Here is a 57671-nt window from a genome sequence, read left to right on the forward strand (position 1 = left end):
ACACGACTCTATTCCTTATGGAGTTCCCTCTTCACGATGAGAAGGAACTTAAATTAAAGTAGTTAAATCGATAAAAATCGATTATCTAGCGTTACGAGCTTCAATTACAGCTTGTGCAACGTTGTTTGGCGCTTCATTGTACTTCAGGAACTCCATAGAGTATGAAGCACGACCTTGTGTCTGAGAACGCAGGTCAGTAGCATAACCGAACATTTCGGATAATGGTACTTGTGCACGAACAACTTTACCAGTAGGTAAGTCATCCATACCTTCAATCATACCACGACGACGGTTCAGGTCACCAATTACATCGCCCATGTAGTCTTCTGGAGTTTCCACTTCAACTTTCATGATTGGCTCAAGCAGAACTGGTTTCGCTTTTTTGAAGCCGTCTTTAAATGCGATTGATGCCGCAAGTTTAAACGCCAATTCAGAGGAGTCAACATCATGGTAAGAACCGAAATGCAGACGAACACCCATGTTAACTACTGGATAACCCGCTAATGGACCAGATTTCAGCTGCTCTTGCAGACCTTTGTCAACCGCAGGAATGTATTCCGTAGGGATTACACCACCTTTGATTTCGTTGACAAATTCGTAGTCCATTGGCAGACCATCTTTGTCTTTCTTGTCCAGTGGGTACATATCGATAACGACATGACCGTACTGACCACGACCACCAGACTGTTTCGCGTGTTTACCTTCGATGTCAGTCACTTTAGTCGTGATTGCTTCGCGGTAAGCTACTTGTGGTTTACCAACGTTCGCTTCAACTTTGAATTCACGACGCATACGGTCAACCAGAACGTCCAAGTGTAATTCACCCATACCAGCGATGATAGTCTGATTAGTCTCTTCATCACTTGATACGCGGAATGATGGGTCTTCTTGAGCCAGACGGCCTAATGCGATACCCATTTTTTCTTGGTCAGCTTTAGTTTTTGGTTCGATTGCAACAGAGATTACTGGCTCTGGGAATTCCATACGCTCCAGGATGATTGGTGCATCAACTGCACATAAAGTATCACCTGTAGTTACGTCTTTCAGACCGATAGCAGCCGCGATGTCACCAGCGCGAACTTCTTTAATCTCTTCACGCTTGTTAGCGTGCATCTGTACGATACGACCAAAACGCTCTTTCTTCGCTTTAACAGCGTTCAGAACAGTATCACCTGAGTTAACAACACCGGAGTAAACACGGAAGAATGTCAGGTTACCAACGAATGGGTCAGTTGCAATTTTAAATGCTAAAGATGAGAACGGCTCTTCGTCACTTGCATGACGTTCAGCTGGAGTATCTTTACCATCGTCCAGAACACCGTTAATTGCCGGTACATCTGTAGGAGCTGGTAAGTAATCCACAACCGCATCCAGCATCGCCTGAACACCTTTGTTCTTAAATGCAGAACCACAGGTAACCAGGATAATTTCGCTTGCAAGAACACGTTGACGTAAAGCGCCTTTGATTTCAGCTTCAGTCAGTTCTTCACCGCCCAGATATTTTTCCATCAGTTCTTCTGATGCTTCTGCAGCGGATTCGATCAGATTGTTGTGCCACTCTTCAGCCAGCTCTTGCATGTCCGCAGGGATATCTTCGTATTCGAAGGTAACGCCTTGGTCTTCGTCGTTCCATTTGATTGCTTTCATTTTCAGCAAGTCAACAACACCAGTGAACGACTCTTCTGCGCCGACTGGTAATTGCAGTGGAACTGCAGTAGCTGCTAAACGTGTTTTTAATTGCTCAACAACACGTAAGAAGTTCGCACCCATACGGTCCATTTTGTTAACGAACGCGATACGTGGAACTTTATATTTGTTAGCCTGACGCCATACGGTTTCAGACTGTGGCTGAACACCACCAACTGCACAGTAAACCATTACTGCGCCATCAAGAACACGCATAGAACGTTCTACTTCGATTGTGAAGTCAACGTGTCCCGGGGTGTCGATGATGTTGATACGGTGTGGTTCATACTGTTTAGCCATACCAGACCAGAATGCAGTAGTCGCAGCGGAAGTGATAGTAATACCACGCTCTTGCTCTTGCTCCATCCAGTCCATTGTTGCAGAACCTTCGTGGGTTTCACCGATCTTATGGTTTACACCAGTATAGAACAGAATACGTTCAGAAGTTGTGGTTTTACCGGCGTCGATGTGTGCACTGATACCGATGTTACGATAACGTGCTATGGGCGTTTGACGGGCCATTTTTTCCTCTCTCGTGGGCGTTCAATTCTTCATATAAAGGGCAGCTGAAAGCTACCCTGAGATACATCACTAAGATTGGTAAGAGATTACCAACGGTAGTGTGCGAACGCCTTGTTAGCTTCTGCCATACGGTGAACGTCTTCACGTTTCTTAACAGCGGAACCTTTGTTCTCAGCAGCGTCTGATAATTCGTTTGCCAGGCGAAGCGCCATAGATTTATCACCGCGTTTACGAGCAGCATCAACGATCCAACGCATTGCCAGGGCATTACGACGAACCGGGCGAACTTCAACTGGAACTTGGTAAGTTGAACCACCAACACGGCGGGATTTAACTTCCACAGTCGGACGCACGTTATCAAGTGCTAATTCGAATGCATCAAGTTCAGTTTTACCAGAACGCTGAGCAAGGGTTTCAAGTGCGTTGTATACGATTGCTTCAGCAGTAGATTTTTTCCCGTCTACCATCAGGATATTTACAAATTTGGCCAGTAATTCTGATCCGAACTTAGGATCTGGAAGAATTTTACGTTGACCAATTACGCGACGACGTGGCATGGATATGACTCCGTTGTTAATTCAGGTTTGTCCAAAACTCTACGAGAGTATTTTGACATTAAGATTAAAATGTTTGGCCTTACTTAACGGAAATCCATTAAGCCTTAGGTTTTTTCGCGCCGTATTTAGAACGAGCTTGCTTACGGTCTTTAACACCAGAACAGTCCAGTGCGCCGCGAACGGTGTGATAACGCACACCTGGCAAGTCTTTAACACGACCGCCACGGATCAGGATTACGGAGTGTTCCTGCAAGTTGTGGCCTTCACCACCAATGTAGGAAGAAACTTCGAAACCGTTAGTTAAACGAACACGGCATACTTTACGTAATGCTGAGTTTGGTTTTTTAGGAGTGGTAGTATATACACGAGTACATACGCCACGTTTTTGCGGGCAAGCTTCCAGTGCTGGAACGTTGCTTTTAACAACCTTCGAGCTACGAGATTTGCGTACCAGCTGATTAATAGTTGCCATTATTAAAAAAGCTCCTGGTTTTTTGCTTCGTAAACACGGATTTGACCTCGTTCGCCAACATGACGATACACGAGGACGCGAAATTTTATTGCCGACTGGCTCGGGTGTCAAGAAATATACAACTTTTAGTGACTTTATAAGGCAAAATGTTGCTTATGAGCTTCAGTTAGCTTTACAAAACCTTGGTATGAGATGATAGAAACGCCATCAGCGATCTGATTTTGCAGCCCTCGGGCGTAAATATCTGCATCCAAGGCATAAATTTGAGCTCCGCTATTTTGTAATTCAAGAAGATATTTAGACCGCGAAATACCAGCCAGAACACCATCTTGGAACAACAATATAGCGTCTTCATTTGTGACTAACCGCAGCATTGCGGAAAAATCGCTTTTAAATGGAGAAGTGGCTAAGGTGTATAACATAGGCGGGATCCTACTACAGATCAAAAATTGAACGCAAGATCAAAATTTAAGCACGACGTCGCAAGCAGATAAGTGTGCTTGAATTTGTTGTGGCGTTAAAAATTCAGGAGTGACAACCCAATCATTCTGCTGGCTAATCCCTCTTTCCTGTAATGATTCAGAACACAGGTAAATATTTTCAATATCATACAATGGTAGGACTTTGAATGTCGCGATATAGTCTCGAGCCAAAATTTCTTTGGGTTGCTGGTGCGCAAGTAGTTGACATACACCATCCGAAATAAAGAATACGTTAATATCCTCAGTCAATGCTGAAGTTGCCAATAATGCATCCAGCCCTTCTCGTCCACTGGCACTGCCATGAGGCATCGTCGTAAAAACAAACGCAATCTTTTTCACAAAATACCTTATATCGTTGTGCTGTTCATGGTGTTCAGACTTAAAACTGAATAGTTCGGTCTGTTGTCAACATCGCCTCAGCTAAACTGCCTAAGCCGCTCATGACAAAACCTTCAGATAAGTTATAGGCTGGTAATGACAATGCTTGTGCTTGCTCTTCGTCGGTAATACCACGGCGCAGACTCGCAGCAACACAAATGTTCATTTCACACCCAGATTCTTGTGCAAGTTTACGCCATGCTTTGATTAAATCAAATTCATCAGTCGCGGGAGAAGTCAAGGTGTTGCCGTTAAGAACGCCATCTTGATAAAAGAAAATGCACTTCAATATATGCCCTTCTTCAAGAAGAGCATTGGCAAATTGATAGGCACTCGCTGATTGCGAAGTACCATATGTAGGGCCTGTCACTAACAAACAATATGTTAGCGGGTTTGCTTTACTCATTCACCACTCTTAAATTGGCGTATATATAAATAGACGGTGTGCTTCGAAATGTTCAGACGGTCAGCAACTTGATTGATTGCATCTTTAATATCGAAGATTCCTTTCTCGTATAGATTCAGAACCACTTGCTTGTTTTTCGCATTGTTCGAAACATTACGGTCATTACTGACTTCTTCAATGGTGTATTCCAATGTTTGAGCAACTAGGTCATCAACAGAAGATGCGAAGTTTACATCTGAAGTCACTTCTTGTTTTTCTTCAGGAACAAATGATTTAATAATTTCTGAGAATGGTACATCTAAGTTCATATTAATACACAGTAAACCAATAACACGCTGCTTACGGTTACGAATCGCAATCGTCACGGATTTCATTAGGTCACCGCTTTTAGCTTTCGTAAAATACGCTTTGGATACATTTGATTCTGCATCGGCCATGTCATGGAGCATTCTTAACGCTAAGTCAGTAATAGGCGAGCCAATCTTACGCCCTGTATGCTGACCATTAGCTATTCTCACTGCTGAACATTTTAGATCTTCTAGAGAATGAAGAACAATTTCACAATGCGCACCAATTAGCATAGCGAGCCCGTCAACCGCAGCTTCATATGATTTCAAAATTTCGTGGTCAGTCTCAGTAAACGGCTGGTTATCTAGAATATTAATATCACTGAGGTCTTGGGATTGTAATGCATCAGACATTTCAACGTCATCCTTCTAAAGTGTATAAAATTCATCCAGTCAACCAATGAGGCATTCATTATTCGACTCATTTGCCTTCATTCTGTTGTACATAGTCAACGGATGTGATGATTAAAAATAAAAACGAATCTATTGAAGTTAAAACTCCGAGGCGTTGCCGTCAAGCGAATGAATGCAAGAGAGTATGTTTTATCACAATCTTTACGTAAATCAATCGCTACACAAGAGCCGAATGGCTGTGTTTATATTAACCGCGTTTTATAATAGATGTTACGGAGTTTAAGTAATAGCCTTCAAAGTCTTAGCAATATTAGATATGGACATAAATAATGCCAATGATAAATGCGCATACTCGCATGCTAGATATCCTGCAAAAAACTTCAACTTACTTCGTCGAACAGACACAAAAAGGTCTAACCCACAGCCTAGCCTCCGTTTCAAACACCTACAATCAGCTCTACTTTTCCTATATAAACCAAGATACAAACAAAGATATTGATACTTTTGCCAACGCATTAAAAAACTACAGTAAAGAGTACATTTCTACCTATGGAGCATTAATCGGTGAAGGCGATTATGGTCGAGCCTATAAATTAGGATCATATGTCATAAAAATAGCGTTAACTGAAGATTCCTTTCAAGGTTCTAATTCTAATTGTACTCGAACCTCTCGAATTACCAATGAATTCAATGGTTCTGATTACTCACGAGAAGCCAACTTAAGTAATGGTGAACATGTTTTAGTGTCTAAATTTATTCAAGGTCATTCCGTGACAGGTAAAAAAGTTGTTGAATTTATGAATTCAAAAGACAGAGTCATGTACGACATAGACTCGGAAGGTAATGTAAAGGAAGGTTCAGATAAAAAACTGTACTTAATTGATTCTGATATGGTTTTTTACACAAAAAATCACCGTAAACAATCAATAGCCAGTGATGAATTTCATGAAAATCTTGCAGTAATCGCGGATACGTATGATATCGAACTATCTTTAAGAGGCTGGGTCGATTAAACAACGCTTTTTTAGGTCGTCATTTATTCCCTTATACGAAGAGCGCTACATGATGTAGCGCTCACTCAAACATTATTTAGCAGCTGGTTTGATATCTAATAATTCAACATCAAAGATCAACGTTGAGTTCGCAGGAATACCTGGAACACCGTTTTCACCATACGCTAATTCTGGCGGGATAACTAATGTCATTTTGCCGCCTTTCTTCAGGTTAGCTAAACCTTCTGTCCAACCTTTGATGACTGAATTCAATGGGATAGTCAGTGGTTCATTACGTGAATAAGAGCTATCGAATTCTGTTCCATCAACCAGAGACCCTTTATAGTGCACGACCACTGTTTCGTCTTCTTTAGGTTTTGCGCCTGTGCCGTCTTTTTCAATTTTGTACAACAGACCAGACTTAGTTTTCACGACACCTTTTTCTTTCGCAAACTTCTCGCGATACTCTTCGCCTTTCTTCACGTTAGCAGCAGATTCAGCTTTGATTTTATCTTCAGCCGCTTTTTTCACTTGGCCTTCGAATTGGCGTAACGTTTCTTCAACTTGCGCATCTGTCATTTTACTTTTGCCGCTGAATGCATCTTGCACACCAGCTAATAATTGGGCTTTGTCCAGATTAATGCCAATAGATTTTTGCTCTTCTAAAGAGTTTTGCATATAGCGACCTAAAGAGGCACCTAATGCATACGCGTTACGCTCTTCTGCATTTTTGAACGCGCTTGCTTGTGTTTTTGCTTCTTCTGCCATAACTTGTGGTGCAGTGAAAGCGAATGCTAATGTTGTTGCTAATAGACTTGCCTTAAACAGTGATTTCATCCTAATCTCCGATAGCTATTATTCGAGCTATTACGCTCATTTTTATTGATAGCTGTTCCTTATCTTAAAAAACAAGCTGTCAGTTAACACAATAAATATAAGAATATCTTAGACCACATTAACAAAAAGAGGTTTCAACGCCTACACCTTTAAATAAAACTTATCTGTTGATTTGTAATGTTCGGTTATTATGATGTTTTTTTCATGGTGAGAACCCATAAGGAGATCCTAAAATGGATTCATCAAACAATTTTGAACAGCGTTTAGAACTTTTGGAAAGCAAAGTTGCCTTTCAAGAATTAACCATTGAACAGCTCAACCAAGTGATCACAGAACAACAAATGCAGCTGTCAAAAATGCAGGAACATTTGCGTATCGTTGCGGAAAGATTGAAAGCGTCGCAATCATCTCACCTAGCGCGTCCTGAAGAAGAGACTCCCCCTCCCCATTATTAGTCTCTCAACTTTTCCCCCTGATATGAAATTGGGAGATATCAATATCAGGCAAAGCCACCTCTTCGGGCTTATCCAATTGAGGTACCCATTCATAGGGAACTCGATAAGCCCGATAAATCATGTTATCCCAGGCGTATTGTTCATCGGTATAGGGGGAAATATATTCCCAAGCAATTTTATTTTCCTTAGTAACTTCAATAATTCGTCCATCCGCGCCCTCTGTAATCAATGTATTACCATTGAGGAGTCGTTGTGCGCTGCTAACATGCGGACTAAAAAATCGAAAACGATTTGTCGGCATTTTAAATCCCTGCTCATTTGCAGAATGCTGCCAAACAATATCTAAACTGATCGGGTCTATCTCCAAGACTCGAGAATAGTCACGACCCGCATTTTTTAATCCATAAAGCGAGGTTGGCGTTGCTTGCCCATAGCCTGCTTGCCAGCCATTATCAAACAGTAAAATATTCCCCGCACCCGGTAACCCTTGAGGAATAAGATGGGCATGATGTTGACCAATAATCCCCCCTAAATGTTTAACATTATCATGGGTATAATCAGGTCCAATTTGCCATACAATCTTTCTTGTTTCACGGCCGGTAATTCCAATAATATTCGCTTCCCGAGAGCTCCATATTATATTCTCAGGATGAAAATCAGTATTGCCATTATCATAATGTTTGTTGGGGCCAAGCAGAGATAGGCTATTGATATGTAAATAATCCCCCACACCATCAGATATGAGATTAGGATTACGATAAAAAACATTCTTTGCGGTTTCAGAAAAACCGAGCTCTGAAAAGTGATCACTAAGCGCCCAAGTCCATACAATATTTCCCTGCCAATTAACCTCAACAAAGACGTCATCCAGTAATGGCTTATCTGATATTTGAGGATTTTGAATATTTCGATGGCAAAGTAATAATGTTTTGCCTTCATAGATAGGGGATATCAAGTCAGGCGTATAATACCCGACGGGGTTTCCTTCCCGTTGAAAATCATGATGGGCTCTTGCAGACCAATATTGCTCCCCAGCATCATCCGTCAATAATTCGACACGATCAAATGACCAAACTTCGTTATTGTCCCAATCCCGCTGGACCAACCGAGTATATTCGCGATATTTATCACCTTCTTTTGACCATTCATAACTCAGCAGATTGCCTCGAGGTAACATTTTACAAGGCACTCCATTACTGTCCTGCCAAACATGAACTTCATTGCCATTCATATCAATAAGCACAGCGCCCTTATTAGCCACTGAAAATAATGTATAACCATTCCAGGCTTTATCTGGTTTATAAATGGTTGTTTTTGTAGGGTAAATAGAGGGCATTCCCATAATGATTTTCCTCGATAATTGAGACAATGACACGAGATAAACAAAGAAATTAATCTCGATAAAAATCATGGGAATTATAAGTTAGAAAAATAACCAACTGATTTACAATAAATTTCAGTAATTATTAAATTTAATAACAGTGAATACTTGAGACTGAATGTTGAGTAAAAAAAAGCCCAACATAAAATGTTGAGCCTACTTTCGAAATAAAAAGCGAGTTCACTTTTTATTGAATCTCTTTTTTAGAGATTAGTGGCAACCACAGCCACCATGCTTGTGTCCGTGGCCTTGACCTTCGCCACCACCACAGCAACCGCCTTCTGAACCGTGGCTATGACCGCCACCGCCACAGCAACCACCTTCGTGATCATGGTCATGGTCGTGACCATCAGCACCATGGACGTGACCATGTGCGATTTCTTCTTCTGTTGCTTCACGGATAGCCATGACTTCAACATTAAATTTCAGGTTTTGACCTGCTAACATATGGTTACCGTCGACGATAACTTCATCGCCTTCGATGCCAGTGATTTCAACAGGAACTGGACCCATATCAGTATCCGCTAAGAAACGCATACCCACTTCCAGCTCGTCAACGCCCATGAATACATCTTTTGGTACGCGTTGAACTAAGTTGTCATCGTATTGACCATATGCATCGTCTGAAGCGACTTCGACATCGAAATGTTCGCCAACTTCACGACCTTCTAATGCTTTTTCCAGACCAGAAATTAAAGATCCACGGCCATGCAGATAATCCATTGGCGCATTTGCCGGGGACTCATCAACTAAAACACCGTCTTCTGTTCTTACTTGGTAAGCGAGGCTTACAACCAAGTCTTTTGCTACTTTCATGACATCTCCTACGACCCGTAAGGGAAAAATTTTTGCCAATTGTACCGGAAAACAATTGTGCTGTATTGAGAATTGACAAAATTCTCTTATTCTGGGGTAAAAATCCCAATAACTTGTTCTTGCTTTCTCACATGCTCAGTGGCATCACCTTCGGTTTGGCGCTGTTGATCCCCACAGCTCACACATTCAACCACATCAATTTTGTCTTCTCGCCACATCATTAAGGTGTCTTGAGACTTGCATTTAGGGCAAGTTGCCCCAGCAATAAAACGCTTACGTGTTGCTGCCATTTTTCTACCTTACTGTTCGTTATTCCAGCTATGCGGTTGGCGATTTTCTCTTTGCATCTCTTTTTCGAAAAGTTCGTTAAGTTCACGCCGCGCCTCTTTAATGCGTGAGATTTGCCCGCTGTCGCTGTTTTCATTTTCAGGAATGATATCGCGTAACATACGCATATCGAGTCTGCGGAAATGTTGCTTGGCTCGATAAGCTTTATGAGGGTGCATACCGGTACTAACTAGCGCCTTACTGCCCATTTCCAGCGCACTTGAGAAGGTTTCACGGCTGAAATCCGTCACGCCACTGTGCAATAATTCGTGTGCCTCTAAACGCCCTTTAGCTCGTGCAATAATATGCAAGTTAGGGAAATTTTCTTGGCAAATACGCACAATTTCCATCACTTCCTCAGGCACATTGCTGGTGATCACAATCGATTTCGCTTTATCCGCGCCTGCCGAACGAAGAAGTTGCAGCTCACGCGCATCCCCATAATAAACGGTATATCCATAGCGGCGCATCGTGCTAATTGCCGTGACATCTTGTTCAAGCACCGTAATGTTCACTTTATTCGCCATCAACAAACGACCAACCACCTGCCCCATGCGCCCAAATCCCACTAAAATAACATGAGGATTAGTATCTTCCACAAACGGTTTTTCTGTCGATGTCGCTTGCTGATTATAACGGCGGTTGAGATACGCATCTATCAGCTGCATCACAAGTGGCGTTGTCATCATCGACAAAGTCACCACAACCAACAAGAGGTCCATTTGACGTTCATCAATAACACTCGCGCCAAACGCGGTGGCATAAATCACGAAGGCAAACTCCCCACCTTGGCTCAATACCCCAGAAAACTGTGCGCGAGCACCATTACGTAAGCGAGCCACAAACCCTAGCGCATACAACACCAGTGCTTTCACCGCGACTAATACTACAACAGCGATCAAGACTTGTGGAAGGTAAGTCCACAACACTTGTAGATTCAGAGACATACCAACAGAGATAAAAAACAGCCCTAACAATAATCCTTTAAACGGCTCGATATTAATCTCTAGTTCATGGCGGAATTCTGTTTCCGCCAGCATCACTCCAGCCATAAATGTTCCCAAAGCCATTGAGAACCCTAGGCTTTCCATAATCAGTGCCGAACCTAATACCACTAACAGCGCGGCTGCCGTGAAAATCTCGTGCACCCCCGACTTGGCGGCTAGTCTAAATAGTGGACGTAATAAATAGCGACCGACAACCCACAGCCCTACAAACGCTACCACTTTCAAACCAATTTTGTACCAATCACTGCTCCCCGTATCACCGGCTAATAACGGAATCAACGCCATAATGGGGATAACGGCCATATCTTGGAACAGTAAAACGGAAAAACCAAGCTGCCCACTTTCTTGATTAGACATCCCTTTTTCGTTCATCAATTGCAGCGCCATCGCCGTCGAGGACATCGCCATGCCCAAGCCACCGACTACCGCAGCCTGCCAAGAAAATTGTGCCAAAATGAGCACCCCTGCCATTAGCACCGCAGTGACAACCACTTGGATGGTTCCCACACCAAAAATTGACCGACGCAGTTCCCATAATTTAGATGGCTTCAGCTCGAGCCCTATCAAGAACATTAAGAAGACAACACCTAACTCAGAGAAATGCAGAATATCATTCACATTGCGGATAAAACCCAACACAAAAGGACCAATGATGATCCCAGCGAGTAAATACCCTAACACCGCACCCAATCGGATTTTTTGGGCAATTGGCACCATCACAACACCGGCGCATAAAAATATGATCACCGACTCAAATAGATTCAACTCATCCATTTGAAATATCTCCCATATTGAGGGGCTGCTTCATCCATTGTTTATATTCTTCAACTGCTTGCTGTAATTGTTGTTTGCTCAGTCGACGGGCAGAATAAATGATACTCGGTTCTAGCCACTGCATATCACACATCAACGCAGTCAATTCAAATGGGCGAAGAATTTCGGATAACGGATAGCGATTATAGCCGCCATGCTGGTAAGACTCTTCTGGCTCCCCTGTCGTAATAATCGAACGCCAATATTTGCCTTTTAACTTTTGATAACCTTGGTCTGTGGCAAACCGGCGAGTCAGCACTTGGTCAAACCACTCTTTTAATAAAGCGGGGCAACTATAAGTATAGAGAGGATGCTGAAATACGATGACATCATGCTGACAAAGTCGCTTTTGTTCTGCGGTGACATCAATAAAATAATCGGGGTATGTTGCATATAAATCATGGATAGTGACATTATCAAAATCACGCACCGCATCTAATAACAGACGATTAGCAACTGACTCATGGGGGTCTGGGTGAGCGTAGACCACCAGTACTTTTAGCGAATTTGACATCTTTCCCTCCTCAAAGGCGTGTCAGGCGGATAATTTTCCGTTACCATGCAGCCTGCTAAATGTATTTTAAGCTTAATATATTTCAGTAATAACTTTTTTATTCGAATATATCTAACTCAATAATTTAACATATTTTCAATAGACGGTTTCTATGATTGTTTTCTCTTCATTACAAATTCGCCGAGGTGTACGTGTTCTGCTGGACAATGCAACTGCGACTATCAATCCGGGACAGAAAGTCGGATTAGTGGGTAAAAACGGCTGCGGAAAATCCACATTGCTGGCACTGCTAAAAGGTGAATTACAAGCAGAAGCAGGATCAGCAACCTTTCCAAGCAATTGGTCAATGGCATGGGTTAATCAAGAAACCCCAGCCCTTGATGTGCCTTGTATTGAGTATGTGATTGATGGCGATCGCGAATTTCGTGCCCTAGAACAAAAACTCCAGCAAGCGAATGAAAAAAATGATGGTCATGCCATTGCCGTGGTTCACGGACAGTTAGATGCCATTGATGCATGGACGATTCAATCCCGTGCGGCCAGCCTACTACATGGTTTAGGCTTTAGTCAGGCACAACTACAGTCCCCAGTAAAATCCTTTTCGGGTGGCTGGCGTATGCGCTTGAACTTAGCGCAAGCCCTATTGTGCCGTTCTGATTTATTGTTGCTCGATGAACCAACGAACCACTTAGACTTAGATGCCGTCATTTGGCTGGAAAAATGGCTTAAGAGCTACTCAGGCACACTGATCTTGATTTCCCATGATAGGGACTTCCTCGATCCTATTATCGATAAAGTGCTGCATATCGAACAAGAAACGATGTTCGAATACACGGGTAACTACTCCTCTTTCGAGCGTCAACGTGCCACTAAATTGGCACAACAACAGGCTCTGTATGAGAGCCAACAAGCCAAAGCCGCTCACTTACAAAGCTACATTGACCGCTTCAGAGTACAAGCAACGAAAGCGAAGCAAGCTCAAAGCCGTATTAAAATGCTTGAGCGTATGGAGATGGTTGCCCCTGCACATGTGGATAACCCATTCCATTTTTCATTCCGCAAACCAGAAAGCTTACCTAACCCATTATTAAAAATGGAAAAAGTCAGTGCTGGTTACGGTGAAAAAGTGGTATTAGAATCCATTAAATTGAATTTAGTCCCCGGCTCACGCATTGGTTTACTTGGGCGAAATGGTGCAGGTAAATCAACATTAATCAAAATGTTAGCGGGAGATTTACCCCCATTGCACGGTGAAATTTCCCTCGCCAAGGGCATTAAACTGGGGTATTTCGCCCAGCACCAATTAGAATATTTGCACGCTGATGAATCCCCGTTGCAGCATCTTGCCCGCTTAGCGCCAGAGCAAACAGAACAACAGTTACGTGACTATTTAGGAGGGTTTGGCTTTAAAGGCGATCAAGTGACTGATCCTAGTGGGCGATTTTCCGGTGGCGAAAAAGCTCGCCTAGTATTAGCGCTGATTGTCTGGCAACGCCCTAATTTACTGTTACTCGATGAGCCAACCAACCATTTAGACTTGGACATGCGCCAAGCACTGACTGAAGCATTAATGGCTTTCGAAGGGGCCTTAGTGGTGGTTTCCCATGATAGACACTTACTGCGTACCACAACCGACGAGCTGTATCTGGTTCATGGTGGAAAAGTCGAGCAATTTGATGGCGACCTTGAAGATTACCAACAATGGTTAGCCGAACAAAACAAAATGGAATTGCAGCAAGCACGGGAACTGCTTGATAAAGAAAAACCAGCCAGTACCTCAACCGTCACGGCACAAGATAGAAAAGACCAAAAACGCCGAGAAGCCGAGTTCCGTCAACTGACTCAACCCATCCGTAAAAAAATTACGGAATTGGAAAAGAAAATGGAAAAGTATTCGATTTCCTTGGCAGAATTAGAGGCAAAATTATCTGACGCAGCCATTTATGAGCAAGATAAAAAAGCGGAGCTCACTGACTGTTTGAAGAAACAGACAGAACAAAAATCCGCACTCGAAGACGTTGAAATGGAGTGGATGGATTTACAAGAACAGCTAGAAACCATGACCAATGAGTTTGAAGCAGGTTAATCGGTAATTTATTTCAATGAATAAGCCCTTATTAAGGTCATATTAATAAGGGCTATTTTTACAATAAGACCAAATTAGATATTCTTAATTAGTGCAAAACCTTTAAAAATTTAAATTACACATAAAAATCTTATTTATAGTTTTTTTAAAAAATAATCTGAAGATTTGAGGTGTAATTAATAGATTTAAATATTAACATATCATTAACTTCAAGCAGTTAAAACCAATCAAAGAAAGTGTAATATTAAAAATAACACTTATTCTTCAATAGATTAAAATCATAGTAAAACACTTCAGCGAGCATCTATTTTGTCACTGTAATATCCCCATTATAATGAAGCCTATCCGACAAATTAAAAAATAAAAACCTATAAAGATAAGGCATTAGCACTTATCTAGATTCTATGGTTGGTACAGCATGATTTATATAATGACAATGCTCTATGGCAGAAACACAGCAAAAAAATATTTTTGGTTTATTCTCGCATTAACACTCTTTGGTGTGTTTATTGGCGCCTGCTTTTTCTTATTACCTTTTTTTGCAGATCCCCATGAGTACATGATTTTTCTATGTATTCCAATTTTATTGGAAGCCATTCGTTCCTTTGTTTGCTCAGCATATTGCCAAGGTGCCACTCGAGGATTACGAATCAGCCGTGGGCTAGTGCTGCTGTTTATGGTCTACATTGTGTTATTTTCCAAAATACATGCTTGGGAAACCGTTCTTTCTGGCTTTATTACTGGCTTATATCTGATGGTCAGCGCTATCTGGAAAATGTCCAACAGCGTGGTTTTAAAGTTTCAGCGCTGGAAACTGATGTTTACCGTATCCATTATTGAGTTCTTACTTGGCTTATGGAATTTTATTCCATGGTCTTTTGACTATTCATCCCGCCAAGTCTATTGGGATGTCGGTACGCTGATTATGATCTTCTCCCTAGACTCATTCTTTGTGTACTATTTTGTCGTCAGTAGCCGGATATCCGATGATGTGGATCAAATAACTTTTGTACGTAATCACTCATCTTCAGACAGAGAATCCGGCACCCTACATGTTTGGACAACCACAGGGCAACTACCGTTATTTTTTAAAATTATCCAGCGCTACATTGTCTCCCGCAATTCTCAGGGGGTCATTAGTACAGGGCATGTCGCCTTTGAACTCGATGAGATTTATATCAGCCACTACCCAGAGAAAGATATTGACCGCGATACGGCGCAATTCTTACAGATATTAAAATCCACGGAAGAAAACAATGACACTGGCGTTTTTCAAATCAGTTATCTTGATGAAATGAAAATTGCGCCGCCGTCTAATTTCAAATTAACCATTGAAGGGGTCAGTAAAGAAAAACTGGATGCTTTTTGGCGTGAATACAGCAAAGACACGACCTACAATTTAACTAACCGTAATTGCTCAACCGTTGTCTCTTTAGCGCTAATAAAAAGTACTGAAGGATATTTTACTGAGAAAAAAGGCGGCTTCATGTTGCTACTTAAATTACTCTTTAGCCCTGAACTTTGGGTCATGTCCCAGCTCAGAAAACATGCAAGTATAATGACGTGGACACCGGGGATTGTTTTAGATTACTCCCGAGCCATGTCCGTTCTATTGAAAATGCGATGATGAGTAATTTACTTCCTAAAGACGAGTGGAGAACGGAGTATCGCTATAAATCCTCTATGGATTTTAACCGCGATACTTCAGAGGTTGCCATCCACAATTTTCGTTCGTTTCAATTCACAGATAAAAACGAATACATATGGGGTACCAAACATTACAACTTGTCTGATCTGCAAAGTGTCGATTTAGTACAGTCACATTGGTCTGGTAAAATGATTGCCCATGTTTTTTTGAGTTTTGGTTTTTCCAATGGAGACTATGTCTCTTTTTCCATTGAAACACGGCGAAAATCACATCAGCAATTTTCGGTTTGGAAAGGTTTTTTCTATAACTACGATATTATCTATGTGGTCGCGGATGAGCAGGATTTGATTGGTACGCGGGTTAATTTACGCAATGAGCAAGTCTATATTTATCCCTTAAATTTAGATAAACCACTTATTACTGAATTGTTTATCAATTACATGGATAAAATCAATTCATTGAAAGAAAATGATGAAAAATATCATTCTATGTGGAATAACTGCACAACCAGTATTTATAAAATCGCAAAAAAAACTTATCCAGACTTTAAATTCAATTGGAAACTTTTAGTCAGTGGCTATGCTTCACAATATTGCCATCAATTAGGCTTTATTGAAGATAACGATTATTTTAATAAACAAAAAATTCCTATCATTCCATTAGTTAACCACACATTCTCACACCAGATTAGGCGTTAATTCCGCTCATAGTAACCGGCAGAAAGACACAATAGATCCTTAGCTAATCCCTGATAAGGATCTATTTTCGGTATTAACCCCTAAATTTAATTACATTCTCACTATCGAGCTTTCACGCACATCACATGGTATTCGCCATTAATTTTTTCTGTGCCTTCCGTTTCATGCTCGAAACCCGGAAATTCGCTATCCCACGCTTGTAAACTACGCAAATAGCCAATATGTGGGCTGTCGGTTTCTCCAAAGCTTTCGCCCGATAACAACATTGGGATCCCCGGCGGGTAAGGAATAATCGAGTTCGCCGCAATACGTCCAGCCAATTTGTCTAACGGTACGGCTTCAACACGGTTAGCAACAATCTGTTGATACGCATCACGGGGGCTCATCATGACATTCGGTAACTCGGAGTAGGCTTGATTAAGCTGACTGCCAGGGTTATTACGTTGCAAATACGCAAACATTTTATTGCCCAAATCACGCAACCCCATATCACCATAAATATCAGGTGCGACTTCTACCACTTCCGGCAACACTTTTTTTAACTGAGTATTAGCATCATAGTGGCGTTTAAAAGAGAGCAATGCATTGACCAATGTTCCCCACTTACCTTTGGTGATCCCCATAGAAAACAGAAACATAATTTGAAAATCTGTGGTGCGCGTTGGCACAATACCGTAGTGATTTAGCCATGCTGTGACCAAGGCTGCGGGTACACCAGAATCCAGTAATTTACCATCATCCCCCATACCCGGCGCCAGAATACTCACTTTTATAGGGTCAAGCATCGCCCAATCAGCAGGGATATTTTTGAATCCATGCCATGTATCTTCCGGATTCATCACCCAGCAGCGTTGTTCTTTCATCAAAAGCTCAACAGGCGCGAACTCAAAATCGTAACGTTCACCTGTTGCAGGGTCCTTCACGGTTTCCTGATTCCACGGCTTGAAAAACCACTCCCCATCATTTTGAAACTCTTTGTAGAGATAACCCAGTGATTGACGGAAGTCGATGGCTTCACGAATCACTTCGTCAGTTAATGAGCGCCCACTATTTCCATCCATCATATCCGCGGCAATGTCGTTAGAAGCACAGATAGCGTACAGTGGAGAGGTAGTTGCATGCATATGATACGCTTGGTTAAAGCGATTAAAATCAATGGCATTACGCCCATTTCTGACATGAATAAACGATGCTTGCGAAAGCGCATTCAGTAATTTATGGGTCGAGTGAGTCGCAAAAATCGTTGGATCGTCATCCTTACGTTCTTCATCACGCATCGCAAAATGGTCACGGTAAATGGGATTAAATCGGGCATAGCCATACCATGCCTCATCAAAATGAATCCTATCGAGAGATTTATCCAGTAAATTCTGGACTTTGCGTGCGTTGTAGCAAACGCCATCATAAGTACAGTTTGTCACTACGCTATAGGCAGGTTTTTTGCCCAGTTTATCCTCGGTGAACGGGTTGTTAGCGATTTTTTCTTGGATAGCTTCAGGAGACATTTCGGTTGGATAAATTGGCCCAATAATGCCATAGCGGTTACGGCTTGGAACCATATAAACTGGTTTTGCTCCCGTCAAAATCAAACCTTGCTCGATGGATTTATGGCAGTTACGGTCAATAACTACGACATCCTCATCCGTCATGCATGCCTGCATAATTGTACGGTTCGAGCCTGATGTGCCCACCACCACAGAGTAAGACTGGTCTGCGCCAAAAATTCGTGCGGCATTTTTTTCGCATTCACCGAATGCGCCAGTGTGATCAAGAAGTGATCCCACGGCAACCCGCTCAATACCAATGTCCGTACGGAATAAGTTTTCACCAAAGAAATCATGATAAATACGCCCCGCTGGCGTTTTCGTAAAGCCGACTCCGCCTTGGTGCCCTGGCGCAGCCCATGAATGTTCATGCACATCACTGTATTTAATTAGGCTTTTCATTAATGGAGGGAGTAATTGAGCGCGGTAGCGAATAATTGCGGCGAGAACTCGCCCAGCAATAAAGTCGGCTGAGTCTTCTAAAATCCACGCAAACTCATCCACTTGCTCCATCATTTTTCGGTCAAAAGCCACTAAAGCTTCTTCACGATCGCTCAAGAGAAAAACAGGCACATCTTCTTGACGACGATGAAGCTGGGTAATTAGTCGATGGGCTTGCGCTTGCTCTTCCTTATCAGACATATCTCGCCCATAAAGCAAGCAGTCAATACTGGTATTTGAGCGGATATAGGCAAGACCATCCTCGAAATCACGAATAATGACCGTTTCTACATGCTCGTCATTCAGTTCACTTGCCAGCCGTGCTACCGCATGGCTGATCACAGAATCTTCATCTGTTAGCTCGGTATAAACGATCAACGCCCTCATGGACTCTCCCTCAATTAATTATTTTAAGCGAAATAATATCTCCTTTAGTCTTAACGCAGATAAAGTTATTTTGCAAAGTTATCGAGGCATTAATCGTTATTCATCAAGTTTATTTATCATCACTTTTGCATTCATCACCAAGGCTTTCGCTTTATCTTCCCGTTTTTGTAGCAATGCCATGAACAACAAATCGGTAAGGGTATTTTGTGCCGTTCTTGAAGAGATAGAAGAGCTCCGCCATTCATTCTCTTCCGCCACGCTTTCCAACATATAATCCGACATTTGCGCTAGAGGAGAATCTTTCGAGCGCGTAATCGCAATAACACAAGCCCCATTTTGATGTCCAATATTGGCGGCAGTGAGCATATCTTTACGCTTTCCAGAAAAGGAAATGACAATTTGTACATCTTGTGGTGTTAACGTTAATGCCGCGGCAATTTGAACATGGTGATCAGGCTCCACCAGTGTCGTAATTCCAATCTTCTGGAGCTTATAGCTTAAATCTTTCGCAGTGAGACCTGAGCCTCCAATCCCGACAATTTGCACACGCTGCGCACTGTCTATGCGCTGAATGATTTTTTCAAACTGTTTAAAATCAAGGCGTTTAGTTGTTTCGGTGATGGAATAATTTTTCTCTAATGCCAGCTTCTGGGCGACCACCATCAAGCTATCCGTTTGAGTAATTCGGTTATGCAACGCACTATGGGGTTCTCCTATATCGAGCTGCTGGCGACCAATAATTTCACTCAATGCCAGTTTCAGCGCGGGATACCCCTTTACGCCTAACTTTTGACTAAACTTCACAATAGCGGATTGACTGATTCCAAGCTGTTCTGCCAATTGCGAAGAGGACAGTTTCAGCACTTTTTCAGGACTTTCTAAGATAAATTGCGCAATTTTACGTTGATTTTCCGCGAGTCGTGGTAATAGGTACGTGATGGTATCAAGTAACGTCATAATAGCCCTCAAGAAGGTAAACCTTTATCTACAGAATAAATTTACAAATAAATTATTCCTGCAATAAAAACTCAATGCTTGAAAATTAATTATTTAAATTCAAATAATTATTATTTTATCGAGTAATAAGCAACCAAGATTATTCGCTTATTTTGGCAAGAGAGAATAGATTGCACCGTGATAGCCATCACATCAAAGGAATAAATAATTCCATAGCATACCCCTCATGATACGTTTAAGGAGTTATTACTATGTCGATTGATTTAAGCAAGATGGTCACGGAAAGTCGCAATGAAGCCAGCACCCACATTGACCAATTGTCTACCCTTGAAATGCTTCAAGTGATTAACAATGAAGATAAAAAAGTCCCTTTGGCTGTGGAAAAAACCTTACCGCAAATTGCACAATTGGTCGATAAGGTTGCCGATGCCTTCCAACGTGGTGGTCGCTTAATCTATTCCGGTGCGGGCACATCAGGACGCTTAGGGATCCTCGATGCCAGTGAATGTCCTCCTACCTATGGAACCCCACATGAACAAGTGATTGGGCTGATTGCCGGTGGTCACCAAGCCATCTTTCGTGCCGTTGAAAATGCAGAAGACAAACCCGAACTCGGTGAACAGGATTTAAAAAATATCAATTTTAATCAAAACGATGTTCTCGTTGGGATCGCGGCGAGTGGGCGTACTCCCTATGTACTGGGAGCCATGAAATACGCTCGCGCCTTAGGTGCTACCGTCGCGGCGATTAGCTGTAACCCTGACAGCCCTGTCTCTCAAGCCGCCGACATTGCCATTACCCCTATTGTTGGCGCTGAAGTTGTCACAGGCTCTTCACGAATGAAAGCAGGAACGGCTCAAAAACTCATTCTAAATATGATCACCACCGGAGCGATGATCCGCATCGGCAAGGTGTTTGGTAACTTGATGGTCGATGTCGAAGCGACGAATGCCAAACTTATCGAACGCCAAACCAAGATTGTGATGGAAGCAACTGAATGTGACCGCCAGACCGCAGAATCTGCATTACAACAATGTGATAGACACTGTAAGACAGCGATTTTGATGATTTTATCGGGTTTAAATGCCGATGAAGCTCGTCAATTACTCGCTAAAAACCATGGCTTTATTCGCACTGCCCTCAACATCGCAAAATCCGTCTAATCAACGGATATTTATGAGAGAAACAGTATGGCTAAAATAACCAATGAAATGATACAGCAGATCCTGCAACACGTAGGTGGCGGTCGTAATATCAAGCAATGCGGCAACTGCATGACCCGCTTGCGACTCACATTACATGATGACCAATTCGTGGATAAAGCGGCAATCAAACAAATTGCGGGTGTACTTGGTGTGATTGAAAGTGATGACCAACTACAAGTTGTTCTTGGTCCTGGTAAAGCTCAAGCAGCCGCAGATCTGATGAAGCAGATGCTAGAGAGCGGCGAAGCCGATGATCTTCACGATGCGTCGGCGACGCAAGATCTGACAGAGATCGCCTCTGCGAATAAACAGCAACTTAAGAAGAAACAAACCAGTGCAGTCCATCGGTTTTTATCTAAGTTCGCGACCATTTTTACCCCATTAATTCCAGGCTTTATCGGCGCAGGTCTGTTAATGGGATTAGCGTCATTGCTAACATTATTGTCAGCAAACCAAAATTTATTCCCTGCGGATTCAACTCAGCTGGAGCATCTAAAAAGCTTAATTGCCTATATGAGCGTGTTTGGTAAAGGTCTATTCACCTTTATGGGACTGCTAATCGGTTATAATGCACAAAAAGCCTTTGGCGGAAGTGGTGTGAACGGGGCGATTATCGCAGCACTGTTTATTTTAGGCTACGATCCGGCTGCCACTAAAGGCTTCTATTCTGGTATGACAGACTTCTTTGGTTGGTATATCGACCCTAGAGGTAACATTATCGGTATCCTGATTGCCTGTATTTTCGGTGCTTGGGTCGAAAAACAAGTTCGTAAAATTATTCCTGCAAGCTTAGATATTATTTTAACCTCGACCATTACACTGCTCATCGTTGGGGCTGCTACCTTTGTTTTCATCATGCCTATCGGCGTATGGCTCTTCGAAGGAATGTCTTGGCTGTTCATGCACTTAAATGGCAACCCGATAGGAACCGCGGTATTAGCAGGCTTGTTCTTAATTGCGGTCATGTTCGGTGTCCACCAAGGTTTTATTCCTGTGTATGTGGCATTAGTCGAAGCCCAAGGCTTTAACTCACTATTTCCAATCTTAGCAATGGCTGGAGCGGGCCAAGTCGGCGCAGCATTAGCCTTGTATGTAAAAGCGAAAAAAGGCTCCGTGACGCGTAGCCAAATTGGTGGAGCGTTATTCCCAGGCTTCTTAGGAATCGGTGAACCATTGATCTATGGTGTCACACTACCGCGAGTAAAACCGTTTGTGACAGCCTGTTTAGGTGGTGCTGCCGGTGGGTTCTTTATTGGTGCCGTAGCCTGGATGGGTTTACCTGTTGGTTTAAATACGGTGTTCGGACCTTCCGGATTAATTGCGATTCCACTGATGACCTCTGACCAAGGCGTGCTTCCAGCCATGGCTGTGTATGCTGGCGGTGTCTTAGTTTCGTATCTGTGTGGATTCATTTTCACCTACCTGTTTGGTAGTAAAAATGTCGATTTAGATTAGATGATGATTTGAATTGAACGATAAAAAAGGCACTTAACGTGCCTTTTTTATTTATTGGAAATGGATTACTCCAGCCAAATTAATGGCACACAAGCGGCAGTTAATATCCCCATGACCAAATTGAAAATAAACCATGCACGTCGGCTACGTAAGAAGACACCAATCAAAGAACCAAATCCCATCCAGATCAAGCCTGCCGTTAAGTTCACCGCCACAAAAGCGATGCTCATCAAGATAATGGATTGAGTAAATAGCTCTCCAGGCAGACTAAAACTGCCTACTGCGCCTAATCCCATCATCCAGGCTTTCGGATTTAAGAACTGCAATAACCCGCCTTGGAACCAGGTTACACTTTTAGAGGCTTTGCTATCTGTTTTCAACGGCTCATAGCTAGCAGTCGCTGTTTTCCATGCCAACCATAATAAATAAATGCTACCAACGATTTTCAGCACGATATGAATTGCTGGATATAATAGTAAGAGTGCAGCAACGCCGAATGCAGACAAATAAAGAATTGACTGCATTCCAAGCATTATTCCTAATAATAATCCGATACTACGACGGAATCCGTAGTTAGCGGCACAAGAGGTCAGCAACATATTGTTAGGGCCTGGCGTGACTGCGGCAATGAATAAAAACGTAAAAAGCGAAAAAATTAGCCCCAGAGTCATTTATACTATGTTCCTCAACCTAAATATGTTTACTTGCATCACAGAAAAATAACAGTATGTTATGTGACTCTCAAGCGTTCCCACTAAATAAAAAATAAGGCCATGTCAGAAAATTTCCGCCCTATGAGTTGGGCAAAAAATCCACACCTCCAAACCTTATTACCAAGGATCTTTCGGCGTACCCCGAAAATTGTCCCCACATGGCAGCGATTAGAATTGCCTGATGGTGATTTTATCGATCTTGCATGGAGCGAAAACCCAGAACAAGCAAGTAAAAAGCCTCGTTTAGTGATTTTTCACGGATTGGAAGGAAATTTTAAAAGCCCTTATGCTCATGGGATGTTAGAAAGCGCCCAAAAGCAAGGGTGGCTAGGCGTAATTATGCATTTTAGAGGGTGTAGCGGAGAACCTAATCGCCAAAAACGTATTTATCATTCCGGTGAAACCAGCGATGCTCGCTATTTTTTACATTGGTTGAAACAAACCTGGGGGGATGCTCCAACTGCAGCAGTCGGTTACTCTCTTGGCGGTAATATGTTAGCCTGCTATTTAGCAGAGAATGGTGAGAATGCCGAATTGGATGCGGGTGTTGTTGTCTCTGCACCACTCATGCTAGAAGCCTGTTCCATCAAAATGGAAAAAGGTATTTCTCAACTATATCAGCGCTACCTACTTAACGGGTTAAAACGCAATGCAACGCGCAAGTTGGTACGCTACCCCGGCTCGCTTCCGCTTAATTTATTGCAACTTAAGCAGCTTAAACGTATTCGCGAATTTGATGATGTCATTACTGCGCGCATCCACGGCTTTGATGATGCGGCGGATTATTATCAAAAATGCAGTGCGCTACCTAAATTATCACAGATTACAAAACCCACACTGATAATCCACGCCAAAGATGACCCATTTATGGCGCCAGAAGTGGTACCAGATTTAAGTCATTTACCTGCAAATATTGAATACCAAATGACGGAACATGGTGGGCATGTTGGATTTGTCGGTGGCAGTTTTAGAAAGCCGCAAATGTGGTTGGAAACACGTATTCCGTTGTGGTTAACATCGTATTTGAATGAGCAAAAATCATGATTATTCCGTGGAAAGATCTCGCGCCTGAAACTCTAGAAAATCTCATCGAAAGTTATGTTTTACGCGAAGGCACCGATTATGGCACCCATGAGAAAAGCTTGCAGGATAAAGTGAATGACGTGAAACGGCAGTTAGTTTCTGGCGAAATTGTGCTAGTCTGGTCTGAGTTACATGAATCGGTAAATTTCATGCCTAATAACCAGTTTCGCCCGTAGCGCTGTTTCTCAAAAATAGTGGTCATGGCGTAAAACAGGGAGTCCACTATGTCAAAGAAGCATCCGATTATTGCAGTGACGGGTTCGAGTGGCGCAGGAACAACCTCAACGAGCCAAGCATTTCGTAAGATATTCCATCAATTAAATATCCGCCCTGCGACCCTTGAAGGGGATAGTTTTCATCGCTATACCCGCCCTGAAATGGATATGGCTATCCGTAAAGCCCGCGAACAAGGACGCCATATTAGTTATTTCGGTCCTGAAGCCAATGATTTTTCTCTACTTGAACAAACCTTAATTGACTACGCGACAACCGGTTATGGGCAGTCTCGTAAATACCTCCATACCTACGATGAAGCCGTGCCTTATGGGTTACAACCCGGTACTTTTACGCCGTGGGAGCCACTGCCATCCAATACCGACGTGTTATTCTATGAAGGGTTACATGGTGGTATTGTCACGCCAGAACACGATGTGGCACAACATGTTGATTTGCTGGTCGGCGTTGTACCTATCGTCAACCTTGAATGGATTCAAAAGCTTATTCGTGACACCACCGAACGGGGGCATTCTCGGGAAGCCGTGATGGATTCCGTAGTCCGTTCAATGGGGGATTATATTAACTATATTACGCCACAATTCTCCCGTACCCATATTAACTTCCAGCGCGTTCCGACGGTTGATACCTCGAACCCTTTTTCGGCAAAAGCGATTCCCTCACAGGACGAAAGTTTTATTGTGATTCGTTTCAGGGGATTAGAGCAGATTGATTTTCCCTATTTATTATCCATGCTAAATGGTTCGTTTATTTCAGCAATGAATACCATTGTGGTGCCAGGAGGGAAATTAGGTCTCGCAATGGAGCTGATTATGATGCCATTAGTGGAAAAACTCATGAAACAGCGTAATGAATAACGCGGTATTCTACTAAAATAAATTAATGATAAGATGCTTATCTTTACTATAGATAAGCATCTGAATATAAAACACGATTATACGTTTTTAATTTCGAAGCTATGAGTCACATTCACCGTTTTTTCTAACATGATTGCGACGGAGCAATATTTTTCCGCAGAGAGTTGGACGGCGCGTTCAACGACTTTGTCGGTTAATTCACGACCAGTGACAATAAAATGTAAATTGATATCAGTGAAGTAGCAAGGCGCTTCTTCGCGGCGCTGTGACGTTAATTTCACCTCACAATCAAGAATATCCTGACGACCTTTTTGAATGATGGAAACAACGTCAATCGCACTACATCCACCCGCCGCCATTAAAACCATCTCCATTGGGCTGGGCGCTTTATCCCCTGCATTACCATCCATCATAATTTGGTGACCTGATGCTGACTCACCTAAAAAAGAGAGTCCTTCTACCCACTTTACGCGTGCTTCCATTTTTATTCCTCTCAAAAAATAGTGATGTTTATCGCCTCATTGTTCCATATATCTAGACAATGTTATATCAGCATTATTAGGCTGAAGCGATACAGGGAAGACATTCGACATTGGATATGATACAAACAATGCTTAGTTGATAGGATTAAGATCAAAACTCAACGTTTCAATTGATTATATTATACAATTGATATTAATTTGCATTGGTCCATAGCAGCATTAATAATAGGCATCAATGTGACTTAATATGCTAAGCTAGACACTTTAAAGTCAGCCTTTCCCTACTTTTCGAAAGGTTGCAATAACATACAGAGGATAACGCTAATGGTTCTCGGCAAGCCACAAACAGACCCTACTCTTGAATGGTTTTTGTCACACTGCCATATTCATAAGTATCCATCCAAGAGCACTCTGATCCATCAGGGTGAAAAAGCAGAAACCCTTTACTACATTGTTAAAGGTTCAGTGGCTGTTTTAATCAAAGATGAAGAAGGCAAAGAAATGATTCTCTCTTATTTAAATCAGGGAGACTTCATTGGCGAACTTGGGTTATTTGAAGAAGGACAGGAACGTACTGCATGGGTTCGCGCAAAAGTTGCTTGCGAAGTCGCTGAAATTTCCTATAAGAAATTCCGTCAGCTGATTCAAGTCAACCCAGATATCCTGATGCGTCTTTCTGCGCAAATGGCGAATCGCTTGCAAACCACTTCCGAAAAAGTAGGTAACCTTGCATTCTTAGACGTTACTGGTCGTATTGCTCAAACATTGTTAAATTTAGCAAAACAACCTGATGCGATGACTCACCCTGATGGCATGCAAATTAAAATTACCCGTCAGGAAATTGGTCAAATCGTCGGTTGTTCCCGTGAAACAGTGGGTCGTATTTTAAAAATGCTAGAAGACCAAAATTTAATCTCCGCGCATGGTAAAACAATTGTTGTCTACGGCACACGATAATTTATTTTTCCGTCTAGCTTATTAGCTGGACTCTGAATAAAAAGGGTTTGTATCAGTGATATAAACCCTTTTTTATACATGTCAGTAATATAACCTTTTCGCCTGAACAAAAAATAACCGCGTTTTTTGATATTATAGAAAACATTCTTCTATATAGAATACTGAATAGTTAACCAATAATTATTTAGGATTTCATTCATGAGACACATTAATAATCTAAGCCATGCAGAGTCTCTTCAGCATTTAGAGAAATACCAAAAACGCTGTATTAACACTTTCTTGAAAAAGCAGGCTTTTTTCGAACATTTAGATGCGGCAAATCGCTCAACAACAAAATGCCCCGCATTAGCGAAAAAGCCGCTGGAAAAAGTCAACAATTTGCCTCAAACACGTTTTGTATCTTCATTGAGTATTGGTCGTTTAGTTCCTAATAGCCAACCTACCCAGCATGTTTCTAAGCCGAAGGTAGCGGTTATGTTTGGTACTCATTCAAACAAAAACATTGATACCCATTCAATTGAATTTAATAAGAGCTTCGCATTCTTTAAGAATCTTACGAACAAATAGCATTCCAAATTTTTGCCATATGTAGCACCTTAATGAATATGCCACACTTTTGCCTAACCGCTATTTGTTAGGCTTTTTTTATCAATTAGCTAATTATCTAAAGTCGTTTTTTTATATTGCAAGTACATATTACTGAATAAACTAGCCTCATTTTTACATTATCAAGGTGAGGTATCATATGCCCATTTCATTCCCAAAAATTCGATGTGACACCAGTTCCGCACTCAAACTCTATATCCAAAAAACCAACCAAGGTTCATTAAGTTCTGAGACTAAAATTTCATTAATTGCCAATCAAATTGCTAAAATAAAAAGTCGTCATGATTTTTTTAATTTAAAAAATCATGAAACAGAATTAAAAGACCAAAACACCACTCACGATTTTATTATGACCACAATGGATGATGCATCATGGGATGATGAAGCATTTGAATCTTGTGAACAGTTGCCTGCTTGGAAACAAGAAATTTATGATGATTTTGCATCAAATAAATTTAAAAAATGGGATAAACAAACTAAACCATTAATCCATAATCATTACGATGGCACGGTATTTGCTCAATATTTTAATGCTAAAGAAGAACAGCATGAAAATAGCCCCTCCCTCACGCGAACACCGTCAGACACAACCACACCACAAATATCCCAGCCTCCAGCCATTGCATTATCTCGAAAATTAAAAACAGTGAAACAAGAAAAGAAACAGATTAATACAACAGTAAAACCAGCGGTCTTCCGTTCAGATGGCACTCTGGTAAGCGTCAAACAACAATTAGCATCCAGTGACCGACTATCTAAGCATAAATCGTCGAATTTAACGCCGGTAAACTTAACAAAAAATAGTCAGAAAGAACACGTTACCCGACATACACCAAAATCGACGATCAAACCTGTTCGTAATGTGATATCAAAAACAACACACACCAGAATGAATTCAGCCAGTGAAAAAACTCGAGCGTCAACATCATTCAATCCGATATTAGAAGAGAGAAATGTTCCAAATGAATTTTCTTATAAAAAACCGGAAAGCCCAGCAATACAGGAGACAAAATCTACGCCCCAAACGATAAAAACGAAGAAAATTAATGGCAATTTGATCGGACTTTACACATCAGGAAGTACAGTCAAGTCGACAACTGACATGACGAAAAATAGGAGCACTGAAAATCAGCCAATAAAGAAAAATATCTCGCCGACAAAAACCTTCAACTCTCGATTAGAACAAGAAAAATCAATTAATCGATTACAAAATCATCGAACTCAACAACCCATAATGCCGCAGTCACAAGATGAATTTGTTATGAATATCAACAAAGAAATGGTAAGAAATGCACAGCAAATAGAAGCATTGAAGACCGATATTGCCGTGAAAAAACAGAAAGCAGAAATTATCAAACAGAGAATTTCCGCCCGAAAATAAGTCTAAAGCTCAAAGAGGTATCACTCTCTTTGAGCTTTGAGTTAATTATTCATCTAATAGCTTTTCTATTGCTGCCGTCAGTTTCGCCATCCCACTGTTAATCTCTTCCTCAGAAATAATCAGTGATGGTGTGAAGCGCAACACGTTGGCTCCTGCACTGAGCATCATCAAGCCTTCTGCTGCACTGGCTTGTAACACATCTTTCGAGCGATTCAGTAATTTACCTTTGAGCTCTGCACCAATTAATAAGCCCATTCCACGAATTTCAGCAAAAATTCCATATTGATCATTTAGCTTATTTAGGTGTGCGATAAATAACTCACGGCGTTTTGCAACACCATCAAGCACTTCATCTGTATTGATAATATCGAATGCTGCATTACCGACTGCACATGCCAATGGATTTCCACCGTATGTCGTGCCGTGAGAACCTACTTCCATCGTTTGTGCAATATCTTCAGTGGTGATCATCGCACTGATTGGAAAGCCGCCACCGAGCGCTTTGGCAGTGGTTAAAATATCAGGTGTCACATCGTAATGCATATAAGAGAATAGCTTCCCTGTACGCCCCATACCGCTTTGTACTTCATCAAAAATAAGCAATGCATTATTTTCATCGCAAAGTTGACGTACTCCTTGCAGGAATTCTAGAGTGGCAGGTGTCACCCCTCCTTCTCCTTGAACGGGTTCCAGCACGACTGCACACGTGTTTTCATCGATGACCGCTTTGACGGCATCAAGGTCATTAAAAGGCACATGAATAATATCTGCAGGCTTTGGACCAAAACCATCTGCATATTTTGCTTGCCCACCAACTGACACCGTAAATAATGTTCTGCCATGGAAAGCTTGCTTAAATGCAATGATCTTCGTTTTATATGGGCTATATTTGGTGATGGCATATCGACGCGCTAGCTTAAACGCGGCTTCATTTGCTTCAGAACCTGAATTAACAAAAAACGCGCGGTCTGCAAACGTTGCTTTCGTTAATTTTTGAGCCAGTTTTAGCGCCTGTTCATTCGTAAAAACATTACTCACGTGCCACAGTTTTTCGCTTTGGTCACGCACGGCCGCAACTAGACTCGGATGACAATGACCTAGCGCTAAAACCGCAATCCCGCCTGCAAAATCAATATATTCTTTACCTTGCTGATCCCAAACGCGGCTCCCTTCGCCTTTAACTGGAATAAATTCAGCTGGCGAAAAAATAGGTAGCATAACCTGATCGAAAGTTTGCCGATTGACTGCTTGTTGTTCTGACATACCCCTCACCTGCTCTTTATCGAATGCTTAAGTGAAAATATAAGCATCAAATATGAATAAAAAATCAATAAAGAGCAAGAGGAAAGGGTAAAATATGCATAATTAATTTTGCTAGCCGGAAAATATAGTGACTAGTATTTGAGGAAGTTACTCAACAGCTCATGACCTTGTTCGCTGAGAATACTTTCGGGATGGAATTGAACCCCTTCTATTGGCAGGGTTTTGTGGCGGATCCCCATAATTTCATCAATATCCCCGTTATTCAATGACCAAGCAGAAACATCAAAAGAAGCAGGAAGTGTTTCAGCCGCAATCACAAGAGAATGGTAGCGGGTCACAGTTAAAGGTCGGTTAAGCCCTTTAAATACCCCCTGATGGTTATGATGGATAGACGAAGTTTTGCCGTGCATCACTTCACGCGCCTTTACAACAGATGCGCCAAATGCTTGACCAATCGCTTGATGACCTAAGCAAATACCCAAAATAGGTACTTTGCCCGCAAAATATTTTATCGCTTCCAGAGAAATCCCCGCCTCATCTGGCGTACAAGGACCGGGTGAAATGACCAAATGGGTTGGAGCCAATTGTTCAATTTCTTCAATGGTAATTTCGTCATTACGTTTCACCAGCACTTCAGCCCCTAGTTCGCAAAAGTATTGGTATAAGTTGTATGTAAATGAATCGTAATTATCAATAAGTAAAAGCATAGTAGCCTATCCGACTGATTTTTATCATTATAAGTTTTTTGTTTATGCATAATTTATAGCGGTTAGCAATCAGAGCGCCACCCAAAATCCATAAATTTACACAAAGGGCGGCTATCATAGCACAGCCAAGACAGGAAAATAGCCTATTTAAGTCAAGTAATCTATTTTCAATATAAAAATTTCCATATAAAAATCATGGAATTATATTCACAGAGATATAACAATTTCATAATTGGACAAGAAATGCTTTAAATACAATAAAGTAAAATCACAACGGTCAGATGGGTAAAATCAGAAGATACGGTTAACCCACGAAAAAATCATGCATTCGCAAGCTAGGAAATAAGAAAAAATGCAAAGAAAGGGGTTTTAAACGAAATAAAGAGGATGATTAACGAAAACCATCCTCTTCATGAGAAAGATATTAAGGCTTTTTAATCACTTCAGCAGAAATAATCGTGATTGGTTCAACAGGAACATTTTGGTATGGTCCGACATTCTCTGTTTTGACTTTCGAAATTTTATCCGCGACATCCATTCCTTTAACCACTTTGCCAAATACGGCATAGCCAAAATCACGCTGTCCGTGATCTAAGAATGCGTTATCAGCAACATTAATAAAGAATTGGCTTGTTGCACTGTCTTTATTTGCACTACGCGCCATCGCAATGGTTCCACGTAAATTACGTAACCCATTATCAGCTTCGTTAGCAATTGGTGCACGAGTTTGTTTTTGCTGCAATTCTTTATTAAAACCGCCGCCTTGGATCATAAAGCCGGGAATCACACGGTGGAAAGTGGTGCCGTTGTAATAACCTTCATTAACATATTGCAGGAAGTTTTCAGTACTAACAGGGGCTTTTTTACTATTTAGCTCTAATTCAATATTACCTGCTGACGTCACTAATTTAACGTAAGTTTCACCAGCTGCTAATGCAAGAGAAGTTGTGCTCATCGCACAGACTGCCAATAATGGCACAAAAATTCGTTTCAACATTCAAGATCCCTTTTGTTAATACCCAAAAACATATTAATGCCCAATTCTAGAGCGAAGCGGGGGTAATTGCTAAAGATTTACCTATATTTACGCCGAATAGTTAAATTTCGCTAAATATAATTAATTGTAGGACATTTAAATGAGAAAGCTTTCGCATAATGTCATTCTCAAATAGATATAGCATCAAATATCCCCCTTTTGTTGTTTGTATGCTATTCAGTCGCTATAATCCCCCAGCCTTTTGAGGCTACTCAGGGAGAACCACCAATGGCAATTAAAAACCACAACTATCACATGACAAAATTTGTCATCAGTGCCCCCGATATCCGTCATCTGCCAAAAGATACGGGCATTGAGGTGGCGTTTGCTGGCCGATCTAACGCGGGCAAATCCAGTGCATTAAATGCATTAACACAGCAAAAAAGCTTAGCGCGTACCAGTAAAACACCGGGAAGAACTCAGCTTATCAACCTATTTGAAGTTGAAGAGGGCATTCGCCTAGTTGACCTCCCGGGCTACGGTTATGCCGAAGTGCCTGAAGACATGAAGCGCAAATGGCAGCAAGCTCTCGGTGAATATTTACAAAAAAGAGAATGTATCAAAGGGTTAGTAATTTTGATGGATATCCGTCATCCACTGAAAGACCTTGATATGCAAATGATCGAATGGTCAGTTGCGATGAACATTCCCGTCCTCGTTCTACTCACCAAAGCTGACAAACTGGCTTCTGGCGCGAGAAAGAAACAATTAATGGAAGTTCGCCAAGCATTAGCACCTCTTGAAGCTGAAGGCGATATTGAAGTGGAATATTTCTCGGCACTGAAAAAGATAGGTATTGATAAGTTACGTATCAAACTCGATAGCTGGTACAGTACTTCCGCAGAATAATCTTTTCGTTCCTTGTACGCCAATCGCGGCGTACAACGGTCTATGCCGTTAGCGCATCAGAATTTATGCAAAAAAAATGCTCCAGTCAAAAACTTGACTGGAGCAGCTAATATTCAGCTAAATCCGATTACGTGAAGTAAAAGGTCTGAAAGATAGAACATCTTACCTCTGTACCCTACGCCTGATAATGTACTTTATTTTTCGCTCGAAAAAAAGGCTTTTTGTAGTTTTTTTTCAAAGCTTACTACGATTCAGCCCCGAGAATCGTCTAAAAACTCGCATAAAACGTATTTTTACTACATATTTATGAGATCTAAGTCGCATAATTATCCCTTACGTCATTTCGCTGATAGTTTTAAAATTCAGTGTTTTACCGACGAATTAACTGCAATTTAAAGAGAATAAAATGGCGGAAAGATTAACGCATGTTCCACTGATAAAAAAACACCCCAAACATTGTCTCCAACCTTTGGGGTGCCTTACATTATCTTTTGCTTTTAAAACCCAGACTAACCAATATTCTGAATAGCCCACCGTTTTATTAAACATTTTTCTATTTTTATTTCTTTCCCAATCAATACTCTAAATAGTTCGCGGCTGTAGGTAGGCGGCAAACGAGGATATCCCTAGGAGCATACACAAGTATGTGACTAGGGTGGCCGAGTGCCCCCCCTACAGCCTGAAATATGATGAGTAAACGAGTATTAGTGGGCTTCGTCCCAGTTTGAGCCCACACCCACCTCTACTTTGAGGGGAACATCCAACGTCATACTCTGTTCCATCAACTCCTGCACTTTTGCTTGTACTTTTTCTAGCTCGGATTCTTTGACTTCAAAAACCAATTCATCGTGTACTTGCATTAGCATGTCCGCACTTGGTTTTTCTGTTTCAAGCCAATTATCCACGGCTATCATCGCCTTTTTGATAATATCGGCTGCGGTACCTTGCATTGGTGCATTGATTGCTTCTCGCTCTGCCGCTTTACGACGCATACCGTTGCTCGACTTGATGTCTGCGAGATACAATCTACGCCCTTCTAATGTCTCGACATAGCCGCGTTCTGACGCTTGCAAACGCGTATTTTCCATATAACGCAATACGCCCGGGTAACGCTCAAAATAGAGATCCATATAACGCTGTGCTTCTCCGCGAGGGATCCCTAACTGACGCGCCAGTCCAAATGCGCTCATACCATAAATCAAGCCAAAGTTAATCGCTTTTGCACTACGACGTTGGTCGCTGGTCACTTCCTCTAATGGAACACCGAAGACCTCCGCAGCTGTTGCTCTATGAATATCTTTCCCTTGCGCAAAAGCGGTCAGTAAGCCTTTATCTTGGGAAAGATGCGCCATGATACGCAATTCAATTTGTGAATAGTCCGCAGCCATGACCTTATAACCATCACGAGCCACAAACGCTTGGCGGATACGACGACCTTCTTCGGTACGCACTGGAATGTTTTGTAAGTTCGGGTCACGTGAAGATAAACGTCCCGTCGCAGTCACAGCTTGGTGATAGGACGTATGCACACGCTGCGTTCTTGGGTTAATCATTAGTGGTAGTTTATCGGTATAAGTCGATTTGAGTTTCGCTAAGCTACGGTGTTCTAACAATAATTTTGGTAGTGCATGGTTTAAGGCTAGCTCTTCAAGCACTTCTTCATTGGTTGAAGCTGCGCCACTTGGCGTTTTCTTAATAACAGGCAATTGCAGCTTTTCGAACAAAATCGTCTGTAGCTGTTTTGGCGATGCCAAATTAAACTCTTCACCTGCCAAGTCGAATGCTTGTTTTTCCAATTCAGCTAAACGCGCCGTAATGACTTGAGATTGAGCCGTCAATACAGCGGCATCAATCAGAACACCTTTACGCTCCATCCGCACCAACACAGGGACGAGTGGCATCTCAATATTCTGGAAAACATGGGCTAATTTTGGTTCAGACTCCAGTTGAGGATATAACGCTTGATGTAATAGCAACGTCACATCAGCATCTTCGGCAGCATAATTCGCCGCTTGCTCTAATGGAATTTGATTAAAGGTTAATTGCTTTTTACCTTTACCCGCAATCTCTTCAAAACTCACGGTTTTGTGGTTGAGATGACGATCGGCGAGGCTGTCCATATCATGGCGTCCCATACCCGCCACACTGTTCAACACATACGATTCCAGCATCGTATCAAACGCGATGCCTTTTAGTTCAATATCGTAATTTAGCAGGACTTCGGCATCATATTTTAAATTTTGACCGATTTTGCCAATCTTCTCATTCTCCAAGATAGGCTTCATAACTGCGATCACCTCGTCCAACGATAGCTGGGCAGGGGCATCAAGATAATCGTGCCCGACAGGTAAATACGCCGCGCGACCTGCTTCGATAGCAAAAGACATTCCCACTAAGCGAGCTTCTTGAGTATCTAAGCTGTCGGTTTCAGTATCAAAGGCAAACAACGTCGATTCGCTCAGTTTTTTTACCCAACGGTCTAACTGTGCTTTGTCTAAAATCGTTTCATAATTTTCAGCACTCAGCGTCGGTACTGCTGGCTTAGCTTTTGCTGCTGGCTGGCTTTCTGGAGCACGATAACTTTCAGCGGCTTTTGCAGATTTTGCACCTTTGCCGTCCATCCAAGTCCCATTTTCAACATCTGCTAGCCAACGTTTGAATTCATAACGGCTAAATAATGCATGCAGTTTATCCGCATCGAGCTCCGCAACTTTTAACTCTTCGCAAGGCTTATCAAGTTCAACATCGGTTTTGATAGTGGCTAACTGGTAGGATAAAAACGCTAATTCGCGGTTATCTTCCATTTTAGGCGCAAGGGTTTTAGAACCACGGAAACCTAATGGAGCAATAGCCTCTAAATTTTTATAGATATCTTCTAAGCTACCAATACCTTGTAACAACGCGAGTGCGGTTTTTTCGCCAACGCCTGGGACCCCCGGAATATTATCCGATGAATCACCCATTAGCGCGAGGAAGTCGATAATTAAACTTGGTGGAACGCCGTATTTTGCTTCCACTTCTTCAGGTCCTAAAATGGTGTTGGTCATAGTATTAATTAGCGTGATATTTGGCTCGACTAATTGCGCCATATCTTTATCACCTGTACTGATTAACACCGGCATACCCTTGCTGCTCGCTTCACGCGCTAACGTACCAATCACGTCATCTGCTTCCACTCCGGGGATCACCAACAGAGGAAGTCCCATCGCAGCAACCATTTCATGTAATGGCTCAATTTGCGCGCGTAAATCATCTGGCATCGGCGGACGATGGGATTTGTAGCTTTCAAACAATTCATCACGGAACGTTTTTCCCTTGGCATCAAAGACAACAGCCACATGACTTGGGGTGTATTGCATGATTAGGCTACGTAGCATATTCAACACGCCATACATCGCTCCGGTTGGTTCACCAGCGCTGTTGGTCAATGGAGGGAATGCATGATAAGCACGGTACAGGTAGGAAGAGCCATCTACCAAAATAAGGGGATTTTCAGCAATCTGAGCCATAATCTGTCATCATCTTGTTTATCGGGAATGAATGGGGAATAGGATGCCACATTGTGGCTTCAGATACACCTTGAGATTCAAATTCCCACACAGTTATCGTTTTTTATACTGGCGAACATCCTGTGGATAACTTTGTGAGTAAAATTTGGTTATCTAACGGATTCAATAAGTAAGAGAATTGCAACAAGAAAACAAGAAAATAAAATCAATGAGTTAGCGACTAGAGGTTTGATGTATCACAAATCAGGGGGGATAGTCGAATTGTGGATATTGATAACGGACAATCAGTAAATAAAAAGATAGCGGCAAGTTACCGCTATCTTCTTGGATTATTTTTTATTGACTAAGAAGTTCACAACTTTTGAGTACTCTTTAGCATAGTCATCTGCGTTATCCACAGAAATACCATTATTACGGATTTGGTACTTACCATCGACGAATAACGCTGGCACGCCGCGCAGTTTTAAATCTTGCGCTGCATTTTGCTGTTTCGCGACTAACGATTTCACAACAAAGCTATTCAGTGCTGCATCATATTCTTCGCCAGTCACACCCGCTTTAATAAACGCATTACGGATATCTGCTGGGGTATTGATAGTTTGCGTTTTTTGAACGCCTTCAAACAGAATTGGGGTTACTTTATCTTCGACTTTCAACACCATCGCGACTGCCCATGCTTGAGTCAGCTGAGCACCTAAAGGACCTAAGAAATCAACATGATAACGTGCTTTAGTCACGCCTTCTGGCAGGTTTTTCTCAACGGTCTGTGGTACTTTATATATGCTTTCAAACTGATAACAGTGTGGACAATAAAATGAGAAAAACTCTAGTACTTGCGGTAAATCCTGTACCGGAGGTTTAACATCAGAGTACTCTTTACCTTCTGAATAATTTGCTGCTGCGGCACCAAAAGACATGGCAATACCAATCAAAGCCAACATGATTTTTTTCATAGAAAACATTCTCCAAAAACACAGTCTTAAATATTAAAATTGCGGGTTCAATTGCAAAGGAACTTCCAACAATCGTTCGGTTTGCTGTGCAAACTCAATTGATTGTTTTTGCCAAAAATCAGCAGATTGGATCCATGGGAATGCTTTCGGAAAAGCAGGATCTTGCCAGCGACGAAGGATCCATCCTAAGTAATGCACCATACGCATCGCACGTAGCGGTTCAATCAGCTTTAACTCACGTACATCAAAATCGCAAAACTCGTTATACGCTTCTAATAACGTATCCAGTTGAATAATTTGCTCTTGGCGTGAGCCATTGAGCAACATCCATAAATCTTGTACCGCAGGACCATTGCGAGCATCATCAAAATCCACCAGCCAAGCTTCATCCCGCCACAAAATATTACCGGGATGACAATCTCCTTGTAGGCGGATAAACGATTGCTGAGCAGGCCACAGCATTTTAACTTGAGCAATCAACTTATCTAACGAATCAATTAATGGTGTTTTATCACGCTCTCTAATTAATGAACTCGTAGCAATAATATTTCTAGGCTGATCGAGATATTCATCCACACCGATAGTCGGACGAAATGCAAAATTTCGTTGTTTGCCTATCTGATGGACACGACCTAATAAATGCCCTACCCCTTCAAGTTGAAATAAGTTATCTGTTTCATATTGGCGCCCTCCGATGCTCGGAAAGACTGCAAACATAAATCCACCAAACTCTAAAACAGTCTGCCCTGCAAATTCTAACGGTGCTGCGACTGATAGACCTTCATCTTGCAGCTCAAGGGTAAAATCATGCTCTTCTTGAATTTGAGATCGGTTCCAACGCTCAGGTCGATAAAACTTCACCACATAGCGCTGGCGATTTTCATCCTGAAATTGGTAAACACGATTCTCGTAGCTATTTAGCTCAGTGAGCCCTGATTCGGGATAAATACCCGCTTCCATCAACGCATCAAGGATCACATCAGGGGAGATTCCACTAAAGTTAAAGCTCGAATGTTCTGTTAAATCCATATCCATTTAGTCTTTTATGATGCCACGCGCGCGCAAAATCGCCGTTTTAAAATCATCCTCGTAATCTTTTTGAATACCAGGGATAACCGCATTACTATCAGTACCACGCATTTTCAGATGATAAATTAATACGTCGTCAGTCAGTTCAGATAAACTGCCTTTAAAACCCGCTTCATCAGCCAGTTTTTGCAATAGTTGCACGAGATTTAAATCTGAGTTGTCCTTCCATACTGGATGCAGAAGTTCAATGACTTCATTTAAACGATGGCATTTCATGTTTATTCCTTATCACGAATATTCGATACAAGTTACCAATAATCCTACAATAGAAAAAGGGAACAGTTGTCAATCTAAGTAAAGTTTAACCGTTTCTTGTATTAATATTCATTGATTTTATAGGAAAATAGAATAGATTTTAGCTGTAACTATACTCAAAAAATTATTTAAGTTCGTTGAAACATTTTCGCTAAGATTTTCAGAGATATTGAACATGTCATTTCGTCAGTCAATTACAGGCGTTATCCTCGCAGGCGGCAAAGGCACTCGCATGGGAGGACAAGATAAAGGGCTCATACCTTTATTGGGTAAGCCGTTGTACCGCTATATTATTGAACGCTTACAGCCACAAGTTGGTCGGTTACTGATCAACGCAAATCGCCATCACGCCGAATATGCTCAAAGCCAGCTGCCTGTCTTTAGCGATTTGACGACCGATTTTTCAGGTCCGTTAGCTGGTATGCAAGCCGCACTGCATCAAGCCACGACAGATTGGCTGCTATTTGTCCCTTGCGATGTTCCTGAATTTCCAACTGACTTAGCTGAGAAAATGTTTCATGAAAAAGGTGAGCATCTTGCCTGCTACGCCTGTGATAATGAGCGAGAACACCCCACATTTACTCTGATTCATCGGTCTCTACAAAAAACCTTGGATGATTACCTCGCAAGAGGGGATCGCAAATTGATGCTATTTATGCGTGAAATCGATGCAAAAAGCGTCATGTTTACCTCTGAAACCGGAACATTTGCTAATTTAAATACGCCGGAAGATAGCCGTAACTGGGAGTTGCAACAAAAATAATCATGAGCCAGAACACGTTACCTTTACTCGGGATCACCGCCTACAGTGGAACCGGAAAAACCACCCTACTCAAAAAAGTTATCCCGCTACTGAGACAACGCCATGTCCGTGTCGGCTTAATCAAGCACACGCATCACGATATGGAGATTGATACACCGGGCAAAGACAGTTATGAATTACGCAAAGCAGGTGCAGATCAAACGTTAGTCGCCAGTAATCAACGCTGGGCATTAATGACCGAAACCCCTGAATGCAATGATATGAACCTGAATTACCTTGCCAGCCGTTTTGATCCTACCTCATTAGATCTGATCTTAGTTGAGGGCTTTAAAGGTGAGCCTATCGATAAGATCGCACTGTTCCGATCCGATGTTGGTAAACCCTTAAATGGCTTAATTGATGAGTATGTTGTGGCAGTCGCCAGCGACGAAATCATCGATACCAATGTCCCACAGTTGGATATCAATAATCCAGACCAAGTAGCTGATTACATTGTCTCTTGGTGGCAAAAAAGCCAGTAACCTAAATACACAAAACGCCTCATTGTAGGCGTTTTTTATGCACTTTTTCGCACGATGAGTTCCGGTTCCAGCTGAATCAGTTTTGGTTGATAGCAGGACTGAGTCCAAATCCCTTCCAGTAAAATCATGACTTGCTGAGCAATGCGATTCACTGGCTGCGCCAACGTTGTAAGTTGATACCCTTCCCATCCCGCCATTGGAATATTATCGCACCCAATTATCCGTAATTGTTGTGGGATCTCGATATTTAACCTTTGGCGGCAATAATCCATCACGCCTAGTGCCAAAGAGTCCGCAGCACAGAAGAGTCCCTCTAAGGATGTCATCTGCGGTTGATGCAATAATGCTGCCTCAAATCCAGCTTGGTAGCGGTAGCTTCCTGCTGATAAGCAGATCGGTTCTGGCTGACCTAATGCCATTAAATAACGCTTAAATCCTTGATAACGTTCATTTGATGCTTGACCATCCCCTCTTCCTGCCATAAATCCTAGCTTGCTTAATCCTAAACTTAATAGGTATTTTGCCGCCATTTCCCCCGCTAATTGATTATTCGTTTGCACTGACGGAATCAACCCTGTGGCATCAGCACGACCCAAGGTAATGAGTGGTAACGAGAGCTTTAGGCACAGATGAAAATGTTCCGCAGGAAGTGACCCTACCACCGCTACCACCCCATCAATTTGGTAGCCCGATAGTTGTAGAATCGCACCATCAAGATCGCTCGCCTGTTTCACATTCAGCAGCATAGGCTGTTTCCCATGGCCTTGTAAGGCGCTAGATAACGCTTCAAACAAATAAGACTCATAGGGGTTCGATAAATCACTGACCAGAATAGCCACAATATTCGAACGTTTTTTCTGAGAGGGCATACCGAGCGTACGAGCAAAAAAATTGGGTTGATACCCCAACTTTTTCGCCGCTTCTAGGATTTTTTGCTGTTTTTTCGGGTGGATACTTGCCCCTTCAGTAAACGCCCGAGATACTGACGAACGCGAAACACCCGCAATCTCTGCAACGTCGGATGCCGTTACTTTTCGGTTGTGCATCATGCTAAGCATTCCCCCTGCTGAGCCAACTGAAGAAACGGATATTCGACAATATGTTCACTCAAGCTATCTCGGGAACGCTGCTCAATATGATAAAGCCGCCATTGGCTATTCGATTTTGGAGATAACTTTTGTAATCGCTGGTGTAGAGACGCCCAAGAGCCATGACTCGGATGAATATCGAGGGTTTCACACTCCAAAAATACCCAATCACTTTGTAACGCCAGTTGTTCCCCTTGGGGCGAAATTTCACCATCCCCTGAGTAAAACAGGCTGCGCCCCGAATTCGCCGTCAGGTGCAAGCTACGATTACTCACCGAATGCTGCGTTAACGCCGTTGTCACTTTCCAATCACCAATAAATTGAATCTCTTCACTATTTTGTTGGATGATTTCAAAACCTAATTGCGCTTTAGGCCAATGGGCAAAGGCAAGAAGCGGCGCTAATAGCACCCATTGTTCCCGCTGAGCAATAATCGTCAGTGGGTGCTTACGCTGGTATGAATCCATCCAATTCAGCAAAGACGTTAATCCCAAACAGTGATCAGGATGGGTATGCGTCAGATAAATTGCGTCCAAGTCCTCCACATGCATTTTTCCAAACAGCGCTTGAGGAACTGACGGACCACAATCTACTAACAATTGGTAACCGAATTCTTCCACCAAGATACTGGCGTTTGTCCGCTCACTGTCATAAGCATCCCCCGTTCCTACGACGGTAATTTGAAAACTAGGCTGCATGGTTCGTCCTTATTTGTTGGGGCTCAATCCGTTGTTCCTGCGCATCAAAAAAATGTAACGCCGAGCGCCCAACGTTAATCGGCAGCGCATCACCCGCAACATAAGCCTGATCACTTTCCACCACAAAGTGTTGACCTTGTAATGAACCATAATAGAGACGTGAATGCCCAAGAGGCTCCACGACAGAAATTGGCATGAGTGCATCGGGGTGTTGATTGTCTACCACGACTTGATTAGGACGAACCCCCACATATGCCGCCTCAATCGGTAATCGCCTATCTATCGAATTAAATACTTGTGGTGTCATAAAGTTCATCACCGGAGAGCCAATAAATGACGCTACAAACTTATTCGCAGGTTGGTTATATAGCGCTTCTGGCGTACCTACTTGCTCAATGCGCCCTTGATTTAAGACGACGATGCGGTCGGCTAAGGTCATAGCCTCAACTTGGTCATGTGTCACATAAATCATGGTGGCCTTTAGGTTTTGATGAAGCTGTTTCAAGTAAATACGCATCTCGCCGCGTAACTTAGCATCAAGATTCGACAGCGGTTCATCAAATAAAAAGAGTTCGGGGTCACGCACAATTGCACGACCAATGGCGACACGCTGGCGTTGCCCGCCAGAAAGCGCTGATGGTAAGCGACCAAGTAAATGCGTCAGCTGTAAGTTTTCGGCGGTAGCGCGAACTTTCTGAGTAATATCCCGAGCGCTCATACCCGCCATTTTGAGCGGGAATCCCATATTTTTCTCGACACTCATATGGGGGTATAACGCATAAGACTGGAACACCATTGCCACATGCCTCAGCGAGGGATGCACATCATTCAAGCGCTGACCATTCAGTCGCAGTTCTCCTGCTGTTATCGATTCCAGCCCTGCAATCATGCGCAGCAATGTGGACTTTCCACAGCCAGAAGGTCCCACAAACACCACAAATTCACCCTCATCGATCGTTAAATCGACTTGTGGGATTACGCAGTGTCCCCCGTAACTTTTACCAATTTGAATGAGTTCAAGTTTTTTCATGATAAGTGCCTATTATTTCAATCCCATCGAGAAACCACGTAGTAAATAACGCTGCATATAACCCGCAAGTGCCAGCATTGGCAGTGAAGAAACAATCCCTATCGCCATCATTTCACCCCATGCAGTGCCGTCTTCTGTCATAAAATTAGAGATAAACAGTGGGAGGGTGAATTTGTCCGGCGTATGAATAAATAACAGTGAAAACAAGAACTCATTCCAGCCTAGGATCATGGAGAAAATTGCTGTTGCCACTAGCCCCGGTGCACAGAGAGGAAAAACAATATAACCCAAACGGCGTAATAGATTTGCGCCATCCATCGCGCCCGCTTCTTCAATTTCTAACGGAATATCGCGGATAAACCCAAGCAGCATCCAAATACAAAACGGCAAGGTATACACCTGATAAGACAAAATCAGTCCGATACGCGTGTTAAGTAACCCAACGTGATTCATCAGAGAATAAAGCGGAATAGCAATGACAATGGGCGGCATCATTTTGATAATTAAAACACCCAGTAAAAACACGTTATCGAGCTTTGCGGGAAAGCGATAACGCACTAAGGCGTAAGCACAAAAAAAAGCGAGTATCACAGAGAGTGCGGTAGCCCCTACAGAAATTAAAATGGTGTTACCAATTAACCTCAGCAAATCCCCTTCAAATAAGGATTTAAATGCCGAGAAACTCGGCTGGCTAGGTAATAGCTTAGCCCCCGATTGCAAAATTTCAGAGGGTGATTTAAACGCTGTGCCAAACATCCAAATAATGGGTAGCGTCATACTAAAAACGGCAATCCAAACAATTAACGTATGTATTTTTGCTTTCATAATCAGCGCCCTTTCATGACGTTACGGGCATAAATCAACGTCATCACTAATGAAATCGCCAGCATCACTAATGCCGCCGCGCTCGCCATGCCTAAATCGAAGAATCGAAAACCGTATTTATAGACAAACATCGATAATGTCTCGGTGGAGTTGCCTGGCCCCCCACCTGTCATCACATACACTTTGTCGAATAACTTAAATGTATCGATAGAACGCAGTAAAAACGCCAACATCAGCTGTTTTTTGATTAACGGGAGCGTGATGTAAATAAAGGATTTCCAACCTTTTGCACCATCCACCATCGCCGCTTCGCCAATATCTTTAGGAATGGACTGTAAACCCGCCAAAATGATCAGAAATGCCATCGGTGTCCATTGCCATGTATCAACTAATGCAATGGCATACAGGGCTAAATTCGGATTGAATAACCACTCTTGGGTGGGTAGCCCGATAGCCACCAGCAAACTATTTAAAAAACCAAAATCATAGTTATACCAAGAGCGCCAAATCGATGAACACACCAGTGTGGAGAGCATCATTGGGTAGATAATGATAGGTAAAGCAAATTTTCGCCCAGCAAATTGACGGTTAAACAGCAGTGCTAGCCACAGTCCTAAGAGAACCTGGGCGATGGACGCTACTAGCGTAAAAATGAACGTATTTTTGATGGCAGCCAGAAAGAAAAAGTCATCGAACAATTCAGAAAAGTTTGACCAGCCAATAAAGTGATAACTATCATCGATATAATCTACCTGCCCAAATGCGTGATACAGCACGGATACGATGGGATACAGCGTCAATAATCCCAGCATAATAAGTGCGGGGAAAAGTAGCCAAAACAGCTGTTTACGATTTTCAAATAACATACTCAGCATTCCATAAAGGCGCTAGAAGCTAGCGCCATGAAAACATCACTATTTTTTGGTGCTACGTTCAATACGTTTTTGTGCTTGTTCCAAAGCTTGATCTGCGGTCATTTGCCCCATCATCGCCATTTGTAAAAAGTCCCCAAGAATACTTTCCACTTCTGCCCAATTTTGAATACGTGGGCGCGCTTTACCGGCCTCTAATGCGGCGGCTTGTTGTGGGTACCAACGGTATTGATTTACGACTTGCGGGTCTGCATACACACTATGACGGGTAGGTGGCGTACCAAAATTTAGCGCTAAGGCTTTTTGCATCGCTGCACTGCTAGCAAATGCGAGGAATTGCTCGGCTTCTGCTTTGTTTTTCGCATCCGCCGGAATGGCTAACTGCCAAATACCTAACATTGGTGCTGACTGCCCTGTTTCTGCGGGAGGTGCCATCATTTCCATTTTACCCACCACATTTGATACCTTGGCATTATCAAGATCAGGCACCCATGCTGGCCACACTTCGATTGCCATCGCCGCTGTGCCTTTTTGTAACGCATCACGCACTTCATCGGCGTTATACACATCGACACCTTTCGGTGCATATTGCTTCATCGCCAAGAACGTTTCTAACGCTTGTTTGGCTTGTGGAGTATTTAAGGTTGGTTTACCGTTAGCATCAACAACATCGCCACCATATCCCCACAGAATTGGTAAAAATCCCGTCACGATCGGGTTACCTTTCACACCACGATAAACCACGCCATTGGCTTTGCCATCTTGGCTAATGGTTTTCGCTGAGTTCAACACATCCGTCCATGTTTTCGGTTGCTGAAGTTTGTACTGGTCGAAGAGGTCTTTATTCCAAGCGAACATCGCCACATTACCTACCATTGGTAACGCATAGGTCGCCCCTTGACCATCTTGGCGACCAATATCCACGGTGGATTGAATAAAGTCTTTATCGTGTAATGCATCAGGAAGCGGAGATAACCACTTATTAGCAAGGAACTCAGGTGCCCATGTGTCGTCCATTAAAATCACATCATAGTTGCCCGTCTTTTCGCGCATGGAGAGCACGACGCTTTCGTATAACCCTTTACTTGGACGCTTCACTAGCGTGATTTCTGCTTTTGGATTATTTTTTTTATATTCATCGACAACAAACTGCATCGCATCACCGTAACCACTGTCTCGACCGGCAATAACTAATTCTGCGGCGCTAGCGCCAAATGTTGAGGCGATCAGAGCTGATGCCAATAATGTGCGCTTAATCATTTGCTTCTCCTAGTGTTTGGTTTTGCAGTACGAATTTTTGTTAAGTGATTTTTTTTGCACGCGCGTTCAAATTGCCATGGCAGGCTACGGCGGGGAGATGACAGTGAGATGAATAAGAAGTGAAGGTTTTATGGAGTGTAGTGAAGACGATTAGCATTACATTGCTACTTTCTTTAGTATGATGACAATAACTTGCATAACATCCTAATTGAGAGCTGAATGACTCGCACCCAACGCCTACTCACGCTGATCCAGATCCTGAAAGAGAATCGCTATCCGGTTACCGCAGACGCCCTTGCCTGTCAGTTAGAAGTGAGTGTTCGTTCCATTTATCGTGATATTGAATCGCTACGCGACCAAGGGGCTGAAATTACTGGTGAAGCTGGCATCGGTTATCAGTTAAAAAGCGGATTATTACTGCCACCATTGATGTTCGATGAAAATGAATTGGAAGCGCTGATTTTAGGGTTACGCTGGGTAAAAAGTAACGCTGATACAGAACTCAAAAATTCAGCGCTACGCACGCTCAATAAAATTAATGCCATGGTGGGTAAAGAGGCGCAGATCATCCTAAACAGTAATACTTTATTTGCCCCGACAACTCAACTTAATGAAGTTGACGAGCATGTGGCTAAAAATTTGCGCTTGAGTTTACGGGAAGAGCGCAAAGCCAAAATAGCGTATATGGATATTAAAGGGCAACCCAGTGAACGGATTATTTGGCCGATTGCGGTGGGCTATATGAAAGATACCCAAGTGTTAGCCGCGTGGTGCGAGCTGCGCCAAAGCTATCGCCATTTCCGCTTAGATAGAATGCAATCTTACACCGTGTTAAGCGAGACACTTCCCTACCCGAAAGGCTATTTACTCACCCGTTGGCAACAAGAAGTCTTGTGTGTCACTCCTGACAATTTCTGACACTGCTCTCGCCTATAGTGAGTGCTCTACTTCATTTAAGGAAAATCACGATGAGCGAGCTAGTTCTATTTACCAATGCAATGTCCCGCGGCAATACCGCTGAATTACTCTTAAAAATGATGGACGTTCCCTATAAGCGCATTGAATTAGCTTATGGTGCAGAGATGCACACCAAGGAATACCTTGCCATTAATCCGATGGCAAAAGTGCCCGCATTAGTTGATGGAGATGTCATTGTTACTGAATGTGCGGCGATTTGTCTTTATTTAGCCGATAAATTTATTGAAAAAGGCTTTGCTCCAGCACTCAATAGCCCTGAGCGTGGTGCTTATTACCGCTGGTTTTTATTCACCGCAGGTCCGATTGAATCTGCGTTTACCGTCCTTGATTTAGGTGTGGAATTAACAGAAGAACAGCAAAAGTCGTCAGGCTTTGGCAGCGTTGAACGCACTTTAGCGACTCTAGATGTCTGCCTTGCCAGTGCCAAGCCCTATATTTGCGGTGAAACATTGATGGCAGTTGACGTATATGTGGGCTGCTTTGTGATGTTTTTAACTAAATATTGCAACTATACCGCCACCCCTGCGATGCAAAAATATATGGATAACTTAGCAATACACCCAGAGATTGCTGCGCTGCTGGCGATGTAGTACGTTCTCTACGCATCCCTTGAAAACATGTCGAATGAATTCAAGGGATCGTAATGCCACCACCAACGAACCGCATCAAAATCAATCGGCTGAGTTGCATTAAATTGTGACTCTGGAAGTTGCTCCGTCAAACGCCCTCCCTCAAATACACTCTCTCCGCCCTGACCGCTGATAGATTTATAGCGTCGTGTGTTTTGTGACCAGACTGTCGCGCCCATATAGTAGCGAATCAACGTTTCAATATATTCGCAGACACCCGCAGGGGCTTCTTTTTCAATATCTTTTTTCAAACGCAAAATCAGCCCAAGTAGCCGATCACGCATCTCCAAATATTCCTGAATTGCCTCATCGAACCCATATTGACGCTCACGCATCAGCACACGAATTAAATTATGTTCTTCATCCGTCGCACCACGTACAGATTCTTTGATATAAGCGTGAGGCTCCGCTTCCCATACCATTAAGTTAGCTAGCGCTTCAAATAACACGCGAACTTTACGATTTTCATAGTCACGCTGAGCAATATCCACATTTGCAATAATGTGCCCTAATGTCGGAAAAGCAAGTGCGCCACCTCCCGTTAAACGGATCGTCATATAGTCATTCAATGAAGGGGCTGGGTTCACGGCTTTCCACATTTCTGCCATCATATACACCCGCATATACTCCACAAATCTCGCGGTTTGTTCTGCCGTTGCGTATTTATCTAAGCGAATACGTAGGTCGCGCGCAGCAAGCGCGTATCGATCATTAGATAGCTTGTATTCCGGCACCTCAAATTGTCGCCAAATCTCTGCTGAATATTGAATCAGCTTTTCAGGTTGATGTGCGACTTCCCCCTCATCGCAGTATTCATCGTCGTAAGCAATTGACCACATACAAAAATCAATGCCGATTTGCAGTAGCTCATCACTGCCGACCGGGAACATTAACGAACCAAACCATGCACAATGACAGTTTGCCAGCCGCGCTCGTTGGGTGTCATCAGCGTATAACTCAAAGTGGTCAGCATAGTCCCGAGTGACTTTTTCAAATGGGTGATGGTCATACTCATCAAGTTGAATATAAGGTGTGGGATTGTTGGGATAAAAGCTAGGATGAATAGCGGGTAAAAATGGGTGAGGTAGAGGAGGAAGTTGTAATGGCATGCAATGACCTCTTTATTTTTTTTCGACAATGATGCTGTAAGTGGAAACTTTGTTTTTTAACAGCGCGACAGAGAAGTTTTCGGCTAAAACCCGTAGCTCTTCTAAAGCCCCATCGACACCTTCAGGGAAATGGCGTTCAATATTGGCTTTGGATTCCATTAACCAACGGGCGACATCAATATTTGACGGTAGCACCCGAAAATCGTTAATAACGAATCCGCTATGTTCAATAACTTGCCGAACATACTTGGGAGTTTTGCGGTATTTGCAAGCTAATCGGTCAACTTCATCGGGGGTATCTGACTGATATTCATCCAATTCTATATTGTATAAATTATCTGAAATGATAATTTTTCCACCCTTACGCAATCTTGGATATAGCACAGAAAATACTTTTTCGAAAACATCGTTGGTGAAATGGGAAATGACGCCGCGAATAATCGCTAAGTCATAATATTTTTCTTCATCGGGTAATAATGAGAGGTCATGAGCTTGGCATAAATACAGATTGATTCGCTTACGAAGCCGCTCGTCACTATAGAGTTGATCGCAATAATCAAGCTGTTGGACGCTAATATTAATGCCATCTAGGGTGGCACATTCCGTAAAGTATTCGGCTAAATATTTCAGCGTATATCCCCAGCCACACCCTAGATCCAGAATTCGTCCCACCGCTGGTCTGTTGGATCCCGTAACACCCGCCAGAAAAAGCTGCTGATTGAGATGTCGTAATCCTGATTTATCTAACGATGACAAGAGCCTACCATCGAGATAGTTTTCATTGGCAATGAAAGGACCATCATAAACACCAAATTGGAACAGCAATAATTCGCCAATCGCTTTTTTCCATTTTTCGGGGTCTTCACTGTAAGTTAAAGCGACTTTATCGCCATATTCATCATGTTGAACGCTGTGAATTACATGGTATTTTGCACCACATTGTGGCACACCATCAGAAAGCAACGGATCCATATCTACTCCACAAAAAATAAATGATGGAGGGAAGATAATAGGAAGCACGCCCAATTAATAATGTAAAAATTAATAGGGGCTGATAAGAACCTTTCGAGGGAATTAAAAAGTAAAAAGGCCAGATATTATCTGACCTTCTTTTTTATGACTTATTTACACGCAAATGCTTAACGCATTGTCACGAACTCTTCTGCAGCGGTTGGATGGATTGCGACGGTATTGTCGAAATCTTTCTTGGTTGCGCCCATTTTTAGTGCAACCGCAAAGCCTTGCAGAATCTCATCCATACCAAAACCAATCCCATGAATACCAACAATTTTTTCATCTTCACCCACACATACCAGCTTCATGCGGCATGGTTGGCGATGAGAAGTGACTGCGGTATACATCGCGGTAAATGAAGATTTATAGCATTTCACGGCATCTGAGCCATATTTTTCAATCGCTTCTGGCTCAGTTAAACCCACTGTACCAATTGGTGGATGGCTGAATACAACCGTAGGTATGTTGGAATAATCTAAATGCTCATCTGGTTTGTTGTTAAATAAACGCTCAGATAAACGACGACCCGCAGCAACCGCAACAGGCGTTAATTCAACAGCACCCGTGTTATCACCGACAGCATAAACACCCGCTACATTGGTATTTTGGTACTTATCGACCTTGATATACCCTTTCGCGTTCAGTTCAACACCCGCCGCTTCAATGTTCAGGTTATCCGTCATTGGCTCACGACCGATTGCCCAAATCAACGCATCAACGGTTTGCTCGTGACCATTTTCTAATTTAAGTGTCAGTGAACCATCTGCATTTTTTACCACTTCTTTCGGAATGGATTCAGTATGCAGTGTTGGACCTTCGGTGTTCATCACTTCCACTAGCGTTTCAACGATGAGTGGGTCAAAAGCGCGTAGAGGCGCATGTTTACGAACAAACAGATGTGCTTCGCTACCTAAACCATTCAATACACCTGCCAGTTCAACCGCAATATAGCCAGCACCGACAACAGCAACGCGTTTTGGTAACGCTTCCAATTCAAAGAAGCCATCGGAAGTCATGCCATATTCTGCTCCGGGGATCGCGGGGATCACTGGGCGTCCACCTGTTGCGATCAGAATATGATCCGCAGTGTAGATTTCACCATTGACTTCAACAGTATGCGCATCAACGAAACGGGCAAAACCTTTAATTACGTCAACTTTATTATTACCCAGCACGCGGTCATAAGATTGATGAATACGGTCGATATAAGCAGTACGACTTTCAATTAATTTCTTCCAATTGAAATCATTGATGGTGGTGTCAAAACCATAGTCTGGACCATATGCACGAATCGCTTCGGAAATTTGCGCTGCATGCCACATCACTTTTTTCGGTACACAACCGACGTTAACACAAGTGCCGCCTAACTCTTTGCCTTCAATTAGGGCGCACTTTTGTCCGTACATCGCGGCACGGTTCATTGACGCAATACCGCCGCTACCGCCGCCAATTGCAATATAGTCGTAATGTTTGCTCATAACTTGGTTATTCCCATTTGTTGAATTACGAATACGTTAATATTCTCTTATTATGCTATGTAAACATAAACATTTAAGATAGCTATTGCCTGTTACTGCAATAGCCAGAGTCTATTGTTACTCAGGTACAATCCACTCAACTAATGTATGTCCAGTACCTTCTGGCACCAGTGTTTTATGTAACCACGGCAGGACATTTTTCATCTGCTGCTCAAGTTTCCAAGGCGGGTTAATCACAATCATGCCCGATGCGGTCATTCCGCGCTGGTCACTATCAGGGCGCACGGCTAATTCAATTTGCAGAATTTTACGGATCCCCGTTGCTTCTAATTGATGAACCATACGCTTAATTTGCTGGCGTAGTACCACTGGGTACCAAATCGCATAAGTGCCAGTTGCGAAACGTTTATAACCTTCCATAACGGCTTTTACGACGGCTTCGTAATCTGATTTCATCTCATAAGGTGGGTCCATCAGCATAAAACCACGACGACTTTGAGGTGGTAATTTTGATTTTAATTGTTGGTAACCATCTTCACGAGACACTTGCGCGCGGCTGTCACGAGAAAACTCAGTACGCAGTAATGGGTAATCACTAGAGTGTAACTCGGTTAAAACCAGTTTATCGTCTTCACGCAGTAAATATTTCGCTAATAATGGCGAACCCGGATAATAACGTAAGCGCCCATTTTCGTTTAAACGACGCACAATGTTCATATACGGGAGAAGTTCCTCAGGTAAATCTGGTTGCTCCCAAATACGTGCAATCCCTTCGAGATACTCCCCTGTTTTTTCTGCATGTTCGCTGGTTAATTGGTAGCGACCCGCACCGGAATGCGTATCCAGATACAGAAATGGTTTCTCTTTTTCTTTAAGAGATTCAATAATCAGACTTTGCACCGTATGTTTGAGAACATCCGCATGGTTGCCTGCGTGAAAGCTGTGACGATAACTTAACATGTCGCGTTTATTTCCTGAGGAATTCAGCGGTCACCATTGTGAACGCTGTTAAATAGAGTCTGTAAAGAAGGTCTGTTGAATGAAAAATAGACCGAATAATTTCTTTCGCGCCATTATAGCTAAAATTTGATGGGATTGTCATAGTGACAAAACATGACAAAATTACACATGACCTTTCTTTGCCGAAAAGTTATCCTAAGCAAAATTTAAAACCATAACAAGGAAAACCAATGAAACGAGTATTCATAATATCCTCCATTTTAACCTTATTTTTAGTGAATAACTCTGCAATGGCTGGAAATTCATCACAGGGTTGTGAAATTAAAAAACAGAAGATTGAAACTCAGCTCAAATATGCGAAAGAGCATGGTAATACATATCGCATCAATGGGCTTGAACGTGCTCTCGACAATGTGACTCGCTACTGCACATCCGATTCACTCTATCGTGATAGCCAGGAGAAAATCGCTGAGAAACAAGAAAAAGTCGCTGAACGCGAAGCTGAGTTACAAGAATCTATCCAAAAAGGTGATCCTGAAAAAATCGCTAAACATAAGCGTAAAGTGGCTGAAGCCAAAGCTGAATTGAAAGAAGCCCAAGATCTTGCGGATATCTACAAAGACACGCTTTAATAGAAAAATAAATATAATCAAATAGTTATATTTTATTTTTCACCTCACCCCATGCCTAATTTAGGATAAATAACGGCATGGGGTGAAATTACCAACAAACATAGGCTATAGTATAAAATAATATAGAATGGTGAATTATAAGCATATTTTGATTAAGCAGTGAAAAGGGGAACGCATGTCAGACATGCAAGATGAGCAACAAAAAGAGACCAACAAATTAAAATCCACTCTAAACAAAAGCCTAGATGGTAGTAAAAAAGCCCTAACGTTCTCAATGAGAGTGGTCGATTTTGTTTGTGCAATTCCATTTATTGCGCATTTAATCCGCACTGCCCAACGTTTTACCGATAGAATGGGCAACCAGTTTGGTGCCGCAATTACCTATTTCTCGTTTTTATCCCTGATCCCTGTACTAATGTTTAGCTTCGCTGCGGCGGGTTTCGTGTTAGCCAGTAATCCTGAATTACTTGAGAAGCTCATTCGTGGTATTTCCGCAAATATCACTGATCCGACGTTAGCCAATACACTTGAGCAAACTATCGACACAGCAATCCGCCAGCGTACCACCGTGGGATTAACTGGTTTAGCCTTAGCCGTTTACTCTGGGGTTAACTGGGTAAATAACTTACGTTTGGCGATTTTGGCACAATCTCGAACAGTATGGGAGCGTAACGAAGCAGAACAAGAAAATATCATTTTCCGTTATGTTCGTGACTTTTTTGCCCTCATTGGCTTACTTATTGCGCTTATTGTCACCATTACCCTAACGTCTGTCGCAGGTTCTGCGCAAGCGACGATTGTTAGTACGCTTGGATTAGACAGCATCGAGTGGCTTAAGCCCGTTTGGACACTGATTGGCTTAGCAATCTCCATTACCGCCAACTTCTTATTATTTTTGTGGATTTTCTGGATATTACCGCGCATGCAACACCGACGCCGTTCACTATTAAAAGGAACGTTGCTAGCTGCAATTGGTTTTGAAATTATCAAATCGATTATGACGTGGATTTTACCTACCTTAGCATCATCACCATCAGGAGCAGCTTTCGGTTCGGTGCTGGGATTAATGGCATTTTTCTATTTTTTTGCCCGATTAACGTTATTTTGTGCAGCTTGGATTGCCACCGATGAGCCAAAAAGCACAACCCAAGACGTACTCATGTCTTAACGTCAACAAAGGGGAATGAGCTGTTCATCATTCCCCTAACTCTCTTACACCATCTCTTTCACCAACGTTTCCATTAAATCTTTTGCGCTCATTTCACGCACTTTCGCCACATTTTGCCCTGCCCAATGAGCCGCATAATCATCACTACCAGACTGGGTTGCTGCTGCATTAAGCTGCTTACCAACATCATAAGCTATGGGGTAATCGGGTAATTTACTCACATCATACTGCTGCCCTGTCTGCATAAACTCATTAAAAATGCCACGGGCAGGTCGACCGGATATTGCAGCCGTTAAATGGGTATTATCTGTGGTTTGACTCTTTAATTTACGGCGATATCCATCGTTTGCCGCAGATTCAGGACACAACAAAAATGCAGTGCCTAATTGAGCCGCAGATGCGCCATGAGAAAGTGCTTGTTTAATATCAGCACCATCCATAATTCCCCCTGTTGCAATAATTGGCAACTGGGTATGCTTGGCTAACAATGCCACCAGCTGATTAGTCGTGAGTTCCTCATCTTTGGCTTGTACATCAAACATGCCACGATGCCCGCCTGCCTCAATTCCTTGAGCAACAATGGCATCAATACCTGCATCTTCGATTAATCGCGCTTCTTGCAAATTGGTCGCCGTCGCCATCGTGAAAATACCTTTTTCTTTCAAGGTGTTGATAATTTCACGAGACGGCACATTAAAATGAAAGCTCACTACCGCAGGTTGCATTTCCAAGAAGAGCTGTAGCATCGCAGGGTTATCCAAGAATGAAAGATAGATTTCATCCAATTGTTCCGGAGATTGGCGATTAAATTGTTGAAATTTTGGCTGTAAATGTGTCAGCCAAGCCTGCTCATTTTGACTATTACGCTGTGGTGTCGCATGGCAAAACACATTTACATTGAAGGGCTTATCCGTTAACGCTTGAGTCGCCGCTATCAATGTTCGAGCTTGCTCTACCGAACACGCACCTAAAGCAAGGGAGCCTAATCCGCCCGCTTCACAAACAGCAGCAACCAAAGCAGGCGTAGAAACCACTGCCATCGGTGCTTGAATAATCGGATAACGTAGATTGAGGCGATGCCGCAATACATTCGAGTTATTCATACTTTCCCTTTCCTTTTTATGCTTACGCGACAGATGAATGACATGTTAATAAATTGCATATAATATGTATCTTTATCATTCTATCCCAATATTTTCCCAATGAACCTAACTGTTTATCGGAATGTGATAGCGACCGCATTTCTCATGACTATCATAAAATTAGCGCATTAAACGCATTTTAAGCGTTTCTGTTATCACCATAACATCACTAAGATACAGAGAGTCCATCCCTAAGGAAGCCGTCCATGCAAATCTCTCTGTTAGAAAATTTACCTTGTGGTGTTGTGGTGTATGTCCGTAATCACTCCCAAGACTGCGTTGGAACATTTTGCGCACGTGGAAGCGATCTTTCTGGAGAACCGTTAACAGTCGATACGCCTTTGCGTATTGCCAGTAATACGAAGCCGTTTACCGCTGTGGCGATTCTACGTCTCGCTGAGATGGGAAAATTGTTCGTTGATGATAGCATTTCTCACTATATCTCTCCCAAATACAATCAATTGCTCACGCCTAAATATGATACTGATGCTATTACTATCCGCCACTTACTCAGCCACAGTAGCGGATTATTAGATCATGCCAATGAAGAGTACCTCAAAGAGGTATTAAAGCGCCCAGACTATCAATGGACACGAACAGAGCAAATTGAGTTATATGTTCAGCAAGATCATCCGTTTTTTCCGCCTTCTGAAATGTTTATCTACTCTGATACAGGCTATATTTTGCTTGGAAATATTATTGAACGCATAACAGGACAAACATTGGGAGAAGCCGTTCGAGAATTACTAAAATTTAATGTAATTGGCTTACAGTCAGCCTATTGGGAAACGTTTGAATACCCAAGCACAACTGTACCACGCGCGAAACAATACTTAGGTAAGCTCGATTGCTCCGATATGGATCCTTCCATGGATGTTTATGGCGGCGGAGGTTTAGTCATGTCATCAAAACAAATGGCGCAGTTCTTTGAAGCTTTGTTCTGCGGGAAAATATTTGATAAACCAGACACATTGAAAACCATGTTAAGTGCAGGAGACCATGAAGGAGCAAGTCATTATCGACTTGGGATTATGGCAAAAGAAATCAATGGAATGATGCTATATTCTCATTTAGGTTTTTGGGGTTCAGTCGCTTACTACTCACCGGCAACTCAAACAAGCATCGCGGGGTTTGTTGATCATCGAGATTCGCGAAATGTTTTGATTCAAGTGGTTGAATCCCTCTTAACCTCAGCGTAAAAAAAAGCCCTCATAGAGGGCTTTTTGATGAAGATAATGTATTAGCGAGTCAGTGGTGCAGGTATTGGTAGTGCCGGTGCAGGCACTCCATCTTGCGGCTCTGCGACTGCTGAAGCTTCTGGAGCAGGTTCCACAATCACTGGTGGAGCAGGCCATAACACTTGCGTGAATTTTTGGCGAATCTGCTCTGCATCCATGGTCTGTTTTTCTTTTGGCTGAGCTAAAACAATTGCGGCTTCTTGAGATAATAAACGACGAGCTTCCATGTTGACTTGCTCAAGATTCTGGCTGCCTAAGAATGCTTGTCTGAGCAATTGATACTGCTCAGGTGCAATATCCACCACTCCATTTTGCTGAGAAATCAAACGTTGGCTAATCAACACGTCGGTACTGGTACGTGCATACGCAGCAAACAACTGTGACAATTGCACTTGTTTCTCTTTCATCATGTCGTTGAATAGCTCTGGGTCGATACCATTTTGGTTGATTGCCGCCAACTCATTTAAAACCACATCCGAAACAGCTGCCATTTTTTCTGGTGGCGCTGAAATCGCTAATGTGCAGCTTGCTTTTTGATATTGAACACGGCAATCCAGACCTGGCGTTACACCATCGTCAACAAATTTCTGCTTAAAGGTTTTCTGTAATGAGCGGTAAATAGCTTCACGCGCCAGATCACTTCCCCAATAACGTAACAGTACATTGGAGTCTTTAATCGGTAACCAATCGATATCCCAAATCAGAGAAAGCGTATCTTGTGTTGCTTTATCTTGCAGAATATTAATAGATTGCGGCTTGACTGATGATAATACGGCAACTGAAACTGGTTCAGAACGTCTACCTTCTAGTGATGAAAACGCTTGAGTGATGCTATCAGATAACATACGCGCATCGACATGCCCAGCCACATACAGTGTCATGACATCGGGTGTATACCATTTTTGATAAAACGAGTTCACACTCGCTAAATCTACTTTACCGTTTGGCTTCTGCCCTGGATCGTAGCCTAACATCGCCGAACCATTAAGGCGTGCACGCCACACAGGATCATTCGCATTGACAGGTAGTGTTGCCACTGGGACATTCGGTACGTTTAACCCACTTTGTAATGAGTTTTCAGTGTACTGCGCTCCAGCTACTGATGTTGCAAGCCAACTTAACGCCTGTTTGATAAGATCAGGACGGTTGTTTGGCAAACTTAAACTGTAGATTGTGTAGTCGTAAGAGACAACGGCTGGAGGTAACGGCATATCAGGATCAGTCGCCTGACGCCAAAAACTTTGTAATGTAGCAGCAGGAAAAGCGTCAGACTGATGAAGTAGCGCCATCCGAGGGATCAGATAGCTGTACCCTTTTTCACTGGCTTTCTCAGATAATGAACCTGTTTTAATGGCTAACCGAAGTTGAATTCGGTCATTTGGACGCTGTGGTGTTTGTAATAACTGCCAATTAAAGCCATTCTCGAGCTTTCCTTGCTGCCATGCTGGATCGGGTTGTAAAGGTTCAGCACTTGCAAAACCAGTGACTGATAAAAGTACCACTCCGATGATATATCGCACTTTCA

General features: G+C 42.5%; 58 protein-coding genes (1 of these 58 running past the window's edge). 21 read left to right on the top strand and 37 right to left on the bottom strand.

Annotation, left to right across the window (positions count from 1 at the left end):
• Window positions 1-81 precede the first annotated feature (81 nt).
• The 7 genes from fusA to PROVALCAL_RS11935 all read right to left on the bottom strand — a co-directional run bounded on the left by fusA (window position 82) and on the right by PROVALCAL_RS11935 (window position 5204).
• A complete protein-coding gene (gene fusA, locus PROVALCAL_RS11905) occupies window positions 82-2208 on the bottom strand; it encodes an elongation factor G (RefSeq protein WP_006659523.1) in 2127 nt (708 codons plus the stop codon).
• 86 nt (window positions 2209-2294) lie between these two features.
• On the bottom strand, window positions 2295-2765 hold the full coding sequence (gene rpsG, locus PROVALCAL_RS11910) for a 30S ribosomal protein S7 (protein WP_004262486.1): 471 nt from the start codon (window positions 2763-2765) through the stop codon (window positions 2295-2297).
• Between the two features lie 97 nt (window positions 2766-2862).
• A complete protein-coding gene (rpsL, locus tag PROVALCAL_RS11915; protein ID WP_004265905.1) occupies window positions 2863-3237 on the bottom strand; it encodes a 30S ribosomal protein S12 in 375 nt (124 codons plus the stop codon).
• Between the two features lie 134 nt (window positions 3238-3371).
• On the bottom strand, window positions 3372-3659 hold the full coding sequence (gene tusB / locus PROVALCAL_RS11920) for a sulfurtransferase complex subunit TusB (RefSeq protein ID WP_006659524.1): 288 nt from the start codon (window positions 3657-3659) through the stop codon (window positions 3372-3374).
• A 39-nt stretch (window positions 3660-3698) separates the two neighbouring features.
• Window positions 3699-4058: a sulfurtransferase complex subunit TusC gene (tusC, locus tag PROVALCAL_RS11925; protein ID WP_006659525.1), complete on the bottom strand. Its 360-nt coding sequence runs from the start codon at window positions 4056-4058 to the stop codon at window positions 3699-3701.
• Window positions 4059-4098: 40 nt separating this feature from the next.
• Window positions 4099-4503: a sulfurtransferase complex subunit TusD gene (tusD, locus tag PROVALCAL_RS11930; RefSeq protein WP_006659526.1), complete on the bottom strand. Its 405-nt coding sequence runs from the start codon at window positions 4501-4503 to the stop codon at window positions 4099-4101.
• Window positions 4500-5204 carry a helix-turn-helix transcriptional regulator gene (locus PROVALCAL_RS11935; protein ID WP_006659527.1) on the bottom strand — a complete coding sequence of 235 codons (705 nt, stop codon included), beginning with the start codon at window positions 5202-5204 and terminating at the stop codon, window positions 4500-4502. The genes tusD and PROVALCAL_RS11935 overlap by 4 nt, the downstream gene beginning before the upstream one ends.
• Window positions 5205-5533: 329 nt before the next feature.
• Between PROVALCAL_RS11935 and PROVALCAL_RS11940 the strand changes: the two genes are divergently transcribed.
• Window positions 5534-6217, top strand: coding sequence for a hypothetical protein (locus tag PROVALCAL_RS11940; RefSeq protein ID WP_006659529.1), 684 nt, complete (start codon window positions 5534-5536; stop codon window positions 6215-6217).
• Between the two features lie 72 nt (window positions 6218-6289).
• Here the strand turns inward: PROVALCAL_RS11940 and fkpA are convergent, their stop codons facing one another.
• Entirely contained in the window at window positions 6290-7033 is a 744-nt protein-coding gene (gene fkpA / locus PROVALCAL_RS11945; protein WP_006659530.1) for an FKBP-type peptidyl-prolyl cis-trans isomerase, read from the bottom strand.
• Between the two features lie 233 nt (window positions 7034-7266).
• Between fkpA and PROVALCAL_RS11950 the strand changes: the two genes are divergently transcribed.
• Window positions 7267-7488, top strand: a complete 222-nt coding sequence (locus tag PROVALCAL_RS11950) for a SlyX family protein (protein ID WP_006659531.1) — start codon at window positions 7267-7269, stop codon at window positions 7486-7488.
• A 4-nt stretch (window positions 7489-7492) separates the two neighbouring features.
• Here PROVALCAL_RS11950 and PROVALCAL_RS11955 read toward each other — a convergent pair whose 3' ends face one another.
• From PROVALCAL_RS11955 to kefG, 5 genes are all read right to left on the bottom strand, one after another.
• Window positions 7493-8830 carry an aryl-sulfate sulfotransferase gene (locus PROVALCAL_RS11955; protein ID WP_039861950.1) on the bottom strand — a complete coding sequence of 446 codons (1338 nt, stop codon included), beginning with the start codon at window positions 8828-8830 and terminating at the stop codon, window positions 7493-7495.
• A 249-nt stretch (window positions 8831-9079) separates the two neighbouring features.
• A complete protein-coding gene (gene slyD / locus PROVALCAL_RS11960; RefSeq protein WP_006659533.1) occupies window positions 9080-9685 on the bottom strand; it encodes a peptidylprolyl isomerase in 606 nt (201 codons plus the stop codon).
• Window positions 9686-9771: 86 nt separating this feature from the next.
• Window positions 9772-9975, bottom strand: coding sequence for a YheV family putative zinc ribbon protein (locus tag PROVALCAL_RS11965; protein WP_006659534.1), 204 nt, complete (start codon window positions 9973-9975; stop codon window positions 9772-9774).
• A 9-nt stretch (window positions 9976-9984) separates the two neighbouring features.
• Window positions 9985-11793 carry a glutathione-regulated potassium-efflux system protein KefB gene (kefB, locus tag PROVALCAL_RS11970; protein ID WP_006659535.1) on the bottom strand — a complete coding sequence of 603 codons (1809 nt, stop codon included), beginning with the start codon at window positions 11791-11793 and terminating at the stop codon, window positions 9985-9987.
• Entirely contained in the window at window positions 11786-12346 is a 561-nt protein-coding gene (kefG, locus tag PROVALCAL_RS11975) for a glutathione-regulated potassium-efflux system ancillary protein KefG (protein ID WP_006659536.1), read from the bottom strand. The genes kefB and kefG overlap by 8 nt, the downstream gene beginning before the upstream one ends.
• A 151-nt stretch (window positions 12347-12497) precedes the next feature.
• On the opposite strand from kefG, the gene PROVALCAL_RS11980 reads away from it, so the two are divergent.
• From PROVALCAL_RS11980 to PROVALCAL_RS11990, 3 genes are all read left to right on the top strand, one after another.
• Window positions 12498-14432, top strand: a complete 1935-nt coding sequence (locus PROVALCAL_RS11980; RefSeq protein ID WP_006659537.1) for an ABC transporter ATP-binding protein — start codon at window positions 12498-12500, stop codon at window positions 14430-14432.
• Window positions 14433-14862: 430 nt separating this feature from the next.
• A complete protein-coding gene (locus tag PROVALCAL_RS11985) occupies window positions 14863-16059 on the top strand; it encodes a peptidase (RefSeq protein WP_226890336.1) in 1197 nt (398 codons plus the stop codon).
• Window positions 16056-16778 (top strand): Lnb N-terminal periplasmic domain-containing protein, encoded by a 723-nt coding sequence (locus PROVALCAL_RS11990; RefSeq protein ID WP_006659539.1) that lies wholly within the window; start codon window positions 16056-16058, stop codon window positions 16776-16778. The genes PROVALCAL_RS11985 and PROVALCAL_RS11990 overlap by 4 nt, the downstream gene beginning before the upstream one ends.
• 101 nt (window positions 16779-16879) lie before the next feature.
• Here PROVALCAL_RS11990 and adiA read toward each other — a convergent pair whose 3' ends face one another.
• Window positions 16880-19150, bottom strand: a complete 2271-nt coding sequence (adiA, locus tag PROVALCAL_RS11995; protein ID WP_006659540.1) for an arginine decarboxylase — start codon at window positions 19148-19150, stop codon at window positions 16880-16882.
• Between the two features lie 96 nt (window positions 19151-19246).
• A complete protein-coding gene (locus PROVALCAL_RS12000) occupies window positions 19247-20107 on the bottom strand; it encodes a MurR/RpiR family transcriptional regulator (protein ID WP_006659541.1) in 861 nt (286 codons plus the stop codon).
• Window positions 20108-20358: 251 nt separating this feature from the next.
• Here PROVALCAL_RS12000 and murQ point away from each other — a divergent pair, with 251 nt between their 5' ends.
• Window positions 20359-21270: an N-acetylmuramic acid 6-phosphate etherase gene (gene murQ / locus PROVALCAL_RS12005; RefSeq protein ID WP_006659542.1), complete on the top strand. Its 912-nt coding sequence runs from the start codon at window positions 20359-20361 to the stop codon at window positions 21268-21270.
• Window positions 21271-21297: 27 nt separating this feature from the next.
• A complete protein-coding gene (gene murP, locus PROVALCAL_RS12010) occupies window positions 21298-22767 on the top strand; it encodes a PTS N-acetylmuramic acid transporter subunit IIBC (RefSeq protein ID WP_006659543.1) in 1470 nt (489 codons plus the stop codon).
• 65 nt (window positions 22768-22832) lie between these two features.
• On the opposite strand, the gene PROVALCAL_RS12015 is transcribed toward murP, so the two are convergent.
• Complete coding sequence (locus PROVALCAL_RS12015; RefSeq protein WP_006659544.1) at window positions 22833-23438, bottom strand: LysE family translocator; 606 nt, start codon at window positions 23436-23438, stop codon at window positions 22833-22835.
• Between the two features lie 102 nt (window positions 23439-23540).
• Between PROVALCAL_RS12015 and PROVALCAL_RS12020 the strand changes: the two genes are divergently transcribed.
• From PROVALCAL_RS12020 to PROVALCAL_RS12030, 3 genes are read left to right on the top strand one after another with little or no spacing between them, the layout of a single operon-like run.
• The gene (locus PROVALCAL_RS12020; protein ID WP_006663029.1) at window positions 23541-24524 is read left to right on the top strand and encodes a hydrolase; all 984 of its coding nucleotides are present in this window, start codon (window positions 23541-23543) and stop codon (window positions 24522-24524) included.
• Window positions 24521-24739 carry a YheU family protein gene (locus tag PROVALCAL_RS12025; RefSeq protein WP_006659547.1) on the top strand — a complete coding sequence of 73 codons (219 nt, stop codon included), beginning with the start codon at window positions 24521-24523 and terminating at the stop codon, window positions 24737-24739. The genes PROVALCAL_RS12020 and PROVALCAL_RS12025 overlap by 4 nt, the downstream gene beginning before the upstream one ends.
• A 48-nt stretch (window positions 24740-24787) precedes the next feature.
• Complete coding sequence (locus tag PROVALCAL_RS12030) at window positions 24788-25654, top strand: phosphoribulokinase (protein WP_006659548.1); 867 nt, start codon at window positions 24788-24790, stop codon at window positions 25652-25654.
• A gap of 77 nt (window positions 25655-25731) precedes the next feature.
• Here PROVALCAL_RS12030 and PROVALCAL_RS12035 read toward each other — a convergent pair whose 3' ends face one another.
• Window positions 25732-26136 (bottom strand): OsmC family protein, encoded by a 405-nt coding sequence (locus PROVALCAL_RS12035; RefSeq protein WP_006659549.1) that lies wholly within the window; start codon window positions 26134-26136, stop codon window positions 25732-25734.
• Window positions 26137-26460: 324 nt separating this feature from the next.
• Between PROVALCAL_RS12035 and crp the strand changes: the two genes are divergently transcribed.
• The 3 genes from crp (at window position 26461) to PROVALCAL_RS12050 (ending at window position 29080) form a co-directional block, all read left to right on the top strand.
• Window positions 26461-27093 (top strand): cAMP-activated global transcriptional regulator CRP, encoded by a 633-nt coding sequence (crp, locus tag PROVALCAL_RS12040; protein ID WP_006659550.1) that lies wholly within the window; start codon window positions 26461-26463, stop codon window positions 27091-27093.
• A 198-nt stretch (window positions 27094-27291) separates the two neighbouring features.
• Complete coding sequence (locus tag PROVALCAL_RS12045) at window positions 27292-27660, top strand: hypothetical protein (RefSeq protein ID WP_006659551.1); 369 nt, start codon at window positions 27292-27294, stop codon at window positions 27658-27660.
• Window positions 27661-27838: 178 nt separating this feature from the next.
• A complete protein-coding gene (locus PROVALCAL_RS12050) occupies window positions 27839-29080 on the top strand; it encodes a hypothetical protein (RefSeq protein WP_006659552.1) in 1242 nt (413 codons plus the stop codon).
• A gap of 45 nt (window positions 29081-29125) precedes the next feature.
• Here the strand turns inward: PROVALCAL_RS12050 and PROVALCAL_RS12055 are convergent, their stop codons facing one another.
• The 3 genes from PROVALCAL_RS12055 to ppiA all read right to left on the bottom strand — a co-directional run bounded on the left by PROVALCAL_RS12055 (window position 29126) and on the right by ppiA (window position 32047).
• On the bottom strand, window positions 29126-30343 hold the full coding sequence (locus PROVALCAL_RS12055) for an aspartate aminotransferase family protein (RefSeq protein ID WP_006659553.1): 1218 nt from the start codon (window positions 30341-30343) through the stop codon (window positions 29126-29128).
• A gap of 131 nt (window positions 30344-30474) precedes the next feature.
• Window positions 30475-31050, bottom strand: a complete 576-nt coding sequence (locus tag PROVALCAL_RS12060; protein WP_006659554.1) for an aminodeoxychorismate synthase component II — start codon at window positions 31048-31050, stop codon at window positions 30475-30477.
• A gap of 424 nt (window positions 31051-31474) precedes the next feature.
• The gene (gene ppiA / locus PROVALCAL_RS12065; protein WP_006659555.1) at window positions 31475-32047 is read right to left on the bottom strand and encodes a peptidylprolyl isomerase A; all 573 of its coding nucleotides are present in this window, start codon (window positions 32045-32047) and stop codon (window positions 31475-31477) included.
• Between the two features lie 267 nt (window positions 32048-32314).
• On the opposite strand from ppiA, the gene yihA reads away from it, so the two are divergent.
• Window positions 32315-32935, top strand: coding sequence for a ribosome biogenesis GTP-binding protein YihA/YsxC (gene yihA, locus PROVALCAL_RS12070; RefSeq protein WP_006659556.1), 621 nt, complete (start codon window positions 32315-32317; stop codon window positions 32933-32935).
• Window positions 32936-33048: 113 nt separating this feature from the next.
• Here the strand turns inward: yihA and spfP are convergent, their stop codons facing one another.
• The 5 genes from spfP to PROVALCAL_RS12090 all read right to left on the bottom strand — a co-directional run bounded on the left by spfP (window position 33049) and on the right by PROVALCAL_RS12090 (window position 38702).
• On the bottom strand, window positions 33049-33096 hold the full coding sequence (gene spfP / locus PROVALCAL_RS20345) for a small protein SpfP (RefSeq protein WP_438361642.1): 48 nt from the start codon (window positions 33094-33096) through the stop codon (window positions 33049-33051).
• 543 nt (window positions 33097-33639) lie between these two features.
• Complete coding sequence (polA, locus tag PROVALCAL_RS12075; protein WP_006659557.1) at window positions 33640-36444, bottom strand: DNA polymerase I; 2805 nt, start codon at window positions 36442-36444, stop codon at window positions 33640-33642.
• A 329-nt stretch (window positions 36445-36773) separates the two neighbouring features.
• Window positions 36774-37397 carry a thiol:disulfide interchange protein DsbA gene (gene dsbA / locus PROVALCAL_RS12080; RefSeq protein ID WP_006663036.1) on the bottom strand — a complete coding sequence of 208 codons (624 nt, stop codon included), beginning with the start codon at window positions 37395-37397 and terminating at the stop codon, window positions 36774-36776.
• A gap of 33 nt (window positions 37398-37430) precedes the next feature.
• Window positions 37431-38426: a serine/threonine protein kinase gene (locus PROVALCAL_RS12085; protein ID WP_036966595.1), complete on the bottom strand. Its 996-nt coding sequence runs from the start codon at window positions 38424-38426 to the stop codon at window positions 37431-37433.
• Between the two features lie 6 nt (window positions 38427-38432).
• Complete coding sequence (locus tag PROVALCAL_RS12090) at window positions 38433-38702, bottom strand: YihD family protein (protein WP_006659561.1); 270 nt, start codon at window positions 38700-38702, stop codon at window positions 38433-38435.
• 214 nt (window positions 38703-38916) lie between these two features.
• Between PROVALCAL_RS12090 and mobA the strand changes: the two genes are divergently transcribed.
• Together mobA and mobB are read left to right on the top strand one after the other, a co-directional pair.
• Window positions 38917-39504 (top strand): molybdenum cofactor guanylyltransferase MobA, encoded by a 588-nt coding sequence (gene mobA, locus PROVALCAL_RS12095; RefSeq protein WP_006659562.1) that lies wholly within the window; start codon window positions 38917-38919, stop codon window positions 39502-39504.
• A gap of 2 nt (window positions 39505-39506) precedes the next feature.
• A complete protein-coding gene (mobB, locus tag PROVALCAL_RS12100; RefSeq protein WP_006659563.1) occupies window positions 39507-40025 on the top strand; it encodes a molybdopterin-guanine dinucleotide biosynthesis protein MobB in 519 nt (172 codons plus the stop codon).
• Window positions 40026-40060: 35 nt separating this feature from the next.
• Here the strand turns inward: mobB and PROVALCAL_RS12105 are convergent, their stop codons facing one another.
• From PROVALCAL_RS12105 to PROVALCAL_RS12130, 6 genes are read right to left on the bottom strand one after another with little or no spacing between them, the layout of a single operon-like run.
• A complete protein-coding gene (locus tag PROVALCAL_RS12105; protein ID WP_006659564.1) occupies window positions 40061-41074 on the bottom strand; it encodes a LacI family DNA-binding transcriptional regulator in 1014 nt (337 codons plus the stop codon).
• A complete protein-coding gene (locus PROVALCAL_RS12110) occupies window positions 41071-41811 on the bottom strand; it encodes a ribonuclease Z (RefSeq protein ID WP_006659565.1) in 741 nt (246 codons plus the stop codon). Before PROVALCAL_RS12110 ends, PROVALCAL_RS12105 begins: the two co-directional genes overlap by 4 nt.
• Window positions 41801-42841 (bottom strand): ABC transporter ATP-binding protein, encoded by a 1041-nt coding sequence (locus PROVALCAL_RS12115; protein ID WP_006659566.1) that lies wholly within the window; start codon window positions 42839-42841, stop codon window positions 41801-41803. The genes PROVALCAL_RS12110 and PROVALCAL_RS12115 overlap by 11 nt, the downstream gene beginning before the upstream one ends.
• Before the next feature lie 12 nt (window positions 42842-42853).
• A complete protein-coding gene (locus PROVALCAL_RS12120; RefSeq protein ID WP_006659567.1) occupies window positions 42854-43666 on the bottom strand; it encodes a carbohydrate ABC transporter permease in 813 nt (270 codons plus the stop codon).
• Window positions 43667-43668: 2 nt separating this feature from the next.
• Window positions 43669-44532, bottom strand: a complete 864-nt coding sequence (locus tag PROVALCAL_RS12125; RefSeq protein WP_039861955.1) for a carbohydrate ABC transporter permease — start codon at window positions 44530-44532, stop codon at window positions 43669-43671.
• A gap of 48 nt (window positions 44533-44580) precedes the next feature.
• The gene (locus tag PROVALCAL_RS12130) at window positions 44581-45798 is read right to left on the bottom strand and encodes an ABC transporter substrate-binding protein (RefSeq protein WP_006659569.1); all 1218 of its coding nucleotides are present in this window, start codon (window positions 45796-45798) and stop codon (window positions 44581-44583) included.
• Window positions 45799-46017: 219 nt separating this feature from the next.
• On the opposite strand from PROVALCAL_RS12130, the gene PROVALCAL_RS12135 reads away from it, so the two are divergent.
• Both PROVALCAL_RS12135 and PROVALCAL_RS12140 read left to right on the top strand, forming a co-directional pair.
• Window positions 46018-46716 (top strand): helix-turn-helix transcriptional regulator, encoded by a 699-nt coding sequence (locus PROVALCAL_RS12135; protein ID WP_006659570.1) that lies wholly within the window; start codon window positions 46018-46020, stop codon window positions 46714-46716.
• Window positions 46717-46766: 50 nt separating this feature from the next.
• Entirely contained in the window at window positions 46767-47366 is a 600-nt protein-coding gene (locus tag PROVALCAL_RS12140; RefSeq protein WP_006659571.1) for a glutathione S-transferase family protein, read from the top strand.
• An 8-nt stretch (window positions 47367-47374) separates the two neighbouring features.
• Here PROVALCAL_RS12140 and PROVALCAL_RS12145 read toward each other — a convergent pair whose 3' ends face one another.
• From PROVALCAL_RS12145 to PROVALCAL_RS12160, 4 genes are all read right to left on the bottom strand, one after another.
• Window positions 47375-48514, bottom strand: a complete 1140-nt coding sequence (locus tag PROVALCAL_RS12145; protein WP_006659572.1) for a terpene synthase family protein — start codon at window positions 48512-48514, stop codon at window positions 47375-47377.
• 12 nt (window positions 48515-48526) lie between these two features.
• Window positions 48527-49486 (bottom strand): SAM-dependent methyltransferase, encoded by a 960-nt coding sequence (locus PROVALCAL_RS12150; RefSeq protein ID WP_006659573.1) that lies wholly within the window; start codon window positions 49484-49486, stop codon window positions 48527-48529.
• Window positions 49487-49653: 167 nt separating this feature from the next.
• Complete coding sequence (gorA, locus tag PROVALCAL_RS12155) at window positions 49654-51006, bottom strand: glutathione-disulfide reductase (protein WP_006659574.1); 1353 nt, start codon at window positions 51004-51006, stop codon at window positions 49654-49656.
• Window positions 51007-51123: 117 nt separating this feature from the next.
• Window positions 51124-51966, bottom strand: a complete 843-nt coding sequence (locus tag PROVALCAL_RS12160) for a 23S rRNA (adenine(2030)-N(6))-methyltransferase RlmJ (protein ID WP_006659575.1) — start codon at window positions 51964-51966, stop codon at window positions 51124-51126.
• 230 nt (window positions 51967-52196) lie between these two features.
• Here PROVALCAL_RS12160 and PROVALCAL_RS12165 point away from each other — a divergent pair, with 230 nt between their 5' ends.
• Both PROVALCAL_RS12165 and yhjD read left to right on the top strand, forming a co-directional pair.
• Window positions 52197-52598, top strand: coding sequence for a DUF1090 domain-containing protein (locus PROVALCAL_RS12165; RefSeq protein ID WP_006663049.1), 402 nt, complete (start codon window positions 52197-52199; stop codon window positions 52596-52598).
• Window positions 52599-52773: 175 nt separating this feature from the next.
• Window positions 52774-53766, top strand: a complete 993-nt coding sequence (yhjD, locus tag PROVALCAL_RS12170) for an inner membrane protein YhjD (protein WP_006659577.1) — start codon at window positions 52774-52776, stop codon at window positions 53764-53766.
• A gap of 44 nt (window positions 53767-53810) precedes the next feature.
• Here the strand turns inward: yhjD and PROVALCAL_RS12175 are convergent, their stop codons facing one another.
• Window positions 53811-54869, bottom strand: a complete 1059-nt coding sequence (locus tag PROVALCAL_RS12175) for an NAD(P)H-dependent flavin oxidoreductase (protein WP_036974130.1) — start codon at window positions 54867-54869, stop codon at window positions 53811-53813.
• Window positions 54870-55114: 245 nt separating this feature from the next.
• On the opposite strand from PROVALCAL_RS12175, the gene PROVALCAL_RS12180 reads away from it, so the two are divergent.
• The gene (locus PROVALCAL_RS12180; protein ID WP_006659579.1) at window positions 55115-56107 is read left to right on the top strand and encodes a serine hydrolase domain-containing protein; all 993 of its coding nucleotides are present in this window, start codon (window positions 55115-55117) and stop codon (window positions 56105-56107) included.
• Between the two features lie 41 nt (window positions 56108-56148).
• Here PROVALCAL_RS12180 and PROVALCAL_RS12185 read toward each other — a convergent pair whose 3' ends face one another.
• Window positions 56149-57671 carry the 3' portion of an insulinase family protein gene (locus tag PROVALCAL_RS12185; protein ID WP_039861957.1) on the bottom strand. It continues 10 nt past the right edge of the window, so the window shows 1523 of its 1533 coding nt (coding positions 11-1533); its start codon lies beyond the right edge, outside the window — the gene reads right to left on this strand; it ends in the stop codon at window positions 56149-56151.

The organism is Providencia alcalifaciens DSM 30120 (assembly GCF_000173415.1).
GTDB classification, from domain to species: Bacteria; Pseudomonadota; Gammaproteobacteria; order Enterobacterales; family Enterobacteriaceae; genus Providencia; species Providencia alcalifaciens.

What these genes read in the sequence shown, in the direction of transcription:
- fusA (WP_006659523.1), bottom strand. Translation starts at nt 2,208, where the DNA reads ATGGCCCGTCAAACGCCCATAGCACGTTATCGTAACATCGGTATCAGT.
- rpsG (WP_004262486.1), bottom strand. Translation starts at nt 2,765, where the DNA reads ATGCCACGTCGTCGCGTAATTGGTCAACGTAAAATTCTTCCAGATCCT.
- rpsL (WP_004265905.1), bottom strand. Translation starts at nt 3,237, where the DNA reads ATGGCAACTATTAATCAGCTGGTACGCAAATCTCGTAGCTCGAAGGTT.
- tusB (WP_006659524.1), bottom strand. Translation starts at nt 3,659, where the DNA reads ATGTTATACACCTTAGCCACTTCTCCATTTAAAAGCGATTTTTCCGCA.
- tusD (WP_006659526.1), bottom strand. Translation starts at nt 4,503, where the DNA reads ATGAGTAAAGCAAACCCGCTAACATATTGTTTGTTAGTGACAGGCCCT.
- PROVALCAL_RS11935 (WP_006659527.1), bottom strand. Translation starts at nt 5,204, where the DNA reads ATGTCTGATGCATTACAATCCCAAGACCTCAGTGATATTAATATTCTA.
- PROVALCAL_RS11940 (WP_006659529.1), top strand. Translation starts at nt 5,534, where the DNA reads ATGCCAATGATAAATGCGCATACTCGCATGCTAGATATCCTGCAAAAA.
- fkpA (WP_006659530.1), bottom strand. Translation starts at nt 7,033, where the DNA reads ATGAAATCACTGTTTAAGGCAAGTCTATTAGCAACAACATTAGCATTC.
- PROVALCAL_RS11950 (WP_006659531.1), top strand. Translation starts at nt 7,267, where the DNA reads ATGGATTCATCAAACAATTTTGAACAGCGTTTAGAACTTTTGGAAAGC.
- PROVALCAL_RS11955 (WP_039861950.1), bottom strand. Translation starts at nt 8,830, where the DNA reads ATGGGAATGCCCTCTATTTACCCTACAAAAACAACCATTTATAAACCA.
- slyD (WP_006659533.1), bottom strand. Translation starts at nt 9,685, where the DNA reads ATGAAAGTAGCAAAAGACTTGGTTGTAAGCCTCGCTTACCAAGTAAGA.
- PROVALCAL_RS11965 (WP_006659534.1), bottom strand. Translation starts at nt 9,975, where the DNA reads ATGGCAGCAACACGTAAGCGTTTTATTGCTGGGGCAACTTGCCCTAAA.
- kefB (WP_006659535.1), bottom strand. Translation starts at nt 11,793, where the DNA reads ATGGATGAGTTGAATCTATTTGAGTCGGTGATCATATTTTTATGCGCC.
- kefG (WP_006659536.1), bottom strand. Translation starts at nt 12,346, where the DNA reads ATGTCAAATTCGCTAAAAGTACTGGTGGTCTACGCTCACCCAGACCCC.
- PROVALCAL_RS11980 (WP_006659537.1), top strand. Translation starts at nt 12,498, where the DNA reads ATGATTGTTTTCTCTTCATTACAAATTCGCCGAGGTGTACGTGTTCTG.
- PROVALCAL_RS11985 (WP_226890336.1), top strand. Translation starts at nt 14,863, where the DNA reads ATGACAATGCTCTATGGCAGAAACACAGCAAAAAAATATTTTTGGTTT.
- PROVALCAL_RS11990 (WP_006659539.1), top strand. Translation starts at nt 16,056, where the DNA reads ATGATGAGTAATTTACTTCCTAAAGACGAGTGGAGAACGGAGTATCGC.
- adiA (WP_006659540.1), bottom strand. Translation starts at nt 19,150, where the DNA reads ATGAGGGCGTTGATCGTTTATACCGAGCTAACAGATGAAGATTCTGTG.
- PROVALCAL_RS12000 (WP_006659541.1), bottom strand. Translation starts at nt 20,107, where the DNA reads ATGACGTTACTTGATACCATCACGTACCTATTACCACGACTCGCGGAA.
- murQ (WP_006659542.1), top strand. Translation starts at nt 20,359, where the DNA reads ATGTCGATTGATTTAAGCAAGATGGTCACGGAAAGTCGCAATGAAGCC.
- murP (WP_006659543.1), top strand. Translation starts at nt 21,298, where the DNA reads ATGGCTAAAATAACCAATGAAATGATACAGCAGATCCTGCAACACGTA.
- PROVALCAL_RS12015 (WP_006659544.1), bottom strand. Translation starts at nt 23,438, where the DNA reads ATGACTCTGGGGCTAATTTTTTCGCTTTTTACGTTTTTATTCATTGCC.
- PROVALCAL_RS12020 (WP_006663029.1), top strand. Translation starts at nt 23,541, where the DNA reads ATGTCAGAAAATTTCCGCCCTATGAGTTGGGCAAAAAATCCACACCTC.
- PROVALCAL_RS12025 (WP_006659547.1), top strand. Translation starts at nt 24,521, where the DNA reads ATGATTATTCCGTGGAAAGATCTCGCGCCTGAAACTCTAGAAAATCTC.
- PROVALCAL_RS12030 (WP_006659548.1), top strand. Translation starts at nt 24,788, where the DNA reads ATGTCAAAGAAGCATCCGATTATTGCAGTGACGGGTTCGAGTGGCGCA.
- PROVALCAL_RS12035 (WP_006659549.1), bottom strand. Translation starts at nt 26,136, where the DNA reads ATGGAAGCACGCGTAAAGTGGGTAGAAGGACTCTCTTTTTTAGGTGAG.
- crp (WP_006659550.1), top strand. Translation starts at nt 26,461, where the DNA reads ATGGTTCTCGGCAAGCCACAAACAGACCCTACTCTTGAATGGTTTTTG.
- PROVALCAL_RS12045 (WP_006659551.1), top strand. Translation starts at nt 27,292, where the DNA reads ATGAGACACATTAATAATCTAAGCCATGCAGAGTCTCTTCAGCATTTA.
- PROVALCAL_RS12050 (WP_006659552.1), top strand. Translation starts at nt 27,839, where the DNA reads ATGCCCATTTCATTCCCAAAAATTCGATGTGACACCAGTTCCGCACTC.
- PROVALCAL_RS12055 (WP_006659553.1), bottom strand. Translation starts at nt 30,343, where the DNA reads ATGTCAGAACAACAAGCAGTCAATCGGCAAACTTTCGATCAGGTTATG.
- PROVALCAL_RS12060 (WP_006659554.1), bottom strand. Translation starts at nt 31,050, where the DNA reads ATGCTTTTACTTATTGATAATTACGATTCATTTACATACAACTTATAC.
- ppiA (WP_006659555.1), bottom strand. Translation starts at nt 32,047, where the DNA reads ATGTTGAAACGAATTTTTGTGCCATTATTGGCAGTCTGTGCGATGAGC.
- yihA (WP_006659556.1), top strand. Translation starts at nt 32,315, where the DNA reads ATGGCAATTAAAAACCACAACTATCACATGACAAAATTTGTCATCAGT.
- polA (WP_006659557.1), bottom strand. Translation starts at nt 36,444, where the DNA reads ATGGCTCAGATTGCTGAAAATCCCCTTATTTTGGTAGATGGCTCTTCC.
- dsbA (WP_006663036.1), bottom strand. Translation starts at nt 37,397, where the DNA reads ATGAAAAAAATCATGTTGGCTTTGATTGGTATTGCCATGTCTTTTGGT.
- PROVALCAL_RS12085 (WP_036966595.1), bottom strand. Translation starts at nt 38,426, where the DNA reads ATGGATTTAACAGAACATTCGAGCTTTAACTTTAGTGGAATCTCCCCT.
- PROVALCAL_RS12090 (WP_006659561.1), bottom strand. Translation starts at nt 38,702, where the DNA reads ATGAAATGCCATCGTTTAAATGAAGTCATTGAACTTCTGCATCCAGTA.
- mobA (WP_006659562.1), top strand. Translation starts at nt 38,917, where the DNA reads ATGTCATTTCGTCAGTCAATTACAGGCGTTATCCTCGCAGGCGGCAAA.
- mobB (WP_006659563.1), top strand. Translation starts at nt 39,507, where the DNA reads ATGAGCCAGAACACGTTACCTTTACTCGGGATCACCGCCTACAGTGGA.
- PROVALCAL_RS12105 (WP_006659564.1), bottom strand. Translation starts at nt 41,074, where the DNA reads ATGATGCACAACCGAAAAGTAACGGCATCCGACGTTGCAGAGATTGCG.
- PROVALCAL_RS12110 (WP_006659565.1), bottom strand. Translation starts at nt 41,811, where the DNA reads ATGCAGCCTAGTTTTCAAATTACCGTCGTAGGAACGGGGGATGCTTAT.
- PROVALCAL_RS12115 (WP_006659566.1), bottom strand. Translation starts at nt 42,841, where the DNA reads ATGAAAAAACTTGAACTCATTCAAATTGGTAAAAGTTACGGGGGACAC.
- PROVALCAL_RS12120 (WP_006659567.1), bottom strand. Translation starts at nt 43,666, where the DNA reads ATGAAAGCAAAAATACATACGTTAATTGTTTGGATTGCCGTTTTTAGT.
- PROVALCAL_RS12125 (WP_039861955.1), bottom strand. Translation starts at nt 44,532, where the DNA reads ATGTTATTTGAAAATCGTAAACAGCTGTTTTGGCTACTTTTCCCCGCA.
- PROVALCAL_RS12130 (WP_006659569.1), bottom strand. Translation starts at nt 45,798, where the DNA reads ATGATTAAGCGCACATTATTGGCATCAGCTCTGATCGCCTCAACATTT.
- PROVALCAL_RS12135 (WP_006659570.1), top strand. Translation starts at nt 46,018, where the DNA reads ATGACTCGCACCCAACGCCTACTCACGCTGATCCAGATCCTGAAAGAG.
- PROVALCAL_RS12140 (WP_006659571.1), top strand. Translation starts at nt 46,767, where the DNA reads ATGAGCGAGCTAGTTCTATTTACCAATGCAATGTCCCGCGGCAATACC.
- PROVALCAL_RS12145 (WP_006659572.1), bottom strand. Translation starts at nt 48,514, where the DNA reads ATGCCATTACAACTTCCTCCTCTACCTCACCCATTTTTACCCGCTATT.
- PROVALCAL_RS12150 (WP_006659573.1), bottom strand. Translation starts at nt 49,486, where the DNA reads ATGGATCCGTTGCTTTCTGATGGTGTGCCACAATGTGGTGCAAAATAC.
- gorA (WP_006659574.1), bottom strand. Translation starts at nt 51,006, where the DNA reads ATGAGCAAACATTACGACTATATTGCAATTGGCGGCGGTAGCGGCGGT.
- PROVALCAL_RS12160 (WP_006659575.1), bottom strand. Translation starts at nt 51,966, where the DNA reads ATGTTAAGTTATCGTCACAGCTTTCACGCAGGCAACCATGCGGATGTT.
- PROVALCAL_RS12165 (WP_006663049.1), top strand. Translation starts at nt 52,197, where the DNA reads ATGAAACGAGTATTCATAATATCCTCCATTTTAACCTTATTTTTAGTG.
- yhjD (WP_006659577.1), top strand. Translation starts at nt 52,774, where the DNA reads ATGTCAGACATGCAAGATGAGCAACAAAAAGAGACCAACAAATTAAAA.
- PROVALCAL_RS12175 (WP_036974130.1), bottom strand. Translation starts at nt 54,869, where the DNA reads ATGAATAACTCGAATGTATTGCGGCATCGCCTCAATCTACGTTATCCG.
- PROVALCAL_RS12180 (WP_006659579.1), top strand. Translation starts at nt 55,115, where the DNA reads ATGCAAATCTCTCTGTTAGAAAATTTACCTTGTGGTGTTGTGGTGTAT.